The sequence below is a fragment of the [Micrococcus luteus] ATCC 49442 genome (genome assembly GCF_010367585.1).
Lineage (GTDB): Bacteria > Actinomycetota > Actinomycetes > Actinomycetales > Micrococcaceae > Arthrobacter > Arthrobacter luteus_A.
Map to the genome: position 1 here is coordinate 113,904 of NZ_JAAAXP010000001.1, position 57,671 is coordinate 171,574.

At 65.2% G+C, this 57,671-nt stretch carries 48 protein-coding genes and 2 tRNA genes (2 of these 50 cut by a window edge); 33 read left to right on the plus strand and 17 right to left on the minus strand.

The features are described from left to right. The 3 genes from nudC to GUV69_RS00550 all read left to right on the plus strand — a co-directional run. Positions 1 to 163, plus strand: partial view of an NAD(+) diphosphatase gene (nudC, locus tag GUV69_RS00540; protein ID WP_164198800.1) — the 3' end only. Its footprint begins 860 nt before the window's first position; 163 of the gene's 1,023 nt are visible here — the last part of the coding sequence; the start codon falls outside the window, past its left edge; its stop codon occupies positions 161 to 163. 75 nt (positions 164 to 238) lie between these two features. Further along, positions 239 to 2,374 carry an ATP-dependent DNA helicase UvrD2 gene (locus tag GUV69_RS00545; RefSeq protein WP_164198801.1) on the plus strand — a complete coding sequence of 712 codons (2,136 nt, stop codon included), beginning with the start codon at positions 239 to 241 and terminating at the stop codon, positions 2,372 to 2,374. Beyond that, entirely contained in the window at positions 2,371 to 3,000 is a 630-nt protein-coding gene (locus GUV69_RS00550) for a M48 family metallopeptidase (protein WP_164198802.1), read from the plus strand. The genes GUV69_RS00545 and GUV69_RS00550 overlap by 4 nt, the downstream gene beginning before the upstream one ends. Before the next feature lie 9 nt (positions 3,001 to 3,009). Here GUV69_RS00550 and GUV69_RS00555 read toward each other — a convergent pair whose 3' ends face one another. After that, positions 3,010 to 4,515 carry a zinc-dependent metalloprotease gene (locus tag GUV69_RS00555; protein WP_244292817.1) on the minus strand — a complete coding sequence of 502 codons (1,506 nt, stop codon included), beginning with the start codon at positions 4,513 to 4,515 and terminating at the stop codon, positions 3,010 to 3,012. A gap of 132 nt (positions 4,516 to 4,647) precedes the next feature. Here GUV69_RS00555 and GUV69_RS00560 point away from each other — a divergent pair, with 132 nt between their 5' ends. The 5 genes from GUV69_RS00560 to GUV69_RS00580 all read left to right on the plus strand — a co-directional run bounded on the left by GUV69_RS00560 (position 4,648) and on the right by GUV69_RS00580 (position 10,423). Then, positions 4,648 to 5,850 (plus strand): YlbL family protein, encoded by a 1,203-nt coding sequence (locus GUV69_RS00560; protein ID WP_431197085.1) that lies wholly within the window; start codon positions 4,648 to 4,650, stop codon positions 5,848 to 5,850. Positions 5,851 to 6,007: 157 nt separating this feature from the next. Next, a complete protein-coding gene (locus GUV69_RS00565) occupies positions 6,008 to 8,989 on the plus strand; it encodes a UPF0182 family membrane protein (RefSeq protein ID WP_370590751.1) in 2,982 nt (993 codons plus the stop codon). Between the two features lie 77 nt (positions 8,990 to 9,066). Continuing rightward, a tRNA-Met gene (locus GUV69_RS00570) sits at positions 9,067 to 9,140 on the plus strand. Between the two features lie 144 nt (positions 9,141 to 9,284). Continuing rightward, a tRNA-Met gene (locus GUV69_RS00575) sits at positions 9,285 to 9,361 on the plus strand. Positions 9,362 to 9,490: 129 nt separating this feature from the next. After that, positions 9,491 to 10,423 carry a cytochrome b/b6 domain-containing protein gene (locus GUV69_RS00580; RefSeq protein WP_164198804.1) on the plus strand — a complete coding sequence of 311 codons (933 nt, stop codon included), beginning with the start codon at positions 9,491 to 9,493 and terminating at the stop codon, positions 10,421 to 10,423. Positions 10,424 to 10,449: 26 nt separating this feature from the next. Here the strand turns inward: GUV69_RS00580 and GUV69_RS00585 are convergent, their stop codons facing one another. The 3 genes from GUV69_RS00585 to GUV69_RS00595 form a co-directional block, all read right to left on the minus strand. Continuing rightward, positions 10,450 to 11,892 (minus strand): cryptochrome/photolyase family protein, encoded by a 1,443-nt coding sequence (locus GUV69_RS00585; protein WP_164198805.1) that lies wholly within the window; start codon positions 11,890 to 11,892, stop codon positions 10,450 to 10,452. A 107-nt stretch (positions 11,893 to 11,999) separates the two neighbouring features. Further along, positions 12,000 to 12,791 (minus strand): PspA/IM30 family protein, encoded by a 792-nt coding sequence (locus GUV69_RS00590; protein WP_164198806.1) that lies wholly within the window; start codon positions 12,789 to 12,791, stop codon positions 12,000 to 12,002. A gap of 108 nt (positions 12,792 to 12,899) precedes the next feature. Next, positions 12,900 to 14,954: a TPM domain-containing protein gene (locus tag GUV69_RS00595; RefSeq protein WP_164198807.1), complete on the minus strand. Its 2,055-nt coding sequence runs from the start codon at positions 14,952 to 14,954 to the stop codon at positions 12,900 to 12,902. A 287-nt stretch (positions 14,955 to 15,241) separates the two neighbouring features. On the opposite strand from GUV69_RS00595, the gene GUV69_RS00600 reads away from it, so the two are divergent. From GUV69_RS00600 to GUV69_RS00615, 4 genes are all read left to right on the plus strand, one after another. Next, entirely contained in the window at positions 15,242 to 16,819 is a 1,578-nt protein-coding gene (locus tag GUV69_RS00600; protein WP_164198808.1) for a S1C family serine protease, read from the plus strand. A gap of 235 nt (positions 16,820 to 17,054) precedes the next feature. Further along, on the plus strand, positions 17,055 to 17,846 hold the full coding sequence (locus tag GUV69_RS00605) for an electron transfer flavoprotein subunit beta/FixA family protein (RefSeq protein ID WP_164206074.1): 792 nt from the start codon (positions 17,055 to 17,057) through the stop codon (positions 17,844 to 17,846). A 14-nt stretch (positions 17,847 to 17,860) separates the two neighbouring features. Then, positions 17,861 to 18,814 (plus strand): electron transfer flavoprotein subunit alpha/FixB family protein, encoded by a 954-nt coding sequence (locus tag GUV69_RS00610; RefSeq protein WP_164198809.1) that lies wholly within the window; start codon positions 17,861 to 17,863, stop codon positions 18,812 to 18,814. Between the two features lie 2 nt (positions 18,815 to 18,816). Further along, the gene (locus GUV69_RS00615; RefSeq protein WP_164198810.1) at positions 18,817 to 19,596 is read left to right on the plus strand and encodes a PIG-L deacetylase family protein; all 780 of its coding nucleotides are present in this window, start codon (positions 18,817 to 18,819) and stop codon (positions 19,594 to 19,596) included. A 72-nt stretch (positions 19,597 to 19,668) separates the two neighbouring features. Here the strand turns inward: GUV69_RS00615 and GUV69_RS00620 are convergent, their stop codons facing one another. The 4 genes from GUV69_RS00620 to GUV69_RS00635 all read right to left on the minus strand — a co-directional run bounded on the left by GUV69_RS00620 (position 19,669) and on the right by GUV69_RS00635 (position 22,875). After that, entirely contained in the window at positions 19,669 to 20,553 is an 885-nt protein-coding gene (locus tag GUV69_RS00620) for an anti-sigma factor (RefSeq protein ID WP_164198811.1), read from the minus strand. Between the two features lies 1 nt (position 20,554). Beyond that, on the minus strand, positions 20,555 to 21,163 hold the full coding sequence (locus tag GUV69_RS00625) for a sigma-70 family RNA polymerase sigma factor (protein WP_164198812.1): 609 nt from the start codon (positions 21,161 to 21,163) through the stop codon (positions 20,555 to 20,557). A 201-nt stretch (positions 21,164 to 21,364) separates the two neighbouring features. Continuing rightward, positions 21,365 to 21,832 (minus strand): tRNA (cytidine(34)-2'-O)-methyltransferase, encoded by a 468-nt coding sequence (locus GUV69_RS00630; RefSeq protein ID WP_164198813.1) that lies wholly within the window; start codon positions 21,830 to 21,832, stop codon positions 21,365 to 21,367. A 77-nt stretch (positions 21,833 to 21,909) separates the two neighbouring features. Beyond that, positions 21,910 to 22,875: a J domain-containing protein gene (locus GUV69_RS00635; RefSeq protein ID WP_164198814.1), complete on the minus strand. Its 966-nt coding sequence runs from the start codon at positions 22,873 to 22,875 to the stop codon at positions 21,910 to 21,912. A 203-nt stretch (positions 22,876 to 23,078) separates the two neighbouring features. Between GUV69_RS00635 and GUV69_RS00640 the strand changes: the two genes are divergently transcribed. Then, on the plus strand, positions 23,079 to 23,741 hold the full coding sequence (locus GUV69_RS00640; protein ID WP_348272236.1) for a hypothetical protein: 663 nt from the start codon (positions 23,079 to 23,081) through the stop codon (positions 23,739 to 23,741). Here the strand turns inward: GUV69_RS00640 and GUV69_RS00645 are convergent. Beyond that, positions 23,738 to 24,163 (minus strand): hypothetical protein, encoded by a 426-nt coding sequence (locus GUV69_RS00645; RefSeq protein WP_164198815.1) that lies wholly within the window; start codon positions 24,161 to 24,163, stop codon positions 23,738 to 23,740. The two genes, GUV69_RS00640 and GUV69_RS00645, sit on opposite strands and share 4 nt — an antisense overlap. A gap of 87 nt (positions 24,164 to 24,250) precedes the next feature. On the opposite strand from GUV69_RS00645, the gene GUV69_RS00650 reads away from it, so the two are divergent. Further along, entirely contained in the window at positions 24,251 to 24,913 is a 663-nt protein-coding gene (locus GUV69_RS00650; RefSeq protein ID WP_164198816.1) for a helix-turn-helix transcriptional regulator, read from the plus strand. Between the two features lie 33 nt (positions 24,914 to 24,946). Then, positions 24,947 to 26,179, plus strand: coding sequence for a cysteine desulfurase family protein (locus tag GUV69_RS00655; RefSeq protein ID WP_164198817.1), 1,233 nt, complete (start codon positions 24,947 to 24,949; stop codon positions 26,177 to 26,179). On the opposite strand, the gene GUV69_RS00660 is transcribed toward GUV69_RS00655, so the two are convergent. Continuing rightward, positions 26,155 to 27,411, minus strand: a complete 1,257-nt coding sequence (locus GUV69_RS00660; protein ID WP_164198818.1) for an NAD(P)/FAD-dependent oxidoreductase — start codon at positions 27,409 to 27,411, stop codon at positions 26,155 to 26,157. The genes GUV69_RS00655 and GUV69_RS00660 overlap by 25 nt on opposite strands. A gap of 201 nt (positions 27,412 to 27,612) precedes the next feature. Here GUV69_RS00660 and mnmA point away from each other — a divergent pair, with 201 nt between their 5' ends. The 7 genes from mnmA (at position 27,613) to GUV69_RS00695 (ending at position 35,922) form a co-directional block, all read left to right on the plus strand. Then, complete coding sequence (mnmA, locus tag GUV69_RS00665) at positions 27,613 to 28,743, plus strand: tRNA 2-thiouridine(34) synthase MnmA (RefSeq protein WP_164198819.1); 1,131 nt, start codon at positions 27,613 to 27,615, stop codon at positions 28,741 to 28,743. Positions 28,744 to 28,935: 192 nt separating this feature from the next. After that, a complete protein-coding gene (locus GUV69_RS00670; RefSeq protein WP_164198820.1) occupies positions 28,936 to 30,567 on the plus strand; it encodes an ABC transporter substrate-binding protein in 1,632 nt (543 codons plus the stop codon). 130 nt (positions 30,568 to 30,697) lie between these two features. Then, a complete protein-coding gene (locus tag GUV69_RS00675) occupies positions 30,698 to 31,789 on the plus strand; it encodes an ABC transporter permease (RefSeq protein ID WP_164198821.1) in 1,092 nt (363 codons plus the stop codon). Position 31,790: 1 nt separating this feature from the next. Continuing rightward, positions 31,791 to 32,813, plus strand: a complete 1,023-nt coding sequence (locus GUV69_RS00680; RefSeq protein ID WP_164198822.1) for an ABC transporter permease — start codon at positions 31,791 to 31,793, stop codon at positions 32,811 to 32,813. Further along, positions 32,810 to 34,525, plus strand: coding sequence for an ABC transporter ATP-binding protein (locus GUV69_RS00685; protein ID WP_208786563.1), 1,716 nt, complete (start codon positions 32,810 to 32,812; stop codon positions 34,523 to 34,525). Before GUV69_RS00680 ends, GUV69_RS00685 begins: the two co-directional genes overlap by 4 nt. 9 nt (positions 34,526 to 34,534) lie before the next feature. Further along, a complete protein-coding gene (locus GUV69_RS00690; RefSeq protein WP_164198823.1) occupies positions 34,535 to 34,921 on the plus strand; it encodes a chorismate mutase in 387 nt (128 codons plus the stop codon). Continuing rightward, positions 34,912 to 35,922, plus strand: a complete 1,011-nt coding sequence (locus tag GUV69_RS00695; RefSeq protein ID WP_164198824.1) for a uroporphyrinogen decarboxylase/cobalamine-independent methonine synthase family protein — start codon at positions 34,912 to 34,914, stop codon at positions 35,920 to 35,922. Before GUV69_RS00690 ends, GUV69_RS00695 begins: the two co-directional genes overlap by 10 nt. 17 nt (positions 35,923 to 35,939) lie before the next feature. Here the strand turns inward: GUV69_RS00695 and GUV69_RS00700 are convergent, their stop codons facing one another. Continuing rightward, positions 35,940 to 36,653, minus strand: a complete 714-nt coding sequence (locus GUV69_RS00700) for a DUF4166 domain-containing protein (RefSeq protein ID WP_164198826.1) — start codon at positions 36,651 to 36,653, stop codon at positions 35,940 to 35,942. 156 nt (positions 36,654 to 36,809) lie between these two features. On the opposite strand from GUV69_RS00700, the gene mtrA reads away from it, so the two are divergent. The 7 genes from mtrA to secA all read left to right on the plus strand — a co-directional run bounded on the left by mtrA (position 36,810) and on the right by secA (position 47,021). Next, on the plus strand, positions 36,810 to 37,484 hold the full coding sequence (gene mtrA, locus GUV69_RS00705; RefSeq protein WP_164198828.1) for an MtrAB system response regulator MtrA: 675 nt from the start codon (positions 36,810 to 36,812) through the stop codon (positions 37,482 to 37,484). Next, a complete protein-coding gene (mtrB, locus tag GUV69_RS00710) occupies positions 37,456 to 39,342 on the plus strand; it encodes an MtrAB system histidine kinase MtrB (protein WP_431197086.1) in 1,887 nt (628 codons plus the stop codon). The genes mtrA and mtrB overlap by 29 nt, the downstream gene beginning before the upstream one ends. Then, a complete protein-coding gene (locus tag GUV69_RS00715) occupies positions 39,339 to 41,054 on the plus strand; it encodes an LpqB family beta-propeller domain-containing protein (RefSeq protein ID WP_164198830.1) in 1,716 nt (571 codons plus the stop codon). The genes mtrB and GUV69_RS00715 overlap by 4 nt, the downstream gene beginning before the upstream one ends. Before the next feature lie 61 nt (positions 41,055 to 41,115). Beyond that, on the plus strand, positions 41,116 to 42,048 hold the full coding sequence (locus tag GUV69_RS00720) for a ComF family protein (RefSeq protein WP_244292579.1): 933 nt from the start codon (positions 41,116 to 41,118) through the stop codon (positions 42,046 to 42,048). Positions 42,049 to 42,208: 160 nt separating this feature from the next. Beyond that, positions 42,209 to 42,934 carry a ribosome hibernation-promoting factor, HPF/YfiA family gene (hpf, locus tag GUV69_RS00725; RefSeq protein WP_164198832.1) on the plus strand — a complete coding sequence of 242 codons (726 nt, stop codon included), beginning with the start codon at positions 42,209 to 42,211 and terminating at the stop codon, positions 42,932 to 42,934. Positions 42,935 to 42,966: 32 nt separating this feature from the next. Then, positions 42,967 to 44,235 carry a winged helix-turn-helix domain-containing protein gene (locus GUV69_RS00730; protein WP_164198834.1) on the plus strand — a complete coding sequence of 423 codons (1,269 nt, stop codon included), beginning with the start codon at positions 42,967 to 42,969 and terminating at the stop codon, positions 44,233 to 44,235. A 47-nt stretch (positions 44,236 to 44,282) separates the two neighbouring features. Next, complete coding sequence (secA, locus tag GUV69_RS00735; protein ID WP_164198836.1) at positions 44,283 to 47,021, plus strand: preprotein translocase subunit SecA; 2,739 nt, start codon at positions 44,283 to 44,285, stop codon at positions 47,019 to 47,021. 159 nt (positions 47,022 to 47,180) lie between these two features. Here secA and GUV69_RS23040 read toward each other — a convergent pair whose 3' ends face one another. The 5 genes from GUV69_RS23040 to GUV69_RS00760 form a co-directional block, all read right to left on the minus strand. Further along, a complete protein-coding gene (locus GUV69_RS23040) occupies positions 47,181 to 47,657 on the minus strand; it encodes an Rv3235 family protein (protein ID WP_244292580.1) in 477 nt (158 codons plus the stop codon). Between the two features lie 44 nt (positions 47,658 to 47,701). After that, entirely contained in the window at positions 47,702 to 48,367 is a 666-nt protein-coding gene (locus GUV69_RS00745) for a LysM peptidoglycan-binding domain-containing protein (protein ID WP_164198838.1), read from the minus strand. Between the two features lie 119 nt (positions 48,368 to 48,486). Next, on the minus strand, positions 48,487 to 49,275 hold the full coding sequence (gene istB / locus GUV69_RS00750; RefSeq protein ID WP_164198841.1) for an IS21-like element helper ATPase IstB: 789 nt from the start codon (positions 49,273 to 49,275) through the stop codon (positions 48,487 to 48,489). After that, complete coding sequence (istA, locus tag GUV69_RS00755) at positions 49,272 to 50,813, minus strand: IS21 family transposase (RefSeq protein WP_164198843.1); 1,542 nt, start codon at positions 50,811 to 50,813, stop codon at positions 49,272 to 49,274. The genes istB and istA overlap by 4 nt, the downstream gene beginning before the upstream one ends. A gap of 165 nt (positions 50,814 to 50,978) precedes the next feature. Continuing rightward, the gene (locus GUV69_RS00760; protein ID WP_164198845.1) at positions 50,979 to 51,326 is read right to left on the minus strand and encodes a hypothetical protein; all 348 of its coding nucleotides are present in this window, start codon (positions 51,324 to 51,326) and stop codon (positions 50,979 to 50,981) included. A 149-nt stretch (positions 51,327 to 51,475) separates the two neighbouring features. On the opposite strand from GUV69_RS00760, the gene GUV69_RS00765 reads away from it, so the two are divergent. Then, positions 51,476 to 52,048 (plus strand): hypothetical protein, encoded by a 573-nt coding sequence (locus tag GUV69_RS00765; protein ID WP_164198847.1) that lies wholly within the window; start codon positions 51,476 to 51,478, stop codon positions 52,046 to 52,048. A gap of 112 nt (positions 52,049 to 52,160) precedes the next feature. Here the strand turns inward: GUV69_RS00765 and GUV69_RS00770 are convergent, their stop codons facing one another. Next, positions 52,161 to 52,376, minus strand: coding sequence for a helix-turn-helix domain-containing protein (locus GUV69_RS00770; protein WP_104062208.1), 216 nt, complete (start codon positions 52,374 to 52,376; stop codon positions 52,161 to 52,163). A gap of 152 nt (positions 52,377 to 52,528) precedes the next feature. On the opposite strand from GUV69_RS00770, the gene GUV69_RS00775 reads away from it, so the two are divergent. The 3 genes in view from GUV69_RS00775 to GUV69_RS00785 are tightly spaced (at most 59 nt apart) and all read left to right on the plus strand, a layout consistent with a single transcriptional unit that may run on beyond the window. Beyond that, positions 52,529 to 53,173 carry a hypothetical protein gene (locus tag GUV69_RS00775; RefSeq protein WP_164198849.1) on the plus strand — a complete coding sequence of 215 codons (645 nt, stop codon included), beginning with the start codon at positions 52,529 to 52,531 and terminating at the stop codon, positions 53,171 to 53,173. Then, on the plus strand, positions 53,170 to 54,489 hold the full coding sequence (locus GUV69_RS00780) for a CpaE/TadZ family protein (protein WP_164198851.1): 1,320 nt from the start codon (positions 53,170 to 53,172) through the stop codon (positions 54,487 to 54,489). Before GUV69_RS00775 ends, GUV69_RS00780 begins: the two co-directional genes overlap by 4 nt. A 59-nt stretch (positions 54,490 to 54,548) precedes the next feature. Further along, on the plus strand, positions 54,549 to 57,671 hold the 5' portion of the coding sequence (locus tag GUV69_RS00785; RefSeq protein ID WP_164198853.1) for an NAD-glutamate dehydrogenase. It continues 1,731 nt past the right edge of the window; 3,123 of the gene's 4,854 nt are visible here — the first part of the coding sequence; the start codon lies at positions 54,549 to 54,551; the stop codon falls past the right edge of the window.

Sequence of the window (57,671 nt, forward strand, 5' to 3'; positions counted from 1 at the left end):
GCCCGACGGCGTGGAAGTCACCCGGGCGCGTTGGTTCACGCGGGAGCAGCTGCAGGATGCCGTACTCGCCGGGGAGATCACCATCTCCAGCCGGTTGTCCATTGCGCGTTCCCTCATCGAGCATTGGTATGGCGGCCGAATCCTGGACCGCAGCGAAACCTGACCCCCGGCCAGGCGGCATCCCTGGCGCTGACAGGCGGCAGTACCACTTACACACCCCACAACCAGAGCAGCAGATGTGACCACAGAGAATCCAGATAGTTCACAGTCCCTCGAGGAACGCATCCTCGGGGGACTTGACGCCGAACAGCGGGAAGTCGCCAGCACCCTGAACGGCCCGCTGTGCGTCCTGGCCGGCGCCGGAACGGGAAAGACCCGCGCCATCACGCACCGGATCGCCTACGGTGTGCACTCCGGCGTCTACAGTCCGCAGCGGCTCCTCGCCGTCACGTTCACCGCCCGCGCCGCCGCGGAAATGCGCAGCAGGCTGCGGGACCTTGGTGCGGGCAACGTGCAGGCCCGCACCTTCCACGCAGCGGCTTTGCGGCAGCTGCAGTTTTTCTGGCCGCAGGCCGTGGGCGGCACGCTGCCCAACCTGCTGGACCACAAAGCACAGATGATCGCCGAAGCGTCCCGCCGGCTGCGGCTCAGCACCGACCGTGCGTCCATCCGCGATCTCGCCTCGGAGATCGAGTGGGCCAAGGTATCCATGCTGACCCCGGCCAATTACCTGGAGAACGCGCAGGGGAGGGGAACCCCGGGCGGTTTCGACCTCACCGCCGTCGCGCGGGTCTTCCAGTCCTATGAGGATGTCAAGACTGACCGGAACGTCATCGACTTCGAGGATGTACTGCTGATTACGGTGGGGATACTGCAGGAGGACCAGAAAGTGGCCGCCACTGTCCGCGAACAGTACCGGCACTTCGTGGTTGATGAGTACCAGGACGTTTCCCCGCTGCAGCAGCGCCTCCTGGAACTGTGGCTTGGCGGCCGGGACGAACTGTGCGTCGTGGGCGACGCCAGCCAGACCATTTACTCCTTTACCGGCGCTTCCCCCAAACACCTGCTCAACTTCAAGGCGCAGTATCCCGACGCCAACGTGGTCAAGCTGATCCGCGATTACCGTTCCACGCCGCAAGTGGTCAAACTGGCCAACGACCTCCTGGCCGCACGGCGCAGCGGCGGCCCGGTGGCCGATTCTGCCTGGGCCACGCCGCTGCAGCTGGTCGCCCAGCGCCCGGCCGGGCCGGCACCGCAGTTCACCGAATGCTCCGATGATGAAGCCGAAGCCGCCACCGTGGCCCTCAAGGTCCGGGAACTGCTCGACGCCGGCACTCCGGCAAGCGAAGTCGCGGTCCTCTTCCGCACCAACGGTCAGTCCGAGGCCTACGAGCAGGCCCTGGCAGCGGCAGGGATCGGATACCAGCTGCGGGGCGGGGAACGGTTCTTCGCGCGGAAGGAAGTGCGCGATGCCATCCTCCAGTTGCGGGCGGCTACCAGGGCCGTGGCTGAATCGGCCACGCCCGAACCGCTGGGCCAGCTGGTGCGGGATATTGTTGCATCCCTCGGCTACACGGAGGCCCCGCCCCATAACGGCGGCGCCCTGCGCGAACGCTGGGAGTCGTTGGCCGCACTGGTGGCACTCGCGGACGAACTGGTCCAGGTCCGGGGCGGGCAATTCGGTCTGGCCGACTTCGTTAATGAACTCCAGGAGCGGTCCCTCGCCCAGCACGCCCCCACGGTCCAGGGTGTGACCCTGGCGTCACTGCACGCAGCGAAAGGCCTGGAATGGGACGCTGTGTTCCTCGTAGGCCTCAGCGAAGGCCTGATGCCCATCTCCTTCGCGGACACTCCCGAAGCCGTGGACGAGGAACGCCGCCTCCTGTATGTGGGAATCACCCGCGCCCGCGAGCACCTGGCCCTGTCCTGGTCAACGGCCCGGACCCCCGGCGGCCGGGCCAACCGCAAGCCCTCACGCTTCCTTGACGGCCTGCGGCCTAACTCCGTGGCCAGCTCCAGTGTCCGAGGCAAAGGACCGGCTCCGCGCCGCAAAGCTGCCACACCCGCCACGTGCAGGGTCTGCGGGAGCATGCTGGCCAGCGGCGCCGAGCGCAAGGTGGGACGCTGCAACGACTGTCCGCCCAGTTATGAGGAACAAACCTTTGACGCCCTCCGGCAATGGCGCAAGGAAACCGCGCTGGCCGCTGAAGTCCCTGCCTTTGTGGTGTTCACCGATGCCACGCTGACTGCCATCGCGGAGGCTAAACCGTCGTCGCTGGAGGAACTCGCCGCGCTGGCCGGCGTCGGTCCGTCCAAACTTGAGCGCTACGGCGAAGAAGTGCTGCGGGTGCTGGTCGAAAGCAGCGTCCTGTGAGCGGCCAGGGCAGCACGCAGCCGCTGCGGCTGACCACTCCGGGCGGGGCTCCGGTGGAGGTGCGCAGGTCGGCCCGCCGGACCCGGACTGTTGCAGCATTCTGGGAAAACGGGACGGCCGTGGTGGCCATTCCTGCCAGGTTCACGGCGGCCCAGGAATCCGAATGGGTCCACCGCATGCTGGAGAAGCTGCACCGCCAGGGTGAGAAACGCGCGGACAAAACACGGAAACAGCCGGCCACCGATTCCGCGCTGGCTTCCCACGCAGCGGATCTTTCAGCCCGGTACTTAGGCGGCAGGGCAATCCCGACGTCGGTCCGCTGGGTCAGCAACCAGAACTCACGCTGGGGCTCCGCGACGCCGTCGGAAGGAACCATCCGGCTCTCTGACAAACTCCGGCCCATGCCTCAGTGGGTTATCGACTACGTGCTGCTGCACGAGCTCGCCCACCTGTTGGTGGCCAGCCACAACTCCGCGTTTTGGAAGCTGCTGGAAGCCTATCCGGACACCATGCGCGCCAAGGCATTCCTTGAAGGCGTCTCGTTCGCGACGTCCCGGGGCCTTGCCGGCGACGACGGCACCTGTCCAGCCGGCGGCACCGGGCATAGCCACGGCGACGCCGACTAGGATCCCTGGCTAGCCTTTGGGCTTGTCCGCATCCCCGGCGTCGGACGAACCAGCGTCGGATGGCCCGTCGCCGGTGTCAGAGGCGCCGGCCTCGGAAGCACCGGCCTTGGAGCCATCGGCGCCGGAACCGGGCTGCGCCGCATCATCCTTCGCCGCGTCATCCTGCGGCGCGTCGAAGCCGCCGCTCAGCAGCTTCTGCAGGGCATCATCCACTTCACTTTCGCTGGCCTCTGCCAGCTGACGGCGCCCGCCGAAGCCCTGCGGGTCATCGAGGTCCGCAGCCGTGGGCAGCAGGTCGGGATGCTGCCAGATGGCATCGCGTCCCTCGATGCCGCGCTCCTCCTTCAGGACGGCCCACAGCGTGGCGGCCTCCCGCAGCCGGCGCGGGCGCAGCTCCAGTCCCACAAGGGAGGAGAACGCGTGTTCGGCCGGGCCGCCGGTGGCGCGGCGGCGCCGGACCGTTTCACGGAGGGCAGCCGCGGAGGGCAGCATCTTCTCCGTGGCGGAAGCGGTGAGCTCATCCACCCAGCCTTCAACGAGGGCCAGGGCGGTCTCGAGCTTTTCGAGGGCCTGCTCCTGGGCGGGCGTCCGCTGCGGCATAAACACGCCCTTGGACAGTGCCTCCTGGATGCCTTCGGGGTTGCTCGGGTCAAGGTCCCGGGCGAGTTCCTCAATGCGCGACGTATCAATGTGGATGCCCCGCGCGTACGCCTCGATGGCGCCGAGCAGGTGGCCGCGCAGCCAGGGAACCTGGACGAACAGGCGGGCATGGGCTGCCTCGCGCACGGCAAGGAACAGGCGGATGTCGTTTTCCGGCAGGCTCAGGCCCTCGCCGAACGCGGTGACATTTGCCGGCAACAGGGCCATTTCGAGGTCCGCCAGGGGAACACCGATGTCTGTGGAGCTGACTACCTCAGCCGAGAGCGCGCCGATGGCCTGGCCCAGCTGCATGCCGAAGATCGCTCCGCCCATGTTCTGGAGCATGGATGATGCCCCGCCCATCATGGACTTCATCTCTTCGGGCATTTGTTCGGTCATGGCGCTGGAGAGCGCGTTGGCGATGCTGTTGGCAACAGGTTCGGTCAGGCGCTTCCACGTACCGAGGGTGGCTTCCACCCACTCGGCACGGGACCAGGCCCGGCCAATCAGCCCCGTGGCAGGCAGGTCTGTCACGGGGTCCAGCCAGAGTTCGGCGAGCCGGAGGGCTTCGTCCACTTCCCGGGTCTGCAGGAAAGTGACTGACGGGTCGGCGGAGCTGGCGGCAACCCGGCGGGCATTCTCATGCGCGAGCTGCCAGTTGACGGGCCCCTCGGAGGGGGCGCTCATCATGGCCTGGACCTGTGAAAACATCTGTGCCAGGAGGTTCGGGTCGTCCGGCAGGCCGGCTGCTTTCGCCAGTTCGGCGGGGTCGAAGTTCTCCATACCCTTGCCGCCCATCAGGTTCTGCAGCATCTCGGTCAACGGATCCTTGGGCGTGTCATCGCCGTTGGACGGATTGAGTGGGTTGGAGGTCATGGTCCCGCCGATCGTCGGTTTGAGCATTCAACTTCACGGTACCCCGGGCCGCGGCGGCTGTCTGCCGGACAGGGGCGGCGTTCGCTGTAGGCAAAGAGCTGGCCGCAGGCGCCACCGCGTAGTGTTGGTTCAGTGACTACAACCCGTGGCGAACATCCCAACGAGGACCACGCTCCAGAGCTCGACGCCGGCGCAACTTCAGGTGCCGGAGCCCCGGCAGGAGCCCCGGCAGGAGCACCGGACGGAGTTCCTGCCGGGCAATATACTCCGCGGGAGTCCCGGCACGGGGACAGGCGGGTGTCCGTGATGATGCTGGCCGGAATGCTGGCACTGGGGCTGGGGATCGCGGCAGGCACCATTCCTGTGCCGTACGTTGTGGAGAAGGCCGGACCCACCTTCAACACCCTCGACCGGACCGGGGAGAACCCCGTGATCAGCGTTAAGGGACACGAGACCTATCCCGCCAAAGGCAACCTCGACCTGACCACCGTGTATGTGGAAGGCGGCCCGAACGGCCCGCTCAGCATCCTGGGCGTGTTTGGTGCATGGCTGGACCGGTCCAAATCCGTCTACCCCCAAGAGCTGATTTACCCCACGGGCACCACCAGGGAGCAGGCCGAGGAACAGAGCTCTGTGGCCATGACCACATCCCAGGAAAACGCGGTGGCTTCGGCGCTGCGGGAGCTCGACATCCCCTTCGGCCAGCAACTGCAGGCAGCAGGGCTGACCGATGGGTCGCCGTCGACGGGCAAAATCGAAAACGGCGACATCTTCGAAACGATCAACGGCAAGCCGATCACGTCCCTCGCGGTGGTGCAGGAAGAACTCGCCGCCGGAAAGGGCGCGCCAGTCACACTCGTTGTTCAGCGGGCAGGGGAGTCCGTTAGCCAGACCATCACTCCCATGGACAACGGCGCGGGCCGCTACATCCTCGGCGTCATGCTGAAGTATCTGTTCGACTTTCCGTTCGACGTGACAATTTCCTTGGATAAGGTGGGCGGTCCCAGCGCCGGCTTGATGTTCTCGCTGGGCATTATCGACACCGTCACACCGGGTGACCTGACCGGCGGCAAGCACGTTGCCGGCACCGGGACCATCAATCCCGACGGCATTGTGGGTCCCATTGGCGGCATCCAGCAGAAAATGCAGGGCGCGCGTGCCGGCGGGGCCACACTCTTCCTGGCACCGGCAGAAAACTGTGACGAAGTCGCGGGACACATTCCGGAAGGACTGCAGGTGGTCAAAGTTGAGAATCTCGCCCAGGCACGCTCCGTCGTCGAACTTGCCGGATCGGGCCAGGACACGGCGGGTTTGCCCGTCTGCACCACCAACTAGACTGAGGCCAGGAACTAAGCTTTACCGCCACTCGTGGCAGATATGACGGACGTTGCCACACGCTTGCCCGGTGCCGGACGTCAACCGCACGCACGCTCCGAATGTAAATCTGACGATCAGCTATGAGGTACCGAGTTTGTCCCGTCCCACCAGCCCCATCCCGCCCGGAAGACCCCCATCACGACGAGGGGCCCTGACACCCACCCTGATAGTCGTTGCCCTTGTAGTTGTGGGCTTTATCTTCTTCGCCAATGTGTGGACTGATGTCCTGTGGTACCAGCAGCTCGGTTACTTCGAAGTGTTCGTGACCGAAAACCTTTCCCGGATCCTGATCTTCCTGGCCGGCTTCGCCCTGATGTTCGCCGCCGTCTTCTTTGCCATCCGGATCGCCTACCGCGCCAGGCCCGTCTATGCGCCCGACTCTGAAATGCGTGACAACCTCAACCGGTACCAGGCACAGCTCGAACCGGTCCGCCGAGTCGTTATGGTGGGCCTGCCCATCCTGTTCGGTTTGTTCGCTGGAAGCGCGGCCGCCAGCCAATGGCAGCGGGTCCTGCTGTTCTTCAACCAGGAGCCGTTCGGCGAGAAGGACCCCCTGTTTGACCTGGACATCAGCTTTTATGTGATGACCCTGCCGTTCCTGGGCTTCGTCACGGGATTCCTGATCAGCGTTGTGGTGGTGGCCGGCATCGCCGGAATCCTTACCCACTACCTCTACGGCAGCATCCGCCTGCTGGAACGCGGCGTGTTCACCAGCCGTGCGGCACAGATCCACCTCGCAGTGACCGGCGCAACCTTCCTGATCCTGCTGGGCGTCAACTTCTGGCTGGACCGGTACTCTGCGCTGCAAAGCGACGGCGGCCGCTGGGCGGGTGCGCTGTACACCGACGTCAACGCCGTCATCCCCACCAAGGCGATCCTCGCCGTCGCGGCCGTTCTGGTGGCCATCCTCTTCATCGTTGCGGCGTTCATCGGCCGCTGGCGCCTGCCGGTCATCGGCACCGCCATGCTGATCATCACCTCGATCCTCGCGGGCGGGGTGTACCCGTGGGTCATCCAGCAGTTCCAGGTACGGCCTTCAGAAGAGACCTACGAGCGGGACTTCATCAAGCGCAACATCGATATGACCCGGGCCGCCTACGGCCTCGACCAGATCCAGGTGGACCGCTACGACGCAACAAACACCGCGAACACGGGGGCCCTGGCCCCGGACGCCCAGACCACAGCCAACATCCGGCTCCTGGACCCCAACCTGATCTCGGATGCGTTTTCCCAGCTTGAGCAGTACCGGCCGTACTACCAGTTCCCGGACGCGCTGAACGTGGACCGCTACGAGGTTGACGGCAAGGTCCAGGACACTGTGATCGCCGTACGCGAACTCAACCCGACCAACGTCGCCACGAACCAGCAGGGCTGGCTCAACCAGCACGTTGTCTACACCCACGGCTACGGCGTGGTCGCGGCCAAGGGAAACAAGTTCACTGTCGATGGCAAGCCGGAGTTCCTGCAGTCGGGCATTCCCTCCACAGGCGTCCTGGGCGACGACTCCACGTACCAGCCGCGGATCTACTTCGGCGAGAACTCGCCGGAGTACTCCATTGTGGGGGCGCCGGACGGCGCCACACCCCGCGAGCAGGACAGGCCTTCCGGTAAAGAAGGTGAAGCGGACAACCAGTACACCTTCGAAGGCAACGGCGGCCCGAACGTGGGCAGCTTCTTCAATAAGGTGCTTTACTCCATCAAGTTCCAGTCCTCGGACCTGCTGCTGTCCGATGGCGTGAACGCAGAGTCGCAGATCCTGTACGACCGCAATCCGCGGGAGCGCGTGGAGAAGGTCGCACCGTACCTGACAGTGGACGGCAACGCCTACCCGGCGGTTGTGGACGGCCGCGTCAAGTGGATCGTCGACGGATACACCACCTCACAGTTCTACCCCTACTCACAGCAGGAGCAGCTCTCCGCGGCGACTGCCGACTCACAGACCTCCGCAGGGCGGTCTGTAGCCTTGCCTAACAGCTCGGTGAACTACATCAGGAACTCGGTCAAGGCCACCGTGGATGCCTACGACGGTGCGGTGACCTTGTACGCCTGGGATGACCAGGACCCCATCCTGAAGGCATGGCAGAAGGTTTACCCCTCGTCGCTGAAGCCCTACTCGGAGATGTCCGGGGACGTCATGAGCCACGTCCGCTACCCGGAGGATCTTTTCAAGGTCCAGCGTGAACTCCTCGGCCGCTACCACGTCACCGATCCGGGCAGCTTCTACCAGGCAAAGGATGTCTGGAGTGTTCCGAACGATCCCACCGTGGATACCGACGTCAAACAGCCGCCGTTCTACATGTCGCTGCAGATGCCTGACCAGGAGACGCCGGCCTTCCAGCTGACGTCGTCGTTCATTCCCCAGATTGTCAACGGCACAGCCCGCAACGTGCTGTACGGCTTCCTGGCGGCTGACTCTGACGCCGGCAATGAGAAGGGCGTGAAAGCCGAAAGTTATGGGCAGCTGCGGCTCCTCCAGATTCCGCCGGAGATCCAGGTTCCCGGTCCGGGCCAGGCCCAGAATAAGTTCAACTCCGATCCCACCGTGTCCCAGGCCCTCAACCTCCTGCGCCAGGGTGCTTCGGAGGTCCTCAACGGCAACCTGCTGACCCTGCCCGTGGGCGGCGGCATCCTGTACGTCCAGCCTGTTTACCTCAAGTCCACGGGTGAGACGTCCTACCCCACGCTGCAGCGTGTGCTGGTTGCCTTCGGTGACAAGGTGGGCTTCGCTCCAACGCTCGACGGCGCGCTGAAGCAACTCTTCGGCGGTGACTCCGGTGCTGCTGCCGGTGACTCGGACAACACCGGCCAGACGCCTCCTGCTCCCGGCGAGACGCCGCCGCCGAGCGCGGGTGCCCAGGCTGACCTCAAGGCGGCACTTGAAGCCGCGAACGCAGCCGTCAAGGCAGGGCAGGCGGCCCTGGCCGCCGGCGACTTTGCCGCCTACGGGGAAGAGCAGAAGAAACTAGCTGCCGCCCTGCAGAAGGCCCTTGATGCCGAGGTGAAGATCCCGGTGGCGGCCCCAGAGACCGCGCCGTCGCCGGAGGCAACCCCTTCAGCGGAAGCCACGCCGACGCCTTCGCCTGCAGCGAGTAACTGACGGCGGCCCAGCGAGACGCACATCACGCCACCAGGATTTGGCCTCCCGTTCACCGGACGGTAGAGTTGATCTTGCGACGCGGGGTGGAGCAGTTCGGTAGCTCGCTGGGCTCATAACCCAGAGGTCACAGGTTCAAATCCTGTCCCCGCAACTGGTGGAAAGTCCGGATTCTGGAAACAGGATCCGGACTTTCTGGTTTAAGCTGCCATGGTGCCGGAGATGGGGCGGCTGACTGATGGCCGCCGGGGCGGGTGGTAATTGCCTCCGCCAAACTAGGGTAGTGTTGATGTTGCGACGCGGGGTGGAGCAGTTCGGTAGCTCGCTGGGCTCATAACCCAGAGGTCACAGGTTCAAATCCTGTCCCCGCAACCATGTGAAAGACCCCGACCGGCATTACGCCGGCCGGGGTCTTCTTTTGCCCGATTACTGCTGCTTCCTAGTATTCTCGTTCGCAAAGCCATTTGAGCACTGGTCAGTCATTCTCGAGAGGAATGTTGTTCGATGTCCACACCCACGAAGAAGCCCGGTTCTGCGACAGGCAAACGGTCCAGGCTGTACTGGGGTGTGCCGGCCGCTCTTGTGGCCCTGGTGCTTGTGGTGCTCCTGGCCAAGTGGATGACCGGACTCCCGGCTGTGGCCTCGTTCCTGGCTGACTATCCGGGGCATTCGGAACTTCCCGATGGTGCGCCAGTGGGTTTTCCGGCCTGGCTCGCCTGGCAGCACTTCCTGAACGGGTTCTTCCTGCTGCTCATCATCAGGACCGGCTGGCAGGTGCGGACCACCACACGCCCCAGCGGGCACTGGACGCGTAACAACAAGGGCCTGATCAAGCCCAAGACCCCGCCCGCCAAAATCACGCTGGAGCTGTGGCTGCACCTGACGCTGGACGCGCTGTGGATCCTCAACGGACTCGTGTTCGTGGTCCTGCTGTTTGCCACCGGCCAGTGGATGCGGATCGTGCCCACCAGCTGGGACGTCATCCCCAATGCGCTGTCTGCGGCACTTCAGTACGCTTCGCTGAACTGGCCCACGGACAACGGCTGGGTGAACTACAACGCGCTGCAACTGCTGACGTACTTTGCCACGGTCTTCATCGCCGCCCCGCTGGCGTTCATCTCCGGGATTCGGACCTCCCCGGCCTGGCCCAAGAAGGCGCCGGCCCTGAAAAAGGCCTATCCCATGGAGCTGGCGCGGGCCATTCACTTCCCGGTCATGATCTACTTCGTGGCCTTCATTGTGGTGCACGTGTTCCTCGTCCTGGCTACGGGAGCTTTGCGCAACCTGAACCACATGTACGGGGGCAGTGACGACGCCGGCTGGTTTGGTTTCTGGGTGTTCGTCGCCTCTGTTGCGGTAATGGTAGCGGCCTGGTTCCTGGCGCGCCCACTCTTCCTTCGCCCCATTGCCTCGCTGATGGGCAAAGTCAGCCGCTAACGGCCCGTCCAGGCACGGCGCACGCCTTAGTCCTGCTTCTGGTCCTTGAGCCGCTGGTAGGTGGCCAGCGCGCGCTCTCTGGACTCGGGCAGCCCCACCACCGGCGCGGGGTACCCCTCCACCTCGGGCTGCTTCCACGGTTCATGGATGGCCTTGCTGTCCAACGGGGCCAGTTCCGGGATGAACTCGCGCAGGTAGCGGCCCTCGGCGTCGAACTTCTTGCTCTGCGTCACCGGGTTGAAGATCCGGAAATAGGGGGACGCGTCGGCGCCTGAGCCCGCCACCCACTGCCAGTTCGCCGGGTTGCTGGCGGCATCGGCGTCCACCAGGGTGTCCCAGAACCACTCTTCCCCGAGCCGCCAATCGGCCAGGAGATTTTTGACCAGGAAGGAAGCCGCGGCCATCCGGACCCGGTTGTGCATCCAGCCTGTCTGCCACAGTTGCCGCATCCCGGCGTCCACCAGCGGATATCCAGTCCTGCCCTGTTGCCACGCCGCCAGTTCTCCCGGCGTGGGTTTCTGCCATTCGAAGGCATCGAACTCCGGCCGGTAGTTGCGCGTAGCCAGTTGCGGGTTGACGTACAGAAGCTGCCAGCAGAACTCACGCCAGCCAAGCTCGGACCGGAAAATACCGACGTCGGGACCCGCCTCCCGCGGGAAGCGGAGACGGATTTCGTGCCAGATGCGGAACGGACTGATCTCGCCGAACCGAAGATGGGGTGAGAGCCTGCTGGTGCCCTCCACTCCGGGCACGTTCCGCCCCGTACCGTAGTCCTCGGCCGGTCCGTCCAGGAAGTCATCCAGCCGCTGGTGCGCGCCGGCTTCCCCGGGTCCCCAGGTCTTTGCCAGGCCGCCGCTCCAGTCCGGTGACACGGGCAGCAGGTTCCAATCGGCCAACGGCTCACTGACCGCCATTTTCCTACGGCCCGCCGGAGCGGGGGAGGGCAGGCGCGTCGGCGCATCCAGGGGTTTGCGGGGTTCACCTGCCGCCGCACAGGCGCGCCAGAACGGCGTGAACACCTTGTAGGGCCCACCGCTGCCAGTGGTGATGGTCCACGGCTCGAACAGGAGATTCGCCTGGAAGCTGGTGGCTTCGATGCCGCCCTCCGCAGCCCAGGCCTTGATGTCCGCGTCCAGCGCACGTTCGGGGCCGCCGTAGCGGCGGTTCCAGACCAGCTGCCGGGCACCTGTTTCCTCCGCCAGCTCCCGGATGACCTTGGCGGCCGGACCGCGCCTGAGGGTGAGGGCCGAACCGGTTTTTTCCAGATCGGCCGCCAGCGACGTCAGGGAGTGGTGCAGCCACCACCGGACGGCACCGCCGAGGGGCCGGATCCCGTCTGATTCCTCGTCCAGGATGTAGACCACCGTGAGTGGCAGGCCGAGCCCGGCGGCGTGGGAGAGGGCAGGATTATCGTCCAGACGGAGGTCATCACGGAGCCAGACGATGGTCGATGCGACGGAAGAAGCCATGAACTCCACGCTACACACCAACCAGCAGCGCCAGACGGCAAAGGCCGGAGTTCATGATGAACCCCGGCCTTGACGGCGCCGCCCGCTGACCCAGCGGAGGCCGGGGGCTACAGTTTGTCGAAGTCGGCTTCGTCCACGGTGGACCCGGACCGGGTGGAGTCGCCCGAGGCTCCGAGGGCAGGCTTGGCGCCGCCGGACTTCAGGGCTGCCAGGCGAGCTTCGATTTCGGTCTGCTCCCCGAGGTCCTCGAGCTGGTTGAACTGGGCGTCCAGGCTCGACGCAGCAAGTTCCTGCTGGCCGCGGACCTTGGCCTCTTCACGGCGGATCTTCTCTTCGAAGCGGCCAACCTCGCTGGTGGGATCCATGAAGTCGATGCTCTTGATGGCGTCGTGGACCTGGGACTGTGCTGCCGCAGTCTTCGAGCGGGCCACCAGTTCGTTGCGCTTGCTGGTTAGCTCGTTGAGCTTGCCCTTCATCTGGTCCAGGCCGGTCTTGAGCTTGTCCACCACTTCGCGCTGCGAGGCGATGCTGGGCTCTGCGCCCTTGGCCTCATTCTCAGCGGACATCTGGCGCTGCAGGGCCACCTTGGCGAGGTTGTCGAACTTCTCGGCATCAACGGTGTCGCCGCCGGCACGGTACTCGTCCGCCTTGCGCGAGGCGGCCAGGGCCTTGTTGCCCCAGTCCTGCGCGTTCTTGACGTCTTCGCGGTAGTCGTCCTCGAGCATCCGGAGGTTTCCGATGGTCTGGGCAACTGCGGATTCAGCTTCCGCAATGTTGTTCGTGTAGTCCCGGACCATCTGGTCCAGCATCTTCTGCGGATCCTCAGCGTTGTCCAGCAAAGAGTTAATGTTCGCCTTTGCAAGCTGCGCGATCCGGCCGAAAATGGACTGCTTAACCATAGTGTTACCTTTCGTCCTGCTCAGTGGTGGCCACTGAAATCAGTGAACCGTTGTTGTACCGCTTCCTCGCGCCGGCGCACGGTAGCGCCGGCGCCTCGCCTTCAGCGCTTAGAAGTCACCGCCGCCGCCGGAGTCACCGCCCCAGCCGCCCATGTCTCCGCCGCCGAAACCGCCGCCGTCACCGCCCCAGCCGCCGCCGTCGCTGTGACCGCCGCCCCAACCGCCGCCGCTGCCGCCGTTGAGGATGGAGTTGATCAGGATGCCGCCGAGGATGGCGCCGCCGAGGCCGCCGCCGCCTCCACCCCGTCCGCCGAACATGCCCCCGCCGCCGAAGCCCTGGTTGGCATAACCGCCGAAGTTGTCGACGTCTGCCTGGGCCAGCTGAGCTGCCTGGGCTGCGAGGGCGTGCGCCTGCTGGGCGTAGGTAAGGGCGGTCACGGGATCGTTGCGGGAAATGGACAGTGCGTAGTCCAGATTGCGCTGCGATTCAGCGAGCCGCGTCCGGGCTTCAGTGCCCACTCCGCCACGACGGGCGGTGATGTAATCCGAGGTGGCACTGATCTGTGCCTGGGCCGACATGATGGTCTGCTGCAGGGACGCCTGGGCGCGGCGGGCCTGGTCCTGCTGGTTGCGGATGCCGGTAAGGGACTGGTCCAGGGACTGGTGCGCGGTCTCAACCCGCTGCAGTGTGGCGATCGGGTCAATCTTCCCGCCCTGGATTTCTGCCTTGACCTGGCTAAGCGCGGCTTCAACCCCGGCCACCGGGCCGGCGAGTTCGGGATGCTGTCCGGATTGGATCATGGCCTTCGCCTGGGCAAGGTCCTGGGAAGTCTCGACGACGGCCGCCTCCAGACCACTGCGGGCCTCGTCCAGGCTGGCGGACACCTTGGTGATGGCATCAAGCAGGACGTTGGTCTGATGCAGGCTCTCCTCAGATGCGCGCACGGCAACAGCTGCCAGGCTGCCTTCGCCGGCTGCGAGCTTTTCCTCGGCCGTGGCCGTGGCGTTCTGAACGAATGCCAGTCGTTCCTTGGCCTGGGTGATGTTGTCAGCCACCTGTACCAGGGCGCTGTCGGCATACTTGGCCCGCAACGCCGTCAGTGACTGTTCGGCGCTGGTGATCTTGGCATCGGCCTCGCGTGCTCCGGCACTGACAGTGGCCAGGGCCTGCGGGGCGTTCTTTTCGAGTTCACGCAGGGAATCAAAGTCTGCTTTTTGCTCCTGGAGCGAGCCGAGCGCTGCCTCGGAGCGGCGGATGATCTCGCCGTACCAGCTGCGTTGCTGCTCCTCAGTATCCGGGATGTGGTCATCGAGCTGCTGTTGAAGTTTGAAGGATTCGGTCATGTGGGCTTTTGCCTCGGCCAAAGCCTTGGTGAAGTTCCCTACAGCGGCGTCACCGTACTGTGCCTCTGCGAAGCCGAGTTCCTGTTCGCTGGATTTGATGGCGTCGTCGGCTTCGATGATGAGGGATCCGCTCTTGCGCCGGAGTTCCTCGATGCTCAGTGATGCCAGCGGATCGAGCTCCGCGCCCTGGGGACCGTAGCTGGCGCTGGATGCCTGGGCGGCCTTCTTGCGCTTGTTTCGGAAGTAGAGATACGCGCCGGCTCCACCGGCGGCCGCAATGCCCGTTCCAACCAGGATGGCTGCGCCGGCGCCGTCACCGGAGGGAACGGTTCCGCTCCCGCCGCCTGCTGCATCGCCAATGGCGGCGGCTGCGTCAACGGCTGCCTGTGCCCAGTCGCCGGCGCGGAGCTGTGGGTCCACCGCGCTCGACAGGATCTTGTCCCGCTGCGCGTTGGTGATTTTGCTGTTGCCGGGTTTGCTGAGCTGGTACTTCCTGGACTCGGTCGCAACCGCAAGAACCAGGGCGTTCTGCCCCAGTTTGGCATTCGTTGCCACTTCGGCGGCCCACTCCGCGGGAACATCCGGATTGGTGAAGGTCTTAACATAGACCACGTGCAATGTCATCGCGTGGTCTGTGCCCAACTTCTTGATTGCTGACTCAACCTCGGCTTTGTCGCCGCCAAGGACTCCGGCCTTGTCGACAATCTTTGTCACCGGGTCCAGCGCGACAGGATCCTCCGCAAAAGCCGCGCCGGCAGGAACCGCGAGCAAACCGGTCAGGCCGATTACGGCGAGGATACGCTTGAACTTTGACCGCATGTGCAACCCTTCAGCACGCTTGACACCTATTCGGGACGAATGAGCGTCTCAGAATGCAGCAGCGCCCCCACGCATTGGTGTAAAGCCGCAGGTCGCTGTGGCATTTCCTTTTGATTCTATGGTGCACCCGGCAGTGCGTCCATTGGGGGGAATATGCCACCAGCGAAACCTCCGGCCGGCCGGGAAAGCGGCACAAACACCGCTCTCAGGAACCTCTCAGCGAACGCACGCCCCAGTTCCAGTCAGACGGTCCATAGTTAATGCAGACGAGGATGAAAGGAAGTCACATGACTGAGAACCCAACCCCGGGTGCAGCGCCTGGAAACCGGGAGCCGGACGAGAACCGGAATCCGGCCCGGACCCCTGCGGAGGACCGCAGCGACGCTGGCGGTCACTCCTATCCGACCGAGCGGTTGGACCGTCCCGGGCCAACTGAAAACCCTACGCAGGAACTGCCCGGGGCACCCCGTCCGGTTTATCCTCCCCGCGAACCCTTCTACGGCCAGCAGTCACAAAACCAGCAGGACCAGAACCCGTACGGCCAGTCCACCGGCGGACACCAATACGCCCAGCCCGGCGCGCACTCAGCGCTTCCCGGCAGCTATTCGGGCCAGTACAACCCGGGCCAATACAACGCCACCCCCAACCCGGCTGACGCCCCGCGGCGGAAGGCCGCGTTCGGCGTCGGCACCCTCGTGGCAAGCATCCTCGCTGCCGGCCTCGTCGGCGGCGGGGTGGGGGCGGTGGCGACGGGCGGCATGTTCGACAACGGGTCCCCGGCGGCGGTCAGCAGCAACAGCCAGCCCGGCACGGTCATCGTCAACAACCAGGATGACGTCAATGCCATCACGGCTGCCGCACTGAAGGCCACCCCCAGCGTGGTGACCATCAGCGCCTCCAGTGGCGGTTCCGGCGGGACGGGCTCCGGCATCGTCCTGGACAAGGAAGGGCATATCCTGACCAACACCCATGTGGTGACGCTCGACGGCCAGAGCGCAAACGCCGCCCTGGAGGTCCGCACCAGCACCGGCAAGGTCCTCAAGGCCACTCTCGTGGGCACGGACCCGCTCTCTGACCTGGCGGTTATCAAGGTGGACGACACTTCCGGACTCACCCCGGCCGCCCTGGGCGATTCCGGCAAGCTCAATGTGGGTGACACGGCCATCGCCATCGGCTCCCCGCTGGGCCTCACCGGCACTGTCACGGACGGCATTGTCTCCACGCTGAACCGGACCATCAGCGTGGCATCCGCGGCGGCCCCCAAGGACGGCGACGAGTCCCAGGACGACGAAGGCGGCTTTAAGTTCGCGCCCCCGGGCGGCGAACAGGGTCAAAGCACGTCGGGACAGGGCTCCATTTCCATCAACGTGATCCAGACCGATGCTGCCATCAACCCCGGCAACTCCGGCGGTGCACTGGTCAACACCGACGGCGAAATCATCGGCGTGAACGTGGCCATCGCATCCGCCGGCTCCGATTCCTCATCCAGCGGAAACATCGGCGTGGGCTTCAGCATCCCGATCAACCACGCCAAGCGTGTTGCCCAGGAGATCATCGATACCGGCAAGGCCTCGCACGGCCAGCTTGGCGTCAGCGTCAGGGATAAGGCGTCCGGGAGTTCGTCCTCCAACTTCTCGGTAGGAGCGGACGTGGCCACGGTGGAGGCCAACTCGGCAGCTGCCAAGGCCGGCATCAAGGTGGGCGATGTAATCACCAAGTTCAACGACCTGGTCATCAGCGAGTCCAACCAGCTGACGGCAGCAGTCCGTGAACAGGCCGGCGGCTCAACCGCCAAGCTCACTGTCCTGCGCAACGGCCAGGAGCAGACGGTTGACGTTACGCTCGGCACTGCGGCGGACCAATAGGAAGTCGGCACGAAGCAACAACGACGGCGGCGCTCTGGTGAGCGCCGCCGTCGTCCGTTGCCCGCTGACCCCCGACAGGCAAACGCAGTGACACAGGCGTTAACGGGGCGGCAACGGAACACGGCTATATGGTTAGCTAGGATCTACCCGTACCCCGGGCGTTCCGAGGCCATGACCCCATCCGGCTGGCTGTCCACAAGCATGGAAGGCTGCTGTAAACACAGTGGAAGAGACATTGAAGATCATCGTCCTGGTCAAGCATGTACCGGACGCGCAGTTCGACCGTCACCTCAACGGGGAGGGCTACACCACGGACCGTGATGAAAGCATCCTTTCGGAGCTGGACGAATACGCGCTGGAGGCAGCACTGCAACTGGCAGAAGCCCGTGGCGGCGCCAAAGCCGGCAATCAGGTCATCGCGCTGAGCATGGGCCCGTCCGGCGCGGTCAACGCGGTCAAGAAGTCGCTCCAGATGGGCGCCACCGAAGGCGTGCACCTCACGGACGCGGCGCTGGCCGGTTCAGACGCTGCCGCCACGTCACTGGCGCTCGCCGCCGCTATCCGCCACCTCGGCGCGGTAGACCTTGTCCTCACCGGCATGGCCTCCACCGACGGCGAAACCTCGCTGGTGCCGGCGCAACTGGCTGAGCGCCTCGGCCTCCCGCAGGTCACCTTCGCGTCATCGCTGACGGTCGACGGCGGACGGCTCACCGCGCGCCGTGACGCGGACACCTTCTCGGAAACCGTCGAGGCGCCCCTGCCGGCTGTAGTCTCCGTGACCGACCAGATCAACGAGCCGCGCTACCCGAACTTCAAGGGCATCATCGCGGCCAAGCGCAAGAGCATCACCACGCTGTCTCTGGCAGACATCGGGGTTGATCCTGCGCAGGTGGGCCACTCCGGATCGTGGACCACGGTGACGTCCGCGGCCGACCGCCCGCCGCGCACCGCCGGCACCATCATCACCGACGAAGGCGACGCCGGCATTAAGCTCGTCGACTTCCTGGCCGCCCAGAAGCTGCTCTAAGAGGGATCACAGACATGGCTAACGTACTTGTATTCATTGACAACCCCGGGGACGCGCTCAAGAAGAGCAGCCTGGAACTGCTGACGGTCGGCCGCGCCCTGGGCGAAACCGCCGTCGCCGTCAACGGCGACCTGAACCCCGCTGTTTTGGCCGCCTTCGCCGACTACGGTGTCAGTGCCGTCTTCCAGCCCTCCGCTGCAGACCTGGATGACTATCTCGTGGCGCCCAAGGCGGCCTACCTCGCGGCTGCCGTCGGCGCTGCCGGTGCCTCCACCGTGCTCCTCGACAATTCACCGGAAGGCAAGGAAATCGCGGCACGTCTCGGCATCAGGCTCAGCGCCGGCGTCATCACCGACGTTGTCGCGGTCGACGCCGATGGCACAGCACATAAGTCGGTCCTCGCCGGGTCCTACACCACAGCTGCCAAGGCTGTAACGCCCGTTTCCGTGCTGACCCTGAAGGCCAACAGCGTTACCCCCGAGCCGGCCTCGGCACCGAGCGCCCCCTCGACAAGCACCGTTGAGGTGCCCGCCGACGGCACAGCAGCGGCAGCACGCATCACAGCCCGCGAGCAGAAAGTGGCCAGCGGCCGCCCGGACCTCACCGACGCCCGGATCGTTGTGGCCGGCGGACGCGGCCTCGACGGCGACTTCGGCCCGGTGGAAGAACTCGCAGATGCCTTGGGTGCTGCCGTGGGCGCCTCGCGCGCAGCCACCGACGCCGGCTGGATCAGCCACGATGCACAGGTGGGTCAGACCGGCAAGACCGTGTCCCCGCAGCTCTACATCTCTGCCGGCATCTCCGGTGCCATCCAGCAGAAGGCCGGGATGCAGACAGCGAAGGTCATTGTTGCCGTCAACAAGGACGCCGAGTCCCCGGTCTTCGAGATCGCCGACTTCGGCATCATCGGGGACCTCTTCGACGTCCTGCCCCAGGCCACGGAAGAGATCAAGAAGCGCAAAGGCTGATTGTGGCTGAATCCACTGCCTCTGCACAGAGCCCGTTCAACCCGGCCACACACCGGATTGAGCGGGTGCTCTGTTTTGCCGCCCATCCCGACGACATTGACTTCGCTGCCGCCGGCACCATCGCCGCCTGGACAGCCGCAGGCGTCCACGTCAGCTACTGCATCATGACCGACGGCGACGCCGGCGGATTCGATCCGGCGCACCGCGCCGAAATCATCACCTTGAGGGCTGCCGAGCAGCGCCGGGCAGCCGAGCTGGTGGGCGTCAGCGACATCCATTACCTGCATGAACGCGACGGCTACCTCGAACCGACGCACGAAGTGATCAAAAGCGTGGTGAAGCTCATCCGGGAAGTCCGTCCCGACGTCGTGCTTGCCATGCATCCGGAGCGGAACTGGAACCGTATCCAGAAGAGTCACCCGGATCACCTGGCAGTGGGCGAGGCCGTGACCCGGGCCGTGTATCCCGCAGTGGAAAACCCGTTCGCCTACCCTGAACTGGCCGACGCAGGACTGGCTGCGTACAAGCTGCCCTGGCTGTGGCTGTACGCCGGTCCGGATGCGCGGGAGAACCACTTTGTAGACGTCACGGACCATGTGGCTGCGAAGCTTGACGCCATCCACGTACACGTCAGCCAGCATCCCGACGTTGCGGCCATGGAGGTGGCGGTCCGGAAGGGGATGCTGGCCAACGCGCGGCGTGCAGGGCTGGCGGAGGGCCGCAGCGCCGAAGCGTTCCACGTGGTTGCGGTCAACAGTCCGGAGACCATCGCGGGTTTTTAGGGAGTAGCTGTCCAGATAATGAAGCCTGAAACTTCATTATCTGGACAAAAACTCCGGGGAAACCCGGGATCCTCAGGCACCCAGCGGCGCGGCTGCGACGATGGGGAAGGTCGGGGCAGCTGAGCCACCCACCGGCTCCACGGTGATTCCCAGGGATGAAGCCGACGCGATCCCCTTCACCACGGCCGGCTTGGACAGCGCGGCCTCATCCATCAGGCCCTGCGAGACAGGTGCCGAGCCGTCCTTCGGGATCAACCACATCTGGTAGACCTTGCCCGACGGCGGGGCGGGGACGTCATTCATCTTGACTACAAGCGCATCCTTGGAGGACGAGATCAGGACCGTTGCCGTTCCGCCTGCCGCCACGGGGACTGTCGCTTCCTGGACGTCCTCGGCCCGGACCACCTGGTTCAGGGGGTCGTTCTGATCGGCAACGTAGCTGCCGACGGCCACGCCACCGAGCGCGATTACGGCAGCCGCAGCGGCTGCGGCGAGCCAGCGGCGTGCGCCGGCAGGCCGGCGTCGTGCCTGCCCGCCTTGTTCACGGCGAAGCCTCGCAGCCGAGAGCTCATCCGGTGCTACTGCCTGCTGCCGGATGGCCGGAGCGGCTGCGGGAGCGGAAACAGGCACCGCAGAACCGTCAGCAGGGAGCTGCGCGAGGGCGGACAACTGCGACACGATGCGTGCAAACAGATCCGCGGGAGGTTCCTCCTCTGCGGTAAACGACATGGCCAGGGTTTCCCGGGCCTGGCGCACCCGCTCCAGGAAGATATTTCGCTCAGCCTCCGGGGCAGCGGAGATGTAGCGGTCAATGGCGGCGCGTTCGTCGTCGTTCACCGCGTCCAGGGCATAGAGCTCGGCCAGGTCCACGGCCCGCCCTGACTCCAGGTCGGCAGCAATTTCAAGGCCGAAGGACCCGGGACGGCGGGCGCCTCCGGGGCTGTTCATTTCAGTCATCTCAACTCACCCCCAGACAGGTCTTCAAGCGGATCAGTCCGTCGCGGATGCGGGACTTGATGGTGGGTACTGCTGCATTGAGCTTTTCCGCGACTTCGCGGTACGTGAGGCCGCCGTAGTAGGCGAGCCGCACGGATTCCTGCTGCGTATCGGTCAGCGTTTCCAGGCACCGGACCACCGCCTCGGCCTCAAGCTTGCTGTCCACTTCAGCTGAAACGGAGTCGTGGTCCACATCCTGGCTGCTGGCACCGTACTTGGCCTCACGGTCCGTGGCCGACTGCGCGGACCGCACTTTATCCACTGCCCGGCGATGGGAAATGGTCATCAGCCACGACATGGGACTGCCTGCCTCCGGGTTGAACTTTGCGGCGTTCTGCCACACCTGGAGGAAAACTTCCTGGGTTGTGTCTTCGCTGAGTTCGGGATCGATCAGGACCCGGCGCGCCATGCCAAAAACCCGGCGCGAGGTCAGCTGGTAGAACTCCGCAAACGCGGCCTGGTCGCCACCGGCAATCCGGGCGAGCAGCCCGGCCAGGCGCTGGCCAGGGTCCGCCGGTGTGTCTGTGACTGCGGCCCGGGACTCAAAATTCGGCGCGTTGGGAGTTTCCATCACCACCAAGCATAGGTGTCCGGGCGGTGAATCCGGGGCATTGCCGCCGGGACTGAAGAGAGCAGCGGGTAGGGCAGGCACCGCGGCCGGCCCGGCTTTCAACAGAGTCACCTGCCGCTCCTTCATCGCCCTGGAATTGCTGTCAGGAGGGATTCGGTGCCGTGGCCGGCGCGGATGGGCCCGTGCGTGCCCGAATTTAGCTCAGACTTGGGCTCCTGCGAATCCCTGCTGGCGCCACGCCTCGTAGACGGCGATGGAGGCAGCATTGGCAAGGTTCAGCGATCGCAGGGAGGGCAGCATGGGCAGGCGCACGGTTGCGGTGACATGCGGATCCCGCTTTACGTGCTCGGGCAGGCCCACGGATTCCTGGCCGAACATCAGCACATCGCCCGGCAGGTAGGCGATATCCGCATAGCTGGCGGTGCCGTCGGAGGTGAAGGCATACACCCGTTCGGGCTGCAGCGCATGCCAGGCGTCCTCGATTGTTTTATGGATGGTCACCACCGCGAGGTCGTGGTAATCCAGGCCGGCCCGCCGGAGCTTGGCGTCGGAAAAATCAAAGCCCAGGGGTTCCACCAGGTGCAGTTCGGCGCCGGTGATGGCCGCCAGCCTGATCGCATTGCCGGTGTTGCCGGGGATTTCGGGGGAGTGGAAGAGGATACGGAACACGGTCCAATCCTAGCCAGTCCAGCCCCGCTGCCGTTCCGTGGCCGCCTGCCAGTGGCTGCCGTTCTTGATGACGCGGGTCAGTGCATGCCGCGCAGCAGCCTCGCGAGAATCTGCACATTGACTGTGTTGGGAGCGGGGCCGGAGGACAGGAACTGCTTGAGGCCGCGCACCAGCCCCGCTGCGTTGACCACCTGCACAGTTTCGCCGGCGCCGGCTGAGCGCTTGTGGCGGTCGATGACGGGCTCGTGGAGGTTGCCGTCGGGGCTGTGGATGACCGTCCAGCCGGTGACGTTGAGTTCGGGGAAGATGTCCTGCATGGCGCGGACCACGTGGGCAAGTTGTGGCGGCGCGATGGAACGCCCGCCGTGCCTGAGGCTCTGCCCGTCCCAGGCATAAGCCCCCTTCGGCAGGAGCATGGAGCCGATGAGCGCCAGCCGGTAGCCGGAGAGCAGCGCGTGATCGATGTGGCTGTTGTCTGCGGGAGATTGAAGGCCGTTGATCAGCCGGGCCGCCGGTATGGGCGGCAGCACCTGCCGGCTGATGAGCTGAACGGTGCGCATTTCACGCTGGATGCGCGCCTCCGCGCCAAATATTCCGCGTTTTCGGGGCATTCCGTGCACCTGTTGGCTGGCCTGGCTGAGAGGGATCAGCGGAACCGTGCCGGAGGCTTCGAAGGCGGCCGTGTCGTAAGGCGGGATGTAGACAGCCGGGTCCCCGGCGGTATTGCGGGGCGTGTTGGGCCTGTGCACGGTGGCGGAGGCGCGGCTGCCGGCGGCCGGTGCGTCGAAGTGTGCCTCGGTGTCGCCGGCACCGAAGGTGTTTCCGGCCGTCCCCGCCGCGTACGAGCGGTCGTAGGCCTTACGGCGCGAAGGGTCTATCAGGGTTTCGTACGCGGCCGTTACCCGGCGGAACGCCGCGGCGTCCCCGCCATGGTCCGGATGCGCCGTCCGCGCAGCCCGGCGGTAGGCAACCTTGATCTCTTTGTCGGTGGCTGTCACCGCGACGCGGAGCACCTCGTAGTAGGAGCTGCTGCTCTCGGTCAAGCACTCATCCTTCGGTTCGTCTGGCCAGTCCACGGCAGGCAGCCCGGTTGGGCCCCAGTTTAGCGGCCTGTCCACACAACGACTGCGCGGGGGGAAGTGGTTCCCGCGCCGGTGGGGCGCTGACGGCGCGGGCACCGGCCCGCCGTCTAGACTCGTGGATGGTGACGGCAGGCCGGCCGTCCGGAAGGAATATTGGGGAGAATGTGAAGGCACAGGCTGTACTCATGGCGGGGGCGCTGCTTGGCGCCGCGGTGTTGGCAGGATGCAGTGTTGGCGTTCCGGACCCCGCAGCCCCCAAAGTGGTGCCGACCGCCACCGCGCTGGCCACTCCCACCATCACACCGGGCCATGACGCCGCGGCAGTGGCCGCCAAGGATATGCCCTTCTCGGCCGGTGCGACGCTGGCCAGTGGCGTCCCGGTGGGGATCTCGGACGGACTCAAGGATGCGCCCGGGTGGACGCCGGTCAAGCAGAATGTGGCGGGGGAGAGCCAATACCTCAAAGGCGACGGCTGCCTGGTGGCGGCCAAGGTCCGCAGCAATCAGTCGCCGCTGGTGCTCGGTGACGACAGGGAGTCAACCGTTGGCCTCTTTACCTACTTGGACCCGACTATCCTGCCCGCCTACCTGAAGACGGCAACGCTTCGGTGGGGCGGCCAGCCTGAGAAGCCGGGTCCGAATGTTGAAGTCCTGATGCTGGAAAAGCCTGGCCAGTCGGGCGCCACATCAACGGCGGTGCTGGCCAGGGTCTTCGGCACCGCAGCATCGTCGGTGTACGTCTCGGTGTCCTGCCCGGACGCTGCCACCCTTGCGGCGGCTCAGGCCGAGGTGGCAGCGCGGCTCGTGGTGGTTCCGCCGTCGAACTAGCTGCGACGGCGCCAGGACCCGGCGGGGGAAAGCCGGTTCAGGGCCAGTGCGCCGACCAGCAGGCCAAAGTCCCGCAGTGCCACATCGTAGAAGCTGCCCAATACGAGCAGGTTGATGATGATGCCCAGCAGCCAGACGGCCACCAGCAGGGAACCGAACCGGGGACGGACGGCCACCATGACACCGGCGATGATCTCCACCACACCCACGACGTACATAAATGTTTGCGCCGGGACGGGCACAACGGCGGTGGCGACGGGGGCGAGATAGATGGTCCAGTCGGTGAGGATGTTCGTGAACTTGTCCAGCCCGAAGAGGACAGGCGCCACGGTGAACACAGTGCGGAGCAGGAGGAATGCCTGCCGGTCCGGTGTCATCGACTGCAGGCGGCCACGTGACACGTTTTCTGTGGTGGTTTTCATGGTGGACTCCTTCTAAAAGTAGGTATTATTATTTTAGAAACATCCAAGAGTTTAAGCAATGGAGATTGCTTTTAGAAGGTGGTGCGTATGCGCAGACTTCCATGGGGACGCCGCATGGCAGCCGTGGCATCGCTGGGCGATGACAAGCGGCGGCAGTTGTTTGAGCTGATTGCCTCGGCGGACGGCGCGGTGGGGCGCGACGAAGCCGCCGTGGCCCTCGGCCTGCCCCGCAGTACGGCTTCCTTCCACCTCGACAGGCTGGTTCAGGACGGGCTGCTGGCAGTGGAATTCCACAAAGCGGCCGGCAAATCCGGTCCGGGTTCCGGCCGGCCCGCCAAGATGTATCGGCCTGCGGCCAACGAAGTGGGTGCCTCGGTGCCTGATCGGAATTACGATCTCGCCGGGGATCTGCTCGCCGCCGCCGTGGAGCGCTCCACCGCAACCGGCGAGCCCGTGGCTGATTCGCTGCGGACCACCTCGTACCGTAAAGGCCAGGAGCTGGCCGCCGGGGCGACGGGCCTGGCAGAGTTTCTGGCGGGGGAGGGCTATCAGCCCCGGCCCGACGGCGACGGAGGCCTGGTATTGGACAATTGCCCTTTCCATCGGCTCGCCGACGGTCACCCGGACGTGGTCTGCGCCATGAACGGTTCGTTCCTGCAGGGGGCCGCCACAGCATGCGGCGAGCCGGAAGGACGCATTGCATCGAACAGCGTCCCCGGGCAGTGCTGTGCACGGATCACGCCGTCCTGAATTCTTTGCGGCCGACGCCGCTAGAATTGATGCGTGCCCGTCTACCTCGATCATGCCGCCACCACGCCGCTTTCTGCCGAGGCTCTGGCAGCCATGACGCGGGAGCTTTCCCGCACCGGCAATCCGTCCTCCCTGCATGGCTCGGGCCGCCGCGCCCGCCGCTCCGTGGAGGACGCCAGGGAAACAATCGCGAAGGCAGCCGGCGCCCATCCCTCCGAGGTCATCTTCACCTCCGGCGGCACTGAGTCGGACAACCTGGCCGTCAAGGGCCTGTATTGGGCCCGCTCCGGCGAGGACCCGTCCCGGCGGCGCATCCTCTGCTCCGCCGTCGAGCACCATGCCGTGCTGGACACCGTCGAATGGCTGGAGCGGCACGAAGGTGCCGAGGTCACCTGGCTGCCGGTGGACGGGGACGGTGTGGTGGACCTGGACGTCCTCGGCGCCGAACTGGCGCGCGAACCGGAATCGATAGCCCTTGTGACCGTGATGTGGGCCAACAACGAAGTGGGCACCATCCAGCCTGTGCACCGGATTGTGGAACTGGCACACGCCGCGGGCATCCCGGTCCATTCCGATGCGGTACAGGCGTTCGGCTCGCTGCCCGTCGATTTCAAAGCCTCCGGCGTGGACGCGATCTCCGTCTCCGGGCACAAGATCGGCGGCCCCGTCGGTGTGGGTGCCCTGTTGCTGGGACGGGCGGTCAAGCTGACGCCGGTGCAGCACGGCGGCGGCCAGGAGCGCGATGTTCGCTCCGGGACGCTGGACACGGCATCCATTGCCGCGTTCGCCGCGGCAGCCGAAGCAGCCACCACCGGGCTCGCCGCCGAGGCGGCCCGCATCGCGGCACTCCGTGACCGGCTTATCGACGGCGTCCTAGAGCGCGTGCCGGAGGCTGTGCTTCGCGGAGCGGCAGGAGAGGGGCGTCTGCCGGGCAACGCGCACTTCACCTTCCCGGGCTGCGAGGGGGATTCGCTGCTTTTTCTGCTGGACCTTGCGGGGGTCGAATCGTCCACGGGGTCCGCCTGCACGGCCGGCGTGCCGCGCCCGTCCCATGTGCTTCTGGCCATGGGGCTGGACGAGGAAACGGCCCGCGGCGCGCAACGGTTTACGCTCGGACATGCCTCCACCCGGGAGGATGTGGATGCCCTGCTTGCAGCACTCCCCGCGGCATACCAGCGCGCCCGCCAGGCCGGAATGGCCGGACATGAATCGTCCATCCAGACTGCCGGTACGGTTGCGCGTCAGGCAGGCGCCGGCAGGAGCTGATCGAGTCCGGCGGAAGCGTCGGCAAGGCGTTCAGCTGTCACCGGCGTCCGGGCTGAGATGAGGGCCTTGATGGTCTTCTGCGCGCCGGGCTGGGCCTTCCGCGGCCAGTTGACGCTCATCCCGGCCACAACCCGGGAATCCTGCTGCCAGGATGCGATGAACTCCTTGTCCTCCAGCGACCCCCGGATCACGGGTTCGGCGCCTGCAGCCAGTGCGGGGAAGCCGGAGTACTCCATGCTGATATCGAACTGGTCTGTATAGAAATAGGGAATTGTGCTGAGTGTGGCGTCCTGGCCCAGCATCGCCTTCGCTGCCACCTTGCCGCCGTTCAGGGCGTTGGACCAGTGTTCGCTGCGGTGGTGCCGGCCGGTGAAGGGATGCAGGGCGTTGGCGACGTCGCCGGCGGCATAAATGCCGGGTTCGCTGGTTTGCAGCGACGCGTCTGTAAGGATGCCGTTGTCCAGCGCCAGGCCGGCAGCGTCGGCAAGTCCGGTTTCCGGAACCACACCCACGGCAATGATCACAATGTCCGCCGGGAGCAGTTCGCGGGAGTCCGTCACAACCCCTGTGACAGTCCCGTCCGTCCCGGTGATCTCCCGCGCTGAGGCGGGCAGCCGGAAGCTGACTCCTTGGGCTTCGTGAAGGCCGCGGAAGAACCGTCCGAGGTCCGGGCCGATGGCACCGGCCAGGGGAATCTCCTCCAGGCCCAGCAGGGTGACGTGGTTTCCGTACGTGGCCGCGGCGGCCGCCAGTTCCATGCCGATCCAGCCTGAACCGATCATCACCACGTTCTTTCCGCCCGGTGACAGCTGGTCGCGGAGCCGCCTGCTGTCATCCAGGGTGCGAAAGGTAGAAACGCCTGCCAGCTCAGTGCCCGGGAGGCGCAGCCGCCGGGGAGATGCGCCGGTGGCGAGCAGCAGTGACTCATAGGCCAGGGATGTTCCGTCGTCGAGCTGGACCCTGCGCTCCCGCGCCTGAACGGCGGTGACCCGCACGCCCAGGCGGAGGTCGACGTCGTTTTCCGAGTACCAGCCGGCCGGCACCACCGGGACGGCGTCCTCTGCAGCCTTGCCCAGCAGGTACTCCTTGGACAGCGGCGGGCGCAGGTAGGGATGGTGGCTTTCGGCACCCACAACGGTTACCTGCCCGGTGAACCCTTCAGCCCGCAGGGTTTTGGCTGCCGTGGCACCGGCCAGCCCGCCGCCCGCAATGATGATGCTCCGGACACCCATCCCTGCCTCCCGCTGGTGAGCCCAATTCTAAAACGGTTATGTCTGACTTTAGAAGCGCAAGCAGGCGCAGTCAAGGTCTTTTGGGAAGGATTGGGCGTGCCGATAGAATAGACGGGCAGGCATTGTGATATTTATCCGGCTGCCGGTAACGGCTGCCCTCCCTTGATGCACGCAGCCCCCCGAACCCCAGAGAAAGCCAGTATGCGAGTCTTAGCAGCCATGAGCGGCGGAGTCGACTCCGCCGTAGCCGCAGCACGTGCCGTTGAAGCCGGGCATGACGTCGTGGGCGTTCACCTCGCGCTGTCCCGGATGCCAGGCACGCTGCGGACGGGCAGCCGCGGCTGCTGCACCATCGAAGACTCCCGCGACGCCTGGCGTGCCTGTGACGTGCTGGGTATCCCCTACTATGTCTGGGACTTCTCGGAGCGGTTCAAGGAAGACGTGGTCCAGGACTTCATCGACGAATACGCTGCCGGCCGCACACCCAACCCGTGCATGCGCTGCAATGAGCGGATCAAGTTCGCTGCCCTGCTGGAGAAGGCCATTGCCCTGGGCTTCGACGCCGTCTGCACCGGCCACTACGCGAAGGTGATCACCGACGCCGAAGGCAACCCCGAACTCCACCGTGCAGCGGACTGGGCCAAGGACCAAAGCTACGTCCTGGGCGTCCTGACCCACGAGCAGTTGAAGCACTCCATGTTCCCGCTGGCCGATACCCCCTCGAAGGCCGAAGTCCGTGCGGAAGCAGAGCGCCGCGGGCTCTCGGTGGCAAACAAGCCGGACAGCCATGACATCTGCTTCATTCCCGACGGCGACACCGCCGGGTGGCTGGCCGAAAAGATCGAAATGACCACCGGCGACATCGTGGACGAAACCGGATCCAAGGTGGGGGAACACCCGGGCGCCAACGCGTTCACCGTCGGCCAGCGACGCGGCCTGAAGCTCGGCACCCCTGCAGCGGACGGCAAGCCCCGCTTCGTGCTGGAGATCCGGCCAAAGGAAAACAAGGTGGTGGTGGGGCCCCAGGCGCTGCTGGCCATCGATGAGATCCGCGGCATCAAGGTCTCCTGGGCCGGCCTGCCTATCGCCGAAATCGAAACCGGGGCCGGGTTTGAGTGCCATGCCCAGGTCCGGGCGCACGGGGATCCTGTGCCGGCAACCGCACGCATGGTGACGGTTCCCGGCGAGGACGCAGCCCAGCTTCTGGTGACGTTGACCGAGCCGCTTCGGGGTGTGGCTCCCGGCCAGACGGTGGTGCTCTACCAGGGCAGCCGCGTGCTGGGCCAGGCCACCATCGATGCTGCGCGGTCACTGCAGCGCGCCGAACTTTAGGGAGCCCTGAGGGGAGCCTGTGGCGGGGCTGTCGAGCCGCCGCAGGTAAAGTTTGTGTCTCAACTCACAAATTGGCCGGTTGATGAGCCCGGCGTCTGATTGAATCTACGCATCAGGACAGCGCGCTGCCCGCCCGAGTAAACACCCCTAGGCGGGCGGCGGACGCGTACTCATCGAACAGAAAGTTCACAGATGACCAAGAGCACTCCAGCCTGGCGCAGCGCAATCGCGCTCGCAGGCGTTTCCGCCTTCGCTTTGACAGCCTGCACGGGCCCCTCCGGCGGCGGCGGAACTTCAACAGAGAATGCCGGTGGCGGCACCATTACGTACGGAACGACTGACAAAGTAGTCACGCTCGATCCTGCAGGCTCGTACGATGGCGGGTCGTTTATGGTGATGAACCAGATCTACCCGTTCCTGCTGAACTACAAGCCCGGCACTGCGGACGCCACCCCCGACATCGCAGAGTCAGCCTCGTTCACCAGCCCCACCGAATACACGGTCAAGCTCAAGTCCGGCCTCAAATTCGCCAACGGGAACACGCTCGACTCCTCGGACGTGGTCTTTTCCTTCAAGCGCGTTGTTGCCATCAACGATCCGAACGGTCCGGCCTCCCTGCTATCGAATATGAGCACCGTTGAGGCCAAGGACCCCACCACGGTGGTTTTCACGCTCAAAGCGGCCAACGACCAGGTGTTCCCGGGCGTCCTCGCGTCCAACCCCGGGCCCATCGTGGATGAACAGGTGTTCCCTGCAGACAAGGTCATGGATGACGATGCCATCATCCAGGGCAAGCCGTTCGCGGGCCAGTACACAATTGAAAGCTACAAAAAGAACGAGCTTGTCAGCTTCAAACCTAATGCTGAGTACAAGGGCCTGTTGGGCGCGGCTTCCAATGACGGTGCCAACCTCAAGCACTACGCCGACCCGAACAACCTCAAGCTGGACGTCCAGCAGGGCAACATCGACGTCGCCGGCCGCATCCTGACAGCAACCGATGTCGCAGACCTGGAGAAGGACTCCAAGGTCAAGGTCCACAAGGGCCCCGGCGGCGAACTCCGCTACATGGTATTCAACTTCGACACCATGCCGTTCGGGGCCAAGACCCCCGAAGCCGATCCGGCAAAGGCCCTGGCCGTCCGCCAGGCTGTGGCCCACCTCGTGGACCGGGACGTGATCGCCTCCCAGGTCTTCAAGAACACCTACACCCCGGTGTACTCCTACGTTCCGCAGGGCTTTGAAGGGGCATCCGAGCCGCTGAAGAGCCTTTACGGCGACGGCAGCGGCAAGCCCAGCCTCGAAAAGGCCAAGAAGGTGCTGGCAGACGCCGGCGTCAGCTCCGCGGTGGACCTGAAACTCCAGTACACCGACCGTTACGGCACGTCCGCGGCAGATGAGTATGCGCTTGTGAAGCAGCAGCTGGAGCAGTCGGGCCTCTTCACCGTGGACCTGAAGTCAACGGAATGGACCACGTACACCAAGGAGCGCCGTGCCGACGCGTACCCCGTCTACCAGCTTGGCTGGTTCCCGGACTACTCCGATGCGGACAACTACCTGACGCCGTTCTTCATTCCGAACAACTTCCTCGGAAACCACTACGAGAACCCGGCCGTCACGGAGATCATCAACAAGCAGTTGGTCACCACGGACAAGGCCGAGCGCAGCAAGCTCATTGGCGAAGCCCAGGAGGCCATCGCCAAGGACCTCTCCACCATCCCGCTGCTCCAGGGCGCGCAGGTCATGGTTGCCGGAACGGACGTGAAGGGTGTCGAAATGACGCTGGACGCCTCGTTCAAGACCCGTCTTGGCGTGATGTCCAAGTAGGTTCCCAGCTCATCCGGCTCTGATCACGGCAGCGAGGCGGGACGCCCTACCGGTGTCCCGCCTCGCTGTTGGCCAGAGGCCAGCGCTGTGGGGGAGCCGCTGGCCTTGGCCACCACGAATTTAGGTACCAATGACAACTTTGATTGACGCGCCGCCCAGCGACGCAGACGGAATCCTTCCGACCAGTAAAAAATCTTCAGGCGGCGGACTGGGACAGTACATCCTGGTCCGGTTCCTCCTGATCTTTCCCACCATATTCATCCTCGTCACCATGGTGTTCTTCCTGATGCGGATCACGGGCGATCCCATCACGGCCGCCATGGGCGGCAGATTGCCCGCCGAGCAGCTGCAGGAACGCATCCACAATGCCGGCTACGACCGGCCCATCCTGGTGCAGTACTTCGAATACCTCGGGCAGCTGGCAACAGGCAACTTCGGCCGGACCCTGACTGACAACCGGGCAGTGTCCGAGATGCTGGCCACCTACGGGTCCGCCACCCTGGAGCTCTCCGTCAACGCCCTGATCATCGCGCTGCTGGTGGGTATTCCGCTGGGCATGATCGCCGCCCAGCGCCGCGACCATGCTCCGGACGCCATCCTCAGGGTCTTCGCGATCCTCTGCTACGCAACCCCGGTGTTCTTCGCCGGAATGCTGCTCAAACTGACCTTCGCAGTCTGGCTGGGGTGGCTGCCGGTGGCCGGGCGCGCCAAAACGTCCAGCGAACTGGCCCTGACCTCTCTCCAGGCTCCTACCGGGATCTACTGGCTGGACGCCGTGCGCAGCGGGAACATGGCGGCACTCGGCGACGTGATGGCACATGCAGTGCTTCCCGCCGTCGCCCTCGGCCTGCTGACCGCTGGAATCTTCCTCCGGCTTGTCCGCACCAACGTGATCGGCACCCTGGGCAAGGACTACGTGGAAGCCGGCCGCTCCCGCGGAGTCAGCGAATTCCGGCTGGTGACCAAGCACGCCTACAAGCCGGCGCTGATTCCCATCATCACGGTCATGGGGCTGCAAATCGCAGTGATGCTGGGCGGTGCCGTCCTCACGGAGAAGACCTTCGAATGGAAGGGCCTGGGCTTCCAGCTGGCCAACTACCTGACGGCACGCGACTTTGTGGCGGTCCAGGGCATCGTGGTCCTGCTGGCCATCATTGTGGCCGTCACCAACTTCATCGTGGACATTGTGGCCGCGCTGATCGATCCCCGCGTGAGGTACTGACATGAGCGTCCTTCCCGCAAACGAGCCTGTGGTGAACCCACGGGCACCGTTCTACCGCCGGCTGCCGGTGATTTCGCATTTCCAGAAAAGCGTCGGACTCCAGCGCGGCATGCTGGTGGCAGGCCTCGTCCTGACCGCGCTCTTCCTCCTGACAGCGTGCTTCGCACCCCTGCTGGCGCCCTACGGCTACGCCCAGCTCTCAGATGCCGACGGCAACTTCCCCACCCAGGAGGCCCCCGGCGGAAAGCACCTCCTCGGCACTACCGTGGGCGGGTATGACGTCTTCTCCCGGGTTGTCTGGGGTGCGCAGACCGCCCTGTTCGTCATTGTGGTGGCGGTCCTGATGTCCATCGTCATCGGGGTGATCCTTGGCCTGGTGAGCGGCTATATTGGCGGCTGGCTGGACCGGATCCTGGTGGTCATCGCCGACGCGGTGTACGCGTTCCCGTCCCTGCTTGTGGCCATCGTGATGGCCATCGTGATCAGCGGCGGCCAGTCCAGCCTCATCGGCGGCGTCTTTGCGGCCGGCACAGCCATCACCCTGGTGTTCATTCCGCAGTATTTCAGGGTCATCCGCGCCGAAACCGTCAGGCTGAAGGCCGAGCCCTTTGTGGAGTCCGCCAAAGTGGTGGGAGCCTCGAACATCCGCATCATGACCCGGCACATCTACAAAAACGCCACGCGGACCCTGCCGCTGATCTTTACGCTCAACGCCTCGGAAGCCATCCTGACACTGGCCGGGCTTGGCTTCCTCGGATTCGGTATCGAGCCGAGCTCCGCCGCCGAGTGGGGTTTCGACCTGAACAAGGCGCTCGCCGACACCACCTCCGGCATCTGGTGGACGGGCCTCTTTCCCGGCCTGGCCATCGTGTTAACGGTGGTCGGACTCACCCTCGTCGGGGAAAGCATCAATGACCTAAATGATCCGCGCTTGCGCGGGCGCAAGGCCGCAGGCACCACGGGCGGGCCGGATTCATCGGCAGCCGGGCAGGCGGCCATCTCAGCGGATGTGAGGGGATTTTGACCATTAATATTGATTCCATACCGGACCAGGCACGGCCTGCGGACCAGCCGGTCCTGGCCATTGACCACCTAAAGGTCACGTTCGCCACCGACGGGGGAGACGTCTACGCCGTAAAGGACGTGAGCCTGGACGTCCGCTCCGGCGAAGTCCTGGCCATCGTGGGCGAATCCGGTTCCGGCAAAACGGTGACAGCGAAAACCATCCTGGGGCTGCTGCCGGAGACCGCAACCAGCGAGGGCGCCGTCTTGATCAACGGGAGCAACGTGATCAGCGTAAGTGCCTCGAAGCTGAGGCAAATACGCGGCCGCGATGTTGCCATGGTGTTCCAGGAACCCTCCACCGCCCTGAATCCGGTGTTTACGGTGGGCTGGCAGATTGCCGAGGGCATCCGCGCCCATGCCGGCGGGGCCGCCGGCAAGCGGGTCACGGCCAAGGAAGCCAAAACCCGGGCCATCGAGGCGCTGCGTAAGGTGGGTATCCCGGACCCTGAGCACCGGGTCAACTATTACCCGCACCAGTTCTCCGGCGGCCAGAAGCAGCGCGTGGTCATCGCCGCAGCCCTGGCGCTGAACCCCGGCCTTATTGTGGCGGATGAACCCACCACTGCCCTGGACGTCACCGTGCAGGCGGAGATCGTGGAACTGCTGCGGGATCTGAGGGACAAGTACGGCACGTCCATCGTGCTGATTACGCACAACATGGGTGTGGTGGCGGACCTGGCTGACCGCGTGGTGGTGATGTATCAGGGCGACGTCGTGGAGGAGGCGCCGGCGCGTGTGCTGTTTGCCGAGCCGAAGCAGGACTACACCAGGAAACTGCTGGCCGCCGTGCCGCACCTGGGCCATAATTCAGCCTCGGCGGGGCTGGCGGAACGTGCGCACCAGGACTCGCCGGTGCTGGTGGAAGCCACCAACCTGACCATCGAATACCCCGGCCGGCTGGGCACCCCTGCGTTCAAAGCAGTGGACGGCGTCAGTTTCACCCTCTCCCAAGGCGAGGTCTTTGGGCTGGTGGGGGAGTCGGGCTCGGGTAAAACCACCATCGGCCGGGCCATTGCGGGCCTGAACCGGACCACGGGCGGCAGCCTGAAGGTGCTCGGCTACGAAATGCTGAACCTCAAGGAGCGGACGTTCAAACCGCTCCGGAAGGACATCGGCTTTGTGTTCCAGGACCCGGCGGCATCCTTCAATCCGCAGCTGACTATCGGCGACTGCGTAGCGGAGCCCATGATCATCCACACCAAACCCAGTCCGGCGCAGGCGCGCAAACGCGTTGGTGAGCTGCTCGAATCAGTCCAGCTGCCGGCGTCGTACGCTGACCGGTACCCGCACGAACTCTCGGGCGGGCAGCGTCAGCGGGCGTCCCTGGCGCGCGCACTCATCCTGAACCCGCGGCTGCTGATCGCTGACGAACCCACCTCGGCCCTGGACGTGTCAGTCCAGGCCAAAGTGCTGGAACTGTTCAAGGAGATCCAGGCTGAGTTCGGCTTCGCGGCCCTGTTCATCAGCCACGACCTCGCGGTGGTGGACATCCTCTCGCAGTGGGTGGGCGTACTGTACAAGGGCAAACTGGTGGAACAGGGGATCGGCAGCCAGGTGATGGGGGCCCCGCAGCACGACTACACCAAGCGGCTGATCGCGTCCCTGCCCGTGCCGGATCCGGACGAGCAGGCACGGCGGCGGGCGGCGCACCGGGCGCTGCTGGCCACATAGACTTGGAGCATGACGCAGCAAAACCATGATGTTCCCGACGCCGAAACCTACGACGCCGCTGCGAGTTCGCTCGCCGGCCAGGTGGACAACTCGGTGATGGCGGAACTGCTGTCCATCCGGTCCAGCATCGACAACATCGATGCCACGCTGGTCTACCTCCTCGCTGAGCGGTTCAAAGCGACGCAGAAGGTGGGCTTCCTCAAAGCTGCGCACCGCCTGCCGGCCGGGGATCCGGGCCGCGAAAGCGCCCAGATCGCCCGGCTGCGGCGGTTGGCTGAGGATGCCCACCTCGACCCCGCCTTCGCCGAGAAGTTCCTGAACTTCATCATCGGCGAGGTCATCCGCCACCACGAAGCCATCGCCGAGGACCACGAGGCCGCTGCAGAGTGGAAGTAACAGCCACAGCACTGGGGCCCTGGCCTGGAGAGGACCCCGTGGAGGCCGCGCGGATTATCCGGGGCGAACTGGGCAGCCCGCACCTGCCGTTCCTGGCCGAGCTCCCGGACCGCGGAGTCGGCTCCGACGCAGTGGGACGCACCGCGTCGCTACTTGTTGAACTGGCCGTGGATGTGCAGCCCTATGGCTGGCGGCTGGTGGACCGTCCCGGCAAGGACTTCCGCCGGGCCGCTTCGGCGCTGTCCACAGACATCAATGTCCTCGCTGACGTCGCCGGTACCGAGGACACTCCCGCCCCTGAACTGAAGGTCCAGCTGCTGGGCCCGCTCAGCCTGGCCGCTGCCCTGCACCTGCACAACGGCGAACGTTCGCTGATCGATTACGGCGCCAGGCGGGACATCGCCGAATCGCTGGCCGCCGGGGTTGGCGCGTACCTTTCGCGGATCTCCAGTGCAGTTCCCGGTGCCCGGCTTGTGGTCCAGCTCGACGAACCCGACATCGCCGCCGTCCTGGCAGGAACCATTCCGACAGCGAGCGGATACCGTACGCTGCGGGCGGTGGGCGGCCAGGAGGTCACCGAGGCCTGGCAGCTGGTCATTGAGGCGCTCCGGGCGGCCGGCGCCGTCGAGGTTGTTATGGCAGTACCTGAAGTGGAAGCGCCGATCGAACGGATCATACAGGCCGGCGCCGACGGCGTGGCAGTGCCGTTAAAGGCGCTTACCTCGCGGCAGTGGGAGCAGCTGGCTGCCGCCGTGGAGGCCGGCAAGAAAGTCTGGGCCGGTGCGCTGGACCCCCGCGTCGGCACCCTGCCAAAAGTGGCCGACGCCGTCGACGCGGTGTGGCGCCCATGGCACCAGATTGGTTTGCCGGCGTCGTCATTGGGCAGTGTGCGTGTCACTCCGGCAGGCGGATTGGCGGGCCTCACTCCGGCGGCCGCCACGGCTGTGCTGGGCCGGCTCACCCAGTTAGCCGACGGGCTGAACCAGCGGGCGCACGGCTAGCGGCAATGGGCCTGGAGTTACACGCGCTCTTCCCAGCGGTCCGGCTGGGCGTAGCGGGGCAGGAAGCTCGGGGCTGAGCTGCCGCCGACATACGGACGCAGCCGGTATTGCATGTGGCCGGCATAAACCAGGACCTCGCCGATCTGCGGCTGGAGGACCTTGACCTGGATCCGGTGCCGCCCCTGCCCGTCCGCGGTGTTTTCCCACCACTGCTCGGCATAGGCTTTGGCATCCAACGCTCCCGGCAGCGGCAGGCGAAGATGGCCAAGGAACAGCCGCGAATCTTCGGAAACGCCACGCAGCCTGCCCTCCTCGGTCACGCTGAGCTTCAGGTCGGTGACCATGCGCCGGAAGCGGCCCAGGTAGTCCACCAACCGCGGGGTGCCGTCGGATTCCACCAGGCTGGTGGTGTCCTGGAAAATCCTGCTGCGGCCGGGGAACCGGATCTCCCTCCGGGCGGTAAGGCTGGGACGCCCGAACGGGTCAAGATGCGCATGGTTTTCGATCCGGAACGGGACGTTCGCGCCGAATTCCGGGAAGAACGCTTCCTCCCCGGAGCTGAGCTTCAGCAGCGGCCTCAGCCATGACTGCCGGCAGCCGGCGACGTCGAAGACGCCCTCCCCGATGCCGTACCGCCCTGATCCGGGCAGCAGCGAAAAATATTCCTGCAGCTCCGGCTGCAGGCGGCTGAAATCTGCGCCCAGGGCCCGCTGGTAGATGGGGACATTCATCAGTAACCTCCTGGACGGTACCGCCGGCTGCGCCGCGGTTTGTTCCCAATGTACCGGCTGGTCACGCGGCCCCGGCCCTGCCCGGCATCGCGTGCTGCGCCATGCCGGAACGGCGTTGAACAGGACAAACCCTGTTCAATAAGGGAATATATAACTATGAAGGCACGCATTCTGGTAGTTGACGATGACGAGGCGCTGGCCGAAATGATCGGTATTGTTCTGCGCAATGACGGTTTTGACCCCGTCTTTTGCGCTGACGGCGGCCAGGCGCTCGATGTCTTCCGTTCATCGAAGCCGGACCTTGTGCTGCTTGACCTGATGCTTCCCGGTGTGGACGGCATCGAGGTCTGCCGGCAGATCCGGGCTGAGTCGGACGTGCCCATCGTGATGCTCACCGCCAAATCGGACACGTCCGACGTCGTCCGCGGGCTCGAGTCCGGGGCCGACGACTATGTGCCGAAACCGTTTAAGCCCGCCGAGCTGGTTGCCCGGGTCCGGGCGCGACTGCGTCCCGGTGACCAGAAGGCGCCCGAAACACTGCGGATCGCTGACATCACCATCGATGTTGCCGGCCACACGGTCAAACGTGCGGACGAGCGCATATCCCTGACGCCCCTGGAGTTCGACCTCCTGGTGGCGCTGGCACGGAAACCCTGGCAGGTGTTCACCCGCGAACTTCTGCTGGAGCAGGTCTGGGGCTACCGCCACGCGGCAGACACCCGGCTGGTCAACGTCCACGTGCAGCGGCTCCGGTCCAAGATTGAACGCGACCCGGAAGCCCCGGAAGTTGTATTGACGGTTCGTGGTGTCGGCTACAAAGCAGGTTCCTGAGTCCCCGGGACCGGAAGGGGCCCCTGCACCGGACCCGGCGGCTGGCAAGGGGCCTGAGCATACGGATGCCCTGGCCGCGGAGCTGGCCGCCTTGCCCCTGCGCGCCCGAATCTGGCGCCGGCGTGCCATCATCGTTGCCCTGCGGGTGGCGCGCCTCATCCAGGTCGGGCTGAAGCGTTTTCTCCCGGCCGTGCGCTATGTGGGACGCTCCCTCCAACGGCGTTGGCGCAGGTCCCTGCAGTTCCGCACCGTCCTCACCACACTGCTGCTGGCCGTGACGTCCTTCGGGGCTGTTGGCGCCTACTTGTCGAACCAGATCGCCAACAACCTGTTCCAGGAGCGCCTGACGCAGGCCGAATCTGAAACCCGGTACAACGTCAAGCAGGTCCAGGACACGTTCGACGGCGCCCAGGTCACCGACCAGTCCAGCGTCATCACCCTCGTTTATGACACCCTGAACGCGGTGGAGGGCCGCGGTTCGGTCATCCAGCGGCGGTACGTCTTTGAGGCGATGCCGGAGCAGACCAAGCCCCGGAACAGGTGGGTGGAATCGCGGGCGTCGGACCAGCTGACGGTCAGTGTCATCCCGCCCGAACTTCGCCGCGCCGTCCAGGACTCACCCAAGGACCAATACTGGGCGTCAACGGTGATCCCGGTGGGGACGGAAGACCGGCCGGGCATTGCGGTAGGAAACACCGTTACATTCAACGGCACTGTGTACGAGCTGTACCTGATCTACGACCTCAACACAGCCCAGCAGACACTCGATGAAATCCAGCGCGTGCTCCTGGCCGGCGGCGCGGTGCTGGTGCTCATGATCGGCGCGATCGCCTGGTATGTGACCCGCAACGTGGTGAGCCCGGTCAGCCACGCCGCCCTCGTCTCGGAAAAACTGGCAGCAGGCCAGTTGCAGGAGCGGATGGTGGTCAAAGGCGAGGACGAGGTGGCACGCCTCGGCGCCTCCTTCAACCACATGGCCGCCAGCCTCCAGGAACAGATCACGCAGCTGGCCACGCTGTCGCAGATGCAGCAGCGGTTCGTATCGGACGTTTCCCATGAGCTTCGAACGCCGCTGACCACGGTACGCATGGCCGCCGAAGTGCTCTACGACGCACGCCATGACTTCGACCCGATCAACAAGCGCTCGGCCGAGCTGCTCTACAACCAGGTGGAGAGGTTCCAGTCCTTGCTGGCGGACCTCCTGGAGATCTCCCGCTTCGACGCCGGGGTGGCAATGCTCGACGCCGAACCCGCCGATATCCTGCAGGTCATCAACCACGTCATTGACGGAGCAGCGCCCGTCGCCGCGGAATACGGATCAGACATCATCCTTCGGGCGCCGGCCGGAGACATCGTGGCCGAAATGGACGCCCGCCGGATCGACCGGATCCTGCGCAACCTCATCCTGAATGCGGTGGAACACGGCGAAGGGCGGCCGGTGACGGTCACCGTTGCCGCCAACCGGTCAGCAGTGGGAGTCCTCGTGCGGGACCAGGGAATAGGCATGACACCCGCCGAAGCCGCCCGGGTCTTTGACCGGTTCTGGCGTGCGGACCCTGCCCGTGCCCGGACCACCGGAGGCAGCGGCCTGGGCCTCTCCATCGCCATGGAGGATACAAAACTGCACAATGGCTGGCTCCAGGCGTGGGGCCTGAAAGGCAGCGGGTCCAGCTTCCGGCTGACCATCCCGCTGCACCAAGGCGAGGAAATCGAAAACTCACCGGTCCCCCTGGAACCGGAAGACACCGTTCCGGCCGACGATCCTGCAGGCACGGATGTTCTTGAACCGGCACCCCGAACCGCCGTCGGCGCGGGTCCAGGGGCCGGGGCAGCTCCATCGGCAAAGGAGTCTTCATGACGGGACGAGTCTCTCGGGGACTGCTGAAGGCCGTTGTACTGCTCATGGTGGCGCTGCTGCTGGCCTCCTGTGCGCGCATCCCCACGTCCGGACCCGTGGGAAAGAGTGACCAGGGCAGCGACGGCAACAGCAACGCCCCGGTGTTTTTTCCCGCGGCGCCGCAGCAGGGGGCAACTCCGGAGAACATCATCGATTACTTCTACCGGGCCGGTACGGGGTATGAAGGCGATTACGCCGTGGCTCGCGAGTACTTGACGCAGGCAGCCGCGGTTGCGTGGAAGCCTGACCAGCGGGCACTCGTGTACCGCGACGCAAAGGTGGTGAGCACCGGCGTCGAAAACGTCTACAACTATCAGCTGGATGTGGCCTACACGGTGGATGTCGACGGCATCGCCACCCAGTCACCGGAAGGCACCATCGAGAACATTCCGGCAACGGTCACCCAGGTGGACGGTGAGTGGCGGATTTCGGCCATCCCGGACGGGACCGCTATCCCGGAGGAGACGTTCAAGGTCATCTACGGCGCCTACCCCATCTACTTCTACGATCCCAGCTTCACGTACGCCGTTCCCGACGTCCGCTGGTTCATCAGGAACAAGACGGTCAAGGCCATGACCAGTGCCCTGCTCGCCGGCCCCGCCCCGTACCTTCGCGGAGCCGTAGTGAGTGCCTTCCCGTCAGGCATCAAGCTGGCCCGGGAGTCGGTGCCGGTGGTATCGGGAGCGGCCCAGGTGGAACTTACCGCCAAGGAACTTACTGAGGCGTCTGCCGAGGACAGGCTCCGGATGCAGACCCAGCTCTCGCTGACTTTCCGCAGCCAGCCCGACGTCGTCAACGTTGAGTTGCGTGCCAACCAGGACCTGGTGCGCGTAGAGGACAACGGCTCGGTCCTGCCGCCGGTGCGGGACAAGAATGTGCCGTCACGGGAGATCGCCGTCAGCGGCAACGAACTGGTGCGCTACGAAAACAACAGGGTGTCCCCGCTTCCGGACATGCAGCCGGTGTCCTCGCTCGGACCCCGCTACCCGGCGGAGTCACCCGTGTCACAGACTGTGGCCTTCCTCAACGAAAGCCGAACCACGCTCTACAGCATGGTGCCTGGCCAGCCCGCACGTGCGCTGACCACACGCAGTACCATCACCCATCCTTCGTTCAGCCTCCACGACTGGGTATGGGCGGCCGGCCCCGGAGCCACCGGCGGCACCGAAGTGGTGGCGTTCCGGCCGGCAGGGGTGACGGACGGGGCAACAGTTCCCACTGTCACCCTGACTCCGGCCTGGCTTGCCGGGAGGACGGTCAAGGACCTGCGGATTTCCCGCGAGGGTGTCCGTGCACTGGTCATCTCGGAACAGAACGGCCAGACCAAGGTTCAGGTCGCAGGGATTATCCGCAACGCCGACGGGACGCCCAGGGAACTGACGGCCCCGATCACCCTCGTGACCGCCAGCGACCCGGATCAGGGCGTCTGGGTTAACGACACAACGGTGGCCGTGATGAAGGGCTCTGCCACGGCAAATGTCGTGCCTGAGCTGCTGTCCCTCACTTCAGGCCAGCCCCAGCAGCTGGCCCCCTGGCCGGGCCTGGTCTGGCTCAGCGCCGGCAACGGGGCTGAGGAGATCTATGGCCAGTCCGCAGAAGGGATCTTCCAGCGGCTGGGCAACGGCTGGTCGCCCCAGCTCAAAGGCCCCATCGATCCGTCGTTTCCCGGATAGGTTTGTCCACATAGGGCGCGTGCCCGGTGGAGGGCCCGCTGCCGCCGGGGGAGCATGAGGTGTGCGAGCTGAACAGCCACCCCGTCCTGAGTCCAAACGCCCCGTCCGTAGGGCGGTGGCCGCCGCGGACCCGGACCTCCTTGCGCCCGTGGTGTCGGGCAAGCACCGCGGCGTGCAGCGCAGCGCCTGGCTGCTGGTTGCCGATCACGTTATGCGTGCCGGTGCGGAGATGCTGGCGCTGGGGGTTCCGGTGGACTGCGTCTGCTGCGGCGCCGAGGACCTGGCCCTGTGCGTTGCCTGCGAACGCCGGATACGCATTCTGACCAGGCACCCGTTCAGGGCCGAGGAACAGGCACCGGCGCTGATGACTGTCGACGGCGGCATCATCCTTCCCGTGGTGGCCGCAGGGGTGTACCGCGAGGAGTTAAGCCAGGCATTGTTGTCGTTTAAGCGCCACGGACAGCACCAGCTCAAGTCAGTGCTGGCGAAGGGACTGGGCCAGGGCATTGCCGCCGCGGCTGCCGGCGCGGACAATGTCTGCCTGGTTCCAGTCCCCGGCAGTACCGGCGCGTTCATCAAGCGGGGCTTCAGCCCCGTTCACCTCCTGCTGGCCGGATGGCGCCAAGGCCACGCGGGCGGCGGCCCTCCTGTGCTGGATGTGCTCAGGAAATCGCGCCGCCGGGCGGCCCTGGAACGACTGCCGGGCGGCCAAAAGGGGCTCGGCAGGGGAGCCAGGGCTGCGCGGGTGAGAGGATCCATGACGGTCCCGTCCCGGAAGCGCAGGCAGGTCGCCGGACGCCGGTGCATCATTGTCGACGATGTCCTTACCACCGGCGCCACCTTGGCGGAAGCGGCGCGTGCGCTCCACCTCGGCGGTGCCGGTGTGGCCGGCGCGGTTGTCCTTGCGGCGACACGCCCGCCCGATTCAGCCGGCAGCGGACCGCCGTCCCCGGCAGCTGGCGGAAAGCGGCCCGACTTGGGAAAAAATAAATGAAGAAAGGATGAATAAGCGGTGGCGATGAACTAACGTCGGTGGTGGGTACCAAGAACAAGTTGTACCTTTCGATGGCGGCTCGGAAAGGGGCTTGACTGTCAATCAGATCGGCCTCTGGGATGTGCCGTCGTCGTGTCACCGAAGTCATTTGGAGGGCACCATGGAGTTTATGATCAGCGGACGGAATCTGACGGTCTCGGACCGGTTCCGCGAATACGCCGGTGAGAAGATCTCGAAGATCGAATCATTGGGCGACAAGGTCCAGCGCGTGGATGCGAAGGTGTCCAAAGAAACGAACGCACGCCAGACCGGCGACCAACTTACCGTTGAAGTCACCGTTCTGGGCCGCGGACCTGTGATCCGTGCGGAAGCCAGCGCCGCAGATAAGTTTGCTGCCTTTGATCTCGCTTACACCAAACTGCTTGAGCGGCTCCGCCGGGCCAAGGACCGCAAAAAGGTCCACCACGGGCGCCACACTCCCAAGGCTGTGCGCGAGGCAACCGCTTCGCTTGAGCCAGCCAGTACCACTGAACCGCTTTACGTGGAGGCCAGCCATCGCAGTGAGCCCCAGGAACCGGTTGCAGAACGATCGCCTTATGAGGTCGAGAACGACATTCCCGCAGGAAATTCCCCGGTGCTGATCCGGCGCAAGGTTTTCCCGGCGGCCTCCCTTAGCCTCGACGACGCCGTGGACAACATGGAGCTCGTCGGCCACGATTTCTACCTGTTTGTGGACAAAGCCACCAACACCCCGTCCGTCGTTTACCGCCGCCGTGGCTGGACATACGGCGTCATCACCCTTGACCACGAATGCGAACCCGGGGACACCGTGGTGGAAGAGAAGATCATTGCCTACCGTTCCGACGATGAGGGTGCAAAAGTCTAGGGTGGTTCACACCCGCCAATGAAAGGACTGTCGTGTCAGCGACGCTGAGCCTTAATCAGGCCCGGCGGATCGCACTGGCAGCACAAGGACTCGACAAAGGACGGCCCGCCGGCCCCGTGACCTCACGGACGGTGGGCCGCACCTTTGCCCGGCTCCAGGTGGTCCAGATCGATTCCGTCAATGTGCTGTCCCGCAGTCATTTCCTTCCGTTCTTTTCCAGGCTGGGCAACTACGACCGCACCATCCTGCAGCGGATGTCCGGAACGCACCCCAGGCGCATGATGGAGTACTGGGCGCATGAGGCCAGCTTCATCCGACCCGAACTTTTCCCGGACCTTGTCCTGTGGCAGAAACGCACGTGGGTGGGCGCCGGCCGGCTGGAGCGCGAGCTCCGCGAAGATGTGGCCGGCAAGATCCTTGCTGTCCTCGCCGCGGGTAAGCCCCTGACAGCGGCCGAACTTACGGTAAGAATCGGGCATGTGGAGGACCGGAGCACCGAGAACTGGGGATGGAACTGGAACGCGGTCAAGCGGGTCCTCGAAGACCTCTTCCAGGAGGGCCTCATCTCGGCCGCTTCCAGGACGGAGCAGTTCGAGCGCAGATACGCCCTCACCGCGCGGGTGCTGCCGGACCGTCGGCCGCTGGCGGAAGACCAGCGGGATCCTGTGGAAGCCCTGCATCGGCTGATCGACGCTGCGGCCCAGGCCCACGGAATCGGCACCGTGCGGTGCTTCGCGGACTACTTCCGCACGCCGATCAAGGCGGCGGCTGACTCGGTGGAGCATTTGGTCCGGGCCGGCCGGCTGGAGCCGGTGTCGGTGACGGGGTGGGACCGGAAGGTGTTCCTCCATGTGGATGCCAGAATGCCCCGCAGGGCTGCCGGGCGGGCGTTGCTGAGCCCCTTCGATTCGCTGGTTTTCGAGCGGCGCCGGCTCGAGGAACTATTCGGATTCCACTACCGGATTGAGATCTACACCCCCGAACACCGGCGCCGCTTTGGGTATTACGTGCTGCCCTTCCTCCTGGGTGAGACCATCGTGGCACGCGTCGACCTGAAGGCTGACCGTGCCGCAGGAAAGCTCCTGGTCAGGTCCGCGTACGGTGAGCCGGACGCGCCGCCGGGAACCGCCGTCGAACTTGCCGGGGAGCTGGAACTCATGGCTGAATGGCTGGGACTAGGGGACATTGTGGTCACCCCGGCAGGGGACCTGGCGGGGCCCGTGGCGGCGGCCCTCCGCAGCGGCGGGGAAGCGATCCGCTCTGAGGGAACACCGGCCGCGTGGCCTGTGTCTCTCCCGTAGACTAAAAACGCCAGAATTCGGCAGCATCAGACTGGGAGTATCTTCACGTGGCATCACTTATCGAAAAACTTCTCCGTACGGGTGACAAAAAAACCCTGCGGCAACTTCGGAACTATGCCGACTCCATCAATGCTCTCGAAGAATCGTTCCAGACGTTCACTGACGCCGAACTCCGTGAGGAGACAGACCGGCTCCGGGCCCGCCACAAGGACGGGGAGCAGCTGGATGACCTTCTCCCGGAGGCTTTTGCTGCCGTGCGGGAGGCGTCGTCACGGACGCTCGGGATGCGCCACTTCGATGTCCAGCTGATGGGCGGCGCTGCCCTCCACCTTGGCAACATCGCCGAAATGAAGACCGGTGAAGGTAAGACCCTCGTCGCCACTGCTCCGGCCTACCTCAACGCCCTCACCGGTAACGGCGTGCATGTGATTACCGTAAACGACTACCTCGCCGAATATCAGTCAGACCTCATGGGCAGGGTTTACCGGTTCCTTGGCCTGACCAGCGGCTGCATTCTGTCCAACCAGGATCCTTCGGTGCGCCGGCAGATGTACGCCGCAGACATCACGTACGGCACCAACAACGAATTCGGCTTTGACTACCTGCGCGACAACATGGCGTGGGACAAATCCGAGCTGGTCCAGCGGGGCCATAATTTCGCGATCGTGGATGAGGTCGACTCCATCCTCATTGACGAAGCCCGCACGCCGCTCATCATTTCCGGCCCTGCCCAGGGCGACACAAACCGCTGGTACAGCGAATTCGCGAAGGTCGTCCAGCGCCTGAAGCTGGGCGAGGACTATGAAACGGACGAAAAGAAGCGCACCGTCGGCGTCCTCGAGAGTGGCATCGAAAAGGTGGAGGACTACCTGGGCATCCAGAACCTCTATGAGTCCGCGAACACCCCGCTGATCGGCTTCCTCAACAACGCCATCAAGGCCAAGGAACTCTTCAAGCGCGACAAGGACTACGTCATCCTCGACGGCGAAGTCCTCATCGTTGACGAGCACACCGGCCGCATCCTGGCCGGCCGGCGCTACAACGAGGGCATGCACCAGGCCATCGAGGCCAAGGAAGCCGTGGAGATCAAGGCCGAAAACCAGACCTTGGCCACGGTGACCCTGCAGAACTATTTCCGCATGTACTCCAAGCTGGCAGGCATGACAGGTACGGCCGAGACCGAGGCCGCCGAGTTCATGAGCACCTACAAGCTCGGTGTTGTGGCCATCCCCACCAATCGGGACATGCAGCGCATCGACCAGCCGGACCTTGTCTACAAAAACGAGACCGTGAAGTTCGACGCCGTGGTGCAGGACATCGCCGAACGCCACGAAAAGGGCCAGCCCGTCCTCGTGGGCACCACCAGCGTGGAGAAGAGCGAATACCTGTCCCGGCTGCTGGCCAAGGAAGGCATCCGGCACGAGGTCCTGAACGCCAAGAACCACGCGCGTGAGGCCGCCATCGTGGCACAGGCCGGCCGCAAGGGTGCTGTCACCGTGGCCACCAACATGGCCGGCCGCGGCACGGACATCATGCTGGGCGGCAATGCCGAGTTCACCGCCGTGGCCGAACTGGCCAGGCGCGGGCTGGATCCGGAAGCTAATTCCGAAGAGTACGAGGCCGCGTGGCCGGCCGCCCTGGAAGCGGCCAAACAGGCCGTCAAGGACGAGCACGAGGAAGTCCTGAACACCGGCGGGCTCTACGTCCTGGGCACCGAGCGGCACGAATCCCGGCGCATCGACAACCAGCTCCGCGGCCGCTCCGGCCGCCAGGGCGACCCGGGTGAGTCGCGCTTCTACCTCTCGCTGACCGATGACCTAATGCGGCTCTTCAACTCCGGCGCCGCCGAGCGGCTGATGAACAGTTCCGTCCCGGACGATGTGGCCTTGGAATCAAAGCTCGTTTCGCGGGCCATCGCGTCTGCGCAGGGCCAGGTGGAAGGCCGCAACGCGGAGCAGCGGAAGAATGTGCTCAAGTACGACGACGTCCTGAACCGCCAGCGCGAAGCCATCTATGGTGACCGGCGCCGGATCCTGGAAGGCGATGACCTGCACGAGAAGGTGCAGTTCTTCATCGAGGACACGATCACCGCGCTGATCGACTCCGCCACCGCCGAAGGCAACGGTGACGACTGGGACTACACGCAGCTGTGGACCAACCTGAAGACGCTCTACCCCGTGAGCATCACCCCGGATGAGATCATCGAGGAAGCCGGCGGCAAGTCGCGGCTGACCGTTGAGATGCTCAAGGAGGAGCTGCTCTCTGATGCCCGGCTGGTCTACCAGGCCCGTGAAGAGGCCATCGGCTCGGAGAGCATGCGTGAACTGGAACGCCGCGTGGTGCTTTCAGTCATCGGGCGCAAGTGGCAGGAACACCTCTACGAGATGGACTACCTCAAGGAAGGCATCGGCCTGCGTGCGATGGCCCAGCGTGACCCGCTGGTGGAATACCAGCGCGAGGGTTTCACCATGTTCCAGGCCATGATGGAGGCCATCCGCGAAGAGAGTGTCGGCTTCCTCTACAACCTGGAGGTCGAGGTCACCCCGGCGCAGGACGTTGTGGTGGCGGATGCCGCCGGTGGCCACACCGAGCACGTTGAACCGCAGATCCACGCCGCCGGCCTGGAAGCGCCCGAAAAGCCGGCACAGCTGCAGTACACGGCACCCGGCGAAGACGGCGCTTCCCAGACCCGGGTTGAAGGCCGCGCCTCGTCCCGGTCCGGCAACCCGGCCAAGGCCGCAACGCAGGACACCGCCAAGCGTCAGGCGAAAAAGAAGCGCCGCTGACCCCAGCGGACCATGCGATCGTGCGGCATGGCATGACAGCACGACAGGCAACAGGAAATGCCCGGACCATCTGCTCCGGGCATTTCCTGTTTCATTGGGTGTCTGTTTCGGCAAGCAGCTCCTTTCATCGCCTGGTCTCCCTCCACCCGGCCAATACCTTCAGCCAACGACGAATTCCGTCACACGCCAGACCTGTTTGCCCCGTTCCAGCCGGACCGCCACCGCCCGTGCCCGGACATCGTCAATAACCACTGCGCTGGCCTCATAGATGCCGGGGGAGACTTCGCATGCCCTGACCGAGCGCACCACTGAGTTCCGGTGCAGCCTGGCCAGGGCAGGCGACGAGGATCGGGCCTGTTCGCGGCGGATCAGCCCCGCACGGTGCTGGAGCAATGCAAGACAACGGGGATCCAGTCGGCGTGCCAGCTGGTGGATGGGCCTGATGCCAGCCAGCACCTCCATCGCGGCCTGCACCGTACTGCGCGTGATGGCGAGGATTTCCGAAGTCTCGTCCGCTGCGCGCAGCGGCAGGCCCGGAGCCCCCGGCGTGTTGGCGGGCCGTAGCGGAACAGGGCGGACTGCTGCCGCCGGCCCTCCGTCGGCCCGGGCGGGTCGGATTGGCGTGACTGCGTTCATGTGATTCTCCTTAATTGTGTGCTGATGAAGATCGGAACGAACGGCTAGCGGGTGGAAGGAGCATTCAGGATCTGGCCGGGGAGCAGGACATGCGGGCTTTCACCGATCCGGGCCTTGTTGGCCTCATACCATCGGGGCCAATGCAATGCGACATCAACATCGGAAGCAGCTGGTCCCAGATGACGCTTTGCGATGTCCCACAGTGTGTCGCCTGCCAGCACAGTTACCGCGTTCCCCGTCGACGCGGTGTCCTGAGCGGCGCGGACGGGCCGGGGTGCCAGCAGCCCGGGGTCGGGTACGGGTGCGCTGGGCCTCCAGTCTGGCCGGACCGCGGCCGGCGGAGCGTCAGTTGACGGCGTTTCTGTTGCCGGGGGGTCCGTGGGCAGCGGTTGTGGTGTCGGCGTTTGTGTTGCCTGCGGTTGTGGTGCGGGCGCTTCTGCCAGTGGCGTTTGTGGTGCCCGACGTTCTGCCATCCGGGATTGTGTGGCGAGGGGTGATTCCGGTGTGGCCTGCAGTTGCGTGACCGGTGCGGCGGGCACATCCGCTTCCGGTGGGTTCGCGGCCAGCTGCGCCGCCGTGGGGGACCACTGGGCCTGCACCGCAGCTTCCTGCGTTGGCACCCAGGCAGGTCCTGTGGGAGGGACGGCGGCCTGGGCCATCGGAGCTGCGAGGAGCTGAACTGAAAGTGCCGCCACGGTGTCAATGGCCATTACGTTCTGCCCACGGGCGGTCAGTTGATGTGCCCGCTGGTGGCCAGTAAAACTGCCCGGTGATGGCCAACAGATCTGCCCACTGATTGGTTCGGCGGGGTTGGCCATTCTTGGGTTGGTTAGGTCAGGCGGGTGACTCCTTTTCCGGCGAGGGCTTGGGTGAGGCGGACGGAATCGCCGCTGGTCTGGCAGACGTGGGCGTGGTGCAGGAGCCGGTCAACGGTGGCGGTGGCGAGGGTTTTCGGCATGAGTTCGTCGAAGCCGGCGGGGTGGAGGTTGGAGCTGATCGCGACGGACCGTTTTTCGTAGGCTGCGTCCACGACCCGGTAGAGGCCTTCGGCCGCGTCCGTGGCCACCGGCAACAGGCCGATGTCATCGATCACCACCAGCTCCGCGCGGAGGATCCGGGTGACGGCGCGGGTGACGCTGTCGTCGGTGCGGTGCGCCCGGATCAGGACGCCGAGGTCCTCGAGCCTGAACCAGGCCACGCGCATCCCGGCTTCGACGGCCTGCTGGCCGAGGGCTTCGAGGAAGAAGGTTTTCCCTGTTCCGGAGGGTCCGCAGACCACCAGGTTTTCCCGCCGGTTGATCCATTCCAGGGTCCGGAGGGCCTGTTGGGTCGGGGCGGGGATGGAGGACGCGTCCGGGTCCCAGGCGTCGAAGGTTTTGCCGGTCGGGAAGCCAGCAGCTTTGCGGCGGGAGGCGAGCATGGACCGGGCCCGGCCGGCGGCTTCCTCGGTGAAGAGGGCTTTGATGACCTCGACAGGTTCCCAGCGCTGGGCGCGGGCGGTCGCGATCAGTTCAGGGGCCAGCGCCCGGGCGTGGGGCATTTTCAGGGACCGCATCAGGGCCTCCAGGTCCGCTGGCAGCGGCGGAGCCGCGGTGTTGGTCGTGGTCACGGGACTCATCGGGCCTCCTCCGGCGTGATGTTGGCGGTGGTGTTCAGGGCGGGGTTTCCGATAGCGGCCCACGCGCTGGTTCCCTGGGTCAGGGAGGTCGCTTCGTTGGCGGCGTGCGTGGTGGTGCGGCGGATGTTGGCGTTCAGGATCGAGGCGAGGTCCGGGTGCGCGAACCGGCCGTGCAGGGCGGCATCGCCGAGTGCCCGATCGACGTGGTCAGTGCCGGCGATTTTAGCCAGGGTGACGGCTTCGGCCATTTTCACGTTCATCCGTGCCGTCCCGGCCGCGGCGGCTTCGATCAGCCAGGTCCTGGCGCCCTCGCCGATGGCCAGAAACGCTGCTTCGTCAGCGCTGCGGGCCCTGACCTCATAATCGCCAGGAACCTTTGCCCTGGTTCCGGGGAAGTGTTCATCGTTGATGGCGGGGCTGCCGGGCCGTGCCCGTCCGTGGCGGGCGACTTCGACCGGTCCCCCGGCGCCGTGGTGGACGATGATGACCTGCTCGTCCGGTCCGGTGCCGTGCGTGCGGACGAACACCCGTGCGCCGAGCAGGTGGGCCGGGACCGAGTACTGGGCGTTTTCGAAGGTGACCATCGGGGTGTTCTCCGGAACGCTGCGGGCCAGGCCGAACGCGACCGTGTGGGCGGTGTCCGGGATCCGGTGCAACCTGGGGGCTTCCTCGGCGAGCACCGCCGCGGGTTTACGCCGCGTCACCCGGTGCTCACGGTGATTGACCTCGTCCATGAAGACCTGGCAGGCGGCCTCGAGTTCGGCGAAGGAGCCATACTCGGCCCGGAGGTTGGTGTCCTTCGGCACGAGGTCGGCCTTGGCGAGTTTCACGGACGCTTCAACTCCGCCCTTAGTGGCAGGGTCCGCGGGCTGGCAGCTCAGCACGGTGATCCCGTAGTGCCGGGCGAAGTCCAGGGTCTGTTGGTTCCGGACCGGGACCCCGGCAACATGGGCCGTGGTCACGGTCTTCTCGTTGTCCGTCAGGACATAGGTCGGTGCCCCGCCGAGGATCCGGAAGGACCGGTCCAGGGCCGCGAACACGCTCGGCGCGGTCCGGTCCCGCAGCGGGATCACGATCCGGAAGCGGGAGAACGCCAGCCAGGCCACGAACAGGATGGTTTTCACCCCGCCGATCTTTGGGCCGTCGCCGAAGTCGTACTGCAGCCACATTCCCGGTTCGGTGATCCAGGGCCGGTGAACGCGGGTATGGCCCAGCCGCCACGCGGCTTTAACCTGTGCGATCGCGCGGCGGGTCGAGCGTTCCGAACCCGTGTAGCCCAGGGCGAGGAGCTTTTCGTGGGCCTTATCGGCACGGATCCGGCCCTTGGAGGCTTCGATCCATTCCTCGATCTTGGGCAGGAACCCGTCGGTGACCCGGCCGCGGGCCGCGGGTTCCCCGATCGGCCGGCCCGCGTCGCGGGCCTGGACGTGTTTGGCAACGGTGTGGTGCGAGCAGCCGGTGAGCTCCGCGGTAGCGCGCAACGACCCGGTCAGATCGTAGGCAGCAAGTATTTCCATGATTTCTCCGTCAGACTTCATACAGGGCCTCTTCCTGGTTCGCTTGGTGCGCTTAGACACCGTCATCAAACCCCAGGGAGAGGCCCCCACCGCTTAAGACGCGGTCGGTTCAGTAAGGAAGTGGGCAGATCTCATGGCCACCGGCAGGCAGTTCTACTGGCCGCCAGCGGGCAATTTCGTGGCCGCCTATGGGCAGTTTTTCATGGCCGCTAACACCACGGCGAGGCGACGCATAAAAGCCGGACAATATTTGCTAGCCCGGGCGGCAGCCCGCGGCCTTCCGCAGCGTGCCAAGGCGGCAACTGTCACTGCCAGCATGACGGCGAAGGTCCACCACGCCACGATCGCCAACCCGGCTGCCGCGGCGAAAGCTCCCAGCAGGTCGTCCACGCTGAGTGACTGCCCTCGTGCCGCCGAGAGCTCCCAGCGATCCAGCAGTCCCCGTCCGGATGCGAAAAGAAATGCCCCCAGCAGCAGGATGGAAAGTGCCATGAGTGCATCAGCGCGAAGCTCGCGTGTCGTAGCCCTGGTCATGAGGTCCCAATCGATATGTTTAATGTAGTTTGATGTTGTTTGATCCATCTGAGTTCAGTTTGACTGAGCTGCTCTTGATTTGTCCAGAGACTGGAAGGAATGGATTGATGCGTTGACCGCCGGTGAAGCCTCGCCCTACGCTTGGGCCCATGCGTTGGGATGCACTGTTCACTGACATGGAGGCCCAGTTTGCCGAGGGCGGCAAGCTCGCGGTTGAGTCCGAGATCTCCGAGCGGGCCAGGGTGGAGGCCGCCTCAGTTGTCCTGGCCGACAGGTTGCGCGCCGGCCTCGGGAGCCAGGTGGCTGTGCATCTCCTGGGCGGGCGGACGTTCGAAGGCAGGCTCAGCCATGCCGGAGCAGACGCGCTGGTCCTGGACGAGGGTCTGCAGCAGGTGCTGATCCCTTATGGCGCGGTGGCGCGCTACTCCGGGCTGGGGCGGCTCTCGGTTGCGGAGCCTTCGCAGGTGCGCCGGCGGATCGGGCTGGCGCATGCCTTGCGGGGCCTGGCGCGCGATCGGGCCGGGGTGGCAGTCATGGTGCGGCATGACATGGCGAAGGAAGGCGGGCTCACCGGTGTCATTGACCGCGTGGGCAGTGATTTTATGGACCTGGCGCTGGTCACCCCGGGCGAGGCGCGGCGGGCCGCGCAGGTCCGGCAGGTTGCCACAATTCCCTTCGGATCGCTGGGCGCAATCCGGTCATGGCACGTCGGCGGGATGTAGCCGTCGGCCAGCGTGTGTCCAATCCATCAAGTTTTTTGGACCCGCGTGCGCAGATTCTCCGGACAGCAACACAACGCGCACGGGACCCGGCCGATTGGAACGCGGTCCCGGGTCAGCCCTGCTTGGCCTTGGCTTCCTGGATCATTCGGCTGGCCTCGGCGTAACGCTCCTCGATGTACTGCTCGAGCATTTTTTCCTCAACACGCCACTGACCGCGGCCACCCACCTGGATCGCCTTGAGTTCCCCGCTTCGGACCAGTGCATAAGCTGCCGGCGAGTTGATCTGGAGTTGCTCAGCAACATCGGCGAGGGTGAGGAATCTGGGCATAAAACCATTTTGCCACTGAAGGTGTGATCTGGTGTGGTTATCCACAGTTTGATGTTGTTTGGGCTTTTGACTTTTGTTCCGGGGCCCGGGCCGTAACAATGAGGTGTCCGGGCGCATGCAGCCGCCTGGCTCGAAGCTAGGGGGAGCAGGGCATGAGCCACGATGCAGGAACCGCGGGAGCCAGGTTGAAGCCGCCTTCCTGGAAGGACCCGCGGTTGCTGGTGGGGGTCCTGTTGGTCCTGGCGTCCGTAGTGGGGGTGATCTCGCTGGTGGGCAGTGCCGATAAGACCACTGAGGTATACGCTGCCCGGGACTCCATCGCCGTGGGAGAGAAACTGACCACGGACAGCGTGGTCAGGGCAAAGGTCCGCCTCGGTGAAACTGAGGAGAATTACGTTACCGTGGAGGCGGGCCTGCCTGAGGACATGGTGGCGGTCCAGCGAATCGGCAAGAACCAGCTGCTGCCCAAGGAAAGCCTCGCCACGGTGGACGCTTTGGACCGCAAACCTGTCGCCCTGACCATTGACGAACCCCTTCCCCCTCAGGCGGTAGCGGGTACTCGGGTGGATGTCTGGGTGGCGCCGCCCGATGCCAGGAACGGATTCAGCGAGCCGAAGCTGCTGTTGCCCGGAGCTGAAATAGCCCAGGTTACTGCCGCATCCACTGCCCTCGGCTCGTCGCGCAACACGGTGCTGATGGTCCTTGTTGAGGACAGCCAAATGCCGGCCATCCTTGGAGCGCAGGCCAACCAGGCCAAAATCTCCGTGGTCTGGAACCCGGGCGGCGGCACCTCATGAGCATCCCCGTGGTGACAGTCGGCCAGGCCCGGGAAGACGTCGTCGGAGGCCTGGAACGGCTTCACGGTCCCGTCACGGTCGTCCGGCGATGCGCCGAACTGACCGAACTGCTCGCTGCCTGCCAGAGCGGGCTGGCGCGGGCAGCAGTGGTGGCCGACGGCTCCGAGGGGTTGACCGCTTCCCTGGTTGACCGGCTCGGGGCAGTGGGCGTGGCCATCATTGCCCTGACGGATAACGCTGAAGAGGCCGCCAGGCTGCGCGGGATCGGCGTCGCGTCCGCACTGACCGGTGTCGAATCGGCCGCCTTGGCAGGCAGGATCGCCGAGGCCGTTTCCCAGCTGACGGGACAGCCAGCCGGCGCCACCCGGGGCGCCACGTCCGGGAGTGCGCTGGGCGACACGGGTGCAGCGCTGCGTCCGCTGGCTGCCGAATCCGCCGGGGTGCCGGCGGCCTCGGGCGCCGGCAGGATCATCGCAGTGTGGGGACCCGCCGGCTCGCCTGGCCGCACCTTCGTCGCAGCCAACATCGCCGGGGAACTGGCGGCAGAAGGAAAATCCGTCCTGCTGGTGGATGCGGACAGTTACGGGGCCAGCATCGCGGCCGTCCTGGGCCTACTGGACGAGTCCGCCGGCATCGCCCAGGCCTGCAGGCTCGCGGACCAGGGATTGCTCGGGGCCGAAGCTTTGCTCAAGGTGGCGTCTCCTGTCGCCACCAAGCTGGGTACCTTCCGGGTGCTCACGGGAATCACTCGGGCTGACAGATGGACTGAACTCCGGGCAGCAGCCCTGTCCTTGGTGCTGGAACGCGCCAAGGAGATCGCCGACGTCGTTGTGGTGGACACCGGCTTTTGCCTGGAAGCTGATGAAGAACTCAGCTTCGACACGGTGGCACCGCGCCGGAACGCGGCCACCCTGCGGAGCCTGGAATTGGCGGACACCGTTTTCGCCGTCGGGGCCGCCGACCCTGTAGGGGTTCCGCGGCTGGTCCGCGGACTCGCAGAACTTGAACTGGCCGTGCCCCACGTTTCACCTATTGTGGTGCTGAACAAGGTCCGGGCATCGGCTGTCGGGAGGTCGCCCGAACGTCAGCTGAAAGATGCTTGGGAACGGTACGGCCCGTCGCCGCGGTTGAGCGCCTTCCTGCCTGCCGACAGCTCCGCGGCTGATGCTGCCCTCTTGGGAGGCTCTTTATTGCTCGAAACGGCCCCCGTGTCTAAGCTCCGGCGTGCAATAGCGGATTTGGTTTGTGCACCTGCCCAACGATCAGCTAAATCCTCTGTATTTTCTTCCACCTCGCGGCGCTTCGTTAAGGGTTAGGCTCGCCATAGGTGCTGCAACGGTGCAGCAACAATTTCTTGTGATGGAGGCGTTTGTTGATGTCGTCTGGATCCAGCGTGGAGGATCAGTCCGTAGCCGTCGGAGACCGGGAGGGATTCCTGGCGGACTATTACGAGCACCTGGCTGAAGAGGATGCCCGGAGCTACCCCCAGGAGTTGCTGGCCACCCGCGCGGAGACCCACCGCAACATGGCCGCCACACGGCGGCCGGGACAAGCGAACATTTCGATCGTCAGCGAAGAAGACAACAGCGTCGTTTATATCGTCACGGACGACATGCCGTTCCTCGTGGACTCGGTCAACGCTGAACTCGTTCGCCAGAACGCCGCGATCAAGCTCGTCCTGCACCCGCTCTTTGTTGTGACCCGTAACAGGGAAACAGGAGAGCTGGTCAAGGTGGACCGGGTGCCGTCCCACATCGGGATCTCCAGTGGTGACACCGCCGCGATGCCCCTCATGTCCCACCTCATTGCGCAGGGCGAAAACACGTCCCACATGGAGTCGTGGATCGCTGTGGAGATCAACCGCGTCTCCGATGAAGCGCGGGCATCCCTCAAGGAGGGACTGGAACGGATCCTTGCGGACGTGCGCGCCGCCGTCGAAGACTGGCCGAAAATGCGGAACAAGGCCATGCAGATCGCAGCGAGCCTTGACCAGGTGGCCCATCCGTCCCAGATCGCCGAGCTGCGTCAGGCTCAGGACCTGCTGAGGTGGCTCGATGACGGCAACTTCACGTTCCTGGGCTACCGCGAGTACGACCTGGTCACCGTGGACGGCGAAGATTTGCTGGAACTCCGCGAGGACAGCGGGCTGGGCCTGCTTCGCGCCAAACCAGGTGCGCCTCACATGCAGCACCTGACAGACGCCGGCCGGCGGAAGGCCCGCGAGAAGCGCGCGCTGGTGATTACCAAGGCGAACTCCCGCTCAACCGTCCATCGCCCGGCCTACCTGGATTACATCGGCGTGAAGAGCTTTGACGCGGCTGGAAACGTGAACGGCGAGCGCCGCTTTATCGGCCTGTTCGCTACCAGCGCCTACACCGGATCCGTCCGGAACATCCCCATCGTCCGCGAGAAGGTGGACGCGGTGCTGAACAGTGCGGGATTCCCGCCGGATTCCCACTCCGGAAAGGACCTGCTGGGGATCCTGGAAACCTACCCGCGCGACGAGCTGTTCCAGATCGAAATTGAGGACCTGGCGGCCACGGCGTCCGGAATCCAGCGGCTCCAGGAGCGCCGGCGGACGCGGTTGTTCCTGCGCCCGGACATTTACGGCCGCTTTATGTCCGCGGTGATCTACCTACCCCGTGACCGGTACACCACCAACGTCCGGCTCCGCATCGAGGATGAGTTGCGGTCCACGTTCAAGGCGGAGAGCATCGACTACGAAGCCAGGATGACCGAATCGGCCCTGGCCCGCCTCTTCTACCGGATCCGACTGCCCAAGAACGCCGAGCTCAGCCATGTCAATGTTGAGGAGCTCGAAAAGCGGTTGGTCCGGGCGGCCCGCTCCTGGAGTGAGGGGATTGCCGAAGTCCTGCGCGACCGCGGGGCAGACGGGAAGTCGAAGGAGCTCGCCGCCATCTGGTCCGAAGCCTTCCCCGCCGGCTACCGGGTGGACTACGAGGTGGAGGACGCGCTGGAGGACATCGCCCGGTTCGAGAAGTACGGGGCGGAAGCCGAGCGGATTGCCGGTGCCCGGCAGGAGCGGCCCGGCGTCCACGTGTACCTTCCGAAGGGTGCCGGGGAGGATCTCGAAGAGGACGCCAGGGTCAAGCTGTACATGCTTGAGCCCAAGAGCCTGAGCCAGATCCTGCCGTACTTCCATAATTTGGGACTCGAGGTGCTGGACGAGCGGCCGTTTGAGATTGAGACGGCGGACCGCCGCGATTTCTTCCTCTACGACCTGGGTCTGAAGTACCCGGCGGGCGTCGATCCGCTGGCTACCGGCGAGCTGCTGGGCGATTCCTTCGGTGCCGCAGTCTCCGGAGCGGTGGAGTCGGACAGCTTTGACCGGCTGGTGCTGCGTGAGGGGATGCACTGGCGCCAGATCACCGTCCTGCGGGCGTACGCGCGGTACATCCGGCAGATGGGCAATTCCAATTCGTTCGGCTTTATGGCGGACACCCTCCTCGCCAACCCGCGCGTCACCAAGGCCTTGCTGGCGCTGTTCGCCGCCCGGTTCGATCCGGCTTTGTCCGGTGATGAGCGGGCAGCAGCCCAGGGGAAAGTCCGTGCCGAACTTGCGGCCGCTATTGAAGAGGTGGCAACGCTCGACGCCGACCGTGTCCTGCGCACCATGGCCAACCTAATCGAGGCCACCCTCCGCACTAACTACTACCAGTACAAGCCGCACCTGAGCTTCAAGCTCGATCCCGCCCGGATTGAGGGGTTGCCGTTCCCCCGGCCGATGTTCGAGATCTGGGTCTATTCCCCGCGCGTGGAAGGTGTGCACCTGCGCTTCGGCAAGGTGGCCCGCGGCGGCCTGCGCTGGTCCGACCGGCGTGAGGACTTCCGGACGGAGATACTCGGCCTCGTGAAGGCGCAGACAGTCAAGAACGCAGTCATTGTGCCCACCGGGGCCAAGGGCGGCTTCTTTGCGAAGCGGCTCCCTGATCCGGCTGCCGACCGCGCTGCCTGGCTGGCCGAGGGCACCGAGAGCTACAGGATCTTTATCCGCGGCCTGCTGGACATCACTGACAACCTCGTCACCAGGGACGGGGCGGAAACTGTTGTGCCGCCGTCGGACGTTGTGAGGCACGACGACGACGATTCCTACCTTGTGGTGGCGGCGGACAAGGGGACGGCCACGTTCTCGGACATCGCCAACGGACTGGCCGCTGAATACGGTTTCTGGCTTGGCGACGCGTTCGCCTCCGGCGGTTCGGTCGGCTATGACCACAAGGCCATGGGCATCACCGCCCGCGGGGCCTGGGAGTCGGTCAAGCGCCACTTCAGCGAGCTGGACGTGGACACCCAGACGCAGCCGTTCAGCGTGGTGGGTGTGGGTGACATGTCCGGTGACGTGTTCGGCAACGGCATGCTGCTGTCCCGTCAGATCCGGCTTGTCGCCGCCTTCGACCACCGGCACATCTTCCTGGACCCGACGCCGGATGCGGAAACGTCATTTGAGGAACGGAAACGGCTCTTTGAGTTGCCACGG

Coding starts and splice junctions, on each gene's coding strand:
- GUV69_RS00555 (WP_244292817.1), bottom strand. CDS start 4,515: ATGACCTCCAACCCACTCAATCCGTCCAACGGCGATGACACGCCCAAG.
- GUV69_RS00580 (WP_164198804.1), top strand. CDS start 9,491: ATGTCCACACCCACGAAGAAGCCCGGTTCTGCGACAGGCAAACGGTCC.
- GUV69_RS00585 (WP_164198805.1), bottom strand. CDS start 11,892: ATGGCTTCTTCCGTCGCATCGACCATCGTCTGGCTCCGTGATGACCTC.
- GUV69_RS00590 (WP_164198806.1), bottom strand. CDS start 12,791: ATGGTTAAGCAGTCCATTTTCGGCCGGATCGCGCAGCTTGCAAAGGCG.
- GUV69_RS00595 (WP_164198807.1), bottom strand. CDS start 14,954: ATGCGGTCAAAGTTCAAGCGTATCCTCGCCGTAATCGGCCTGACCGGT.
- GUV69_RS00600 (WP_164198808.1), top strand. CDS start 15,242: ATGACTGAGAACCCAACCCCGGGTGCAGCGCCTGGAAACCGGGAGCCG.
- GUV69_RS00610 (WP_164198809.1), top strand. CDS start 17,861: ATGGCTAACGTACTTGTATTCATTGACAACCCCGGGGACGCGCTCAAG.
- GUV69_RS00620 (WP_164198811.1), bottom strand. CDS start 20,553: ATGACTGAAATGAACAGCCCCGGAGGCGCCCGCCGTCCCGGGTCCTTC.
- GUV69_RS00625 (WP_164198812.1), bottom strand. CDS start 21,163: ATGGAAACTCCCAACGCGCCGAATTTTGAGTCCCGGGCCGCAGTCACA.
- GUV69_RS00645 (WP_164198815.1), bottom strand. CDS start 24,163: ATGAAAACCACCACAGAAAACGTGTCACGTGGCCGCCTGCAGTCGATG.
- GUV69_RS00650 (WP_164198816.1), top strand. CDS start 24,251: ATGCGCAGACTTCCATGGGGACGCCGCATGGCAGCCGTGGCATCGCTG.
- GUV69_RS00660 (WP_164198818.1), bottom strand. CDS start 27,411: ATGGGTGTCCGGAGCATCATCATTGCGGGCGGCGGGCTGGCCGGTGCC.
- mnmA (WP_164198819.1), top strand. CDS start 27,613: ATGCGAGTCTTAGCAGCCATGAGCGGCGGAGTCGACTCCGCCGTAGCC.
- GUV69_RS00670 (WP_164198820.1), top strand. CDS start 28,936: ATGACCAAGAGCACTCCAGCCTGGCGCAGCGCAATCGCGCTCGCAGGC.
- GUV69_RS00675 (WP_164198821.1), top strand. CDS start 30,698: ATGACAACTTTGATTGACGCGCCGCCCAGCGACGCAGACGGAATCCTT.
- GUV69_RS00680 (WP_164198822.1), top strand. CDS start 31,791: ATGAGCGTCCTTCCCGCAAACGAGCCTGTGGTGAACCCACGGGCACCG.
- GUV69_RS00690 (WP_164198823.1), top strand. CDS start 34,535: ATGACGCAGCAAAACCATGATGTTCCCGACGCCGAAACCTACGACGCC.
- GUV69_RS00700 (WP_164198826.1), bottom strand. CDS start 36,653: ATGAATGTCCCCATCTACCAGCGGGCCCTGGGCGCAGATTTCAGCCGC.
- mtrA (WP_164198828.1), top strand. CDS start 36,810: ATGAAGGCACGCATTCTGGTAGTTGACGATGACGAGGCGCTGGCCGAA.
- GUV69_RS00715 (WP_164198830.1), top strand. CDS start 39,339: ATGACGGGACGAGTCTCTCGGGGACTGCTGAAGGCCGTTGTACTGCTC.
- hpf (WP_164198832.1), top strand. CDS start 42,209: ATGGAGTTTATGATCAGCGGACGGAATCTGACGGTCTCGGACCGGTTC.
- GUV69_RS23040 (WP_244292580.1), bottom strand. CDS start 47,657: ATGAACGCAGTCACGCCAATCCGACCCGCCCGGGCCGACGGAGGGCCG.
- GUV69_RS00745 (WP_164198838.1), bottom strand. CDS start 48,367: ATGGCCATTGACACCGTGGCGGCACTTTCAGTTCAGCTCCTCGCAGCT.
- istB (WP_164198841.1), bottom strand. CDS start 49,275: ATGAGTCCCGTGACCACGACCAACACCGCGGCTCCGCCGCTGCCAGCG.
- istA (WP_164198843.1), bottom strand. CDS start 50,813: ATGAAGTCTGACGGAGAAATCATGGAAATACTTGCTGCCTACGATCTG.
- GUV69_RS00760 (WP_164198845.1), bottom strand. CDS start 51,326: ATGACCAGGGCTACGACACGCGAGCTTCGCGCTGATGCACTCATGGCA.
- GUV69_RS00765 (WP_164198847.1), top strand. CDS start 51,476: ATGCGTTGGGATGCACTGTTCACTGACATGGAGGCCCAGTTTGCCGAG.
- GUV69_RS00770 (WP_104062208.1), bottom strand. CDS start 52,376: ATGCCCAGATTCCTCACCCTCGCCGATGTTGCTGAGCAACTCCAGATC.
- GUV69_RS00775 (WP_164198849.1), top strand. CDS start 52,529: ATGAGCCACGATGCAGGAACCGCGGGAGCCAGGTTGAAGCCGCCTTCC.
- GUV69_RS00780 (WP_164198851.1), top strand. CDS start 53,170: ATGAGCATCCCCGTGGTGACAGTCGGCCAGGCCCGGGAAGACGTCGTC.